Annotated in this window: 46 protein-coding genes and 1 pseudogene (1 of these 47 running past the window's edge); 29 read left to right on the forward strand and 18 right to left on the reverse strand. The window is 72.0% G+C overall.

Annotated elements, in window-relative coordinates:
* Positions 1–136 precede the first annotated feature (136 nt).
* Positions 137–1,093: an epimerase gene (locus ACTOQ2_RS13705; protein ID WP_440099946.1), complete on the reverse strand. Its 957-nt coding sequence runs from the start codon at positions 1,091–1,093 to the stop codon at positions 137–139.
* Between the two features lie 209 nt (positions 1,094–1,302).
* Here ACTOQ2_RS13705 and ACTOQ2_RS13710 point away from each other — a divergent pair, with 209 nt between their 5' ends.
* The 4 genes from ACTOQ2_RS13710 to ACTOQ2_RS13725 all read left to right on the forward strand — a co-directional run bounded on the left by ACTOQ2_RS13710 (position 1,303) and on the right by ACTOQ2_RS13725 (position 8,514).
* A complete protein-coding gene (locus ACTOQ2_RS13710) occupies positions 1,303–2,625 on the forward strand; it encodes an SWIM zinc finger family protein (protein WP_440099947.1) in 1,323 nt (440 codons plus the stop codon).
* Complete coding sequence (locus tag ACTOQ2_RS13715) at positions 2,622–5,204, forward strand: DUF7825 domain-containing protein (RefSeq protein WP_440099948.1); 2,583 nt, start codon at positions 2,622–2,624, stop codon at positions 5,202–5,204. Before ACTOQ2_RS13710 ends, ACTOQ2_RS13715 begins: the two co-directional genes overlap by 4 nt.
* A 223-nt stretch (positions 5,205–5,427) precedes the next feature.
* The gene (locus ACTOQ2_RS13720) at positions 5,428–8,166 is read left to right on the forward strand and encodes an AAA family ATPase (RefSeq protein WP_440099949.1); all 2,739 of its coding nucleotides are present in this window, start codon (positions 5,428–5,430) and stop codon (positions 8,164–8,166) included.
* Between the two features lie 12 nt (positions 8,167–8,178).
* Positions 8,179–8,514, forward strand: a complete 336-nt coding sequence (locus ACTOQ2_RS13725; protein ID WP_440099950.1) for a cupin domain-containing protein — start codon at positions 8,179–8,181, stop codon at positions 8,512–8,514.
* Positions 8,515–8,522: 8 nt separating this feature from the next.
* Here the strand turns inward: ACTOQ2_RS13725 and ACTOQ2_RS13730 are convergent, their stop codons facing one another.
* Positions 8,523–8,870 carry a DUF1330 domain-containing protein gene (locus ACTOQ2_RS13730; protein WP_440099951.1) on the reverse strand — a complete coding sequence of 116 codons (348 nt, stop codon included), beginning with the start codon at positions 8,868–8,870 and terminating at the stop codon, positions 8,523–8,525.
* Between the two features lie 55 nt (positions 8,871–8,925).
* Positions 8,926–9,294, reverse strand: coding sequence for a nuclear transport factor 2 family protein (locus ACTOQ2_RS13735; protein WP_440099952.1), 369 nt, complete (start codon positions 9,292–9,294; stop codon positions 8,926–8,928).
* A gap of 296 nt (positions 9,295–9,590) precedes the next feature.
* Here ACTOQ2_RS13735 and ACTOQ2_RS13740 point away from each other — a divergent pair, with 296 nt between their 5' ends.
* The 12 genes from ACTOQ2_RS13740 (at position 9,591) to ACTOQ2_RS13795 (ending at position 22,066) form a co-directional block, all read left to right on the forward strand.
* Positions 9,591–9,824 carry a hypothetical protein gene (locus ACTOQ2_RS13740; protein ID WP_440099953.1) on the forward strand — a complete coding sequence of 78 codons (234 nt, stop codon included), beginning with the start codon at positions 9,591–9,593 and terminating at the stop codon, positions 9,822–9,824.
* Positions 9,825–9,937: 113 nt separating this feature from the next.
* The gene (locus ACTOQ2_RS13745) at positions 9,938–10,720 is read left to right on the forward strand and encodes a TetR/AcrR family transcriptional regulator (RefSeq protein ID WP_440099954.1); all 783 of its coding nucleotides are present in this window, start codon (positions 9,938–9,940) and stop codon (positions 10,718–10,720) included.
* A complete protein-coding gene (locus ACTOQ2_RS13750; protein ID WP_440099955.1) occupies positions 10,717–12,345 on the forward strand; it encodes an acyl-CoA carboxylase subunit beta in 1,629 nt (542 codons plus the stop codon). Before ACTOQ2_RS13745 ends, ACTOQ2_RS13750 begins: the two co-directional genes overlap by 4 nt.
* Before the next feature lie 26 nt (positions 12,346–12,371).
* Positions 12,372–14,417, forward strand: coding sequence for an acetyl/propionyl/methylcrotonyl-CoA carboxylase subunit alpha (locus ACTOQ2_RS13755; RefSeq protein WP_440099956.1), 2,046 nt, complete (start codon positions 12,372–12,374; stop codon positions 14,415–14,417).
* A gap of 56 nt (positions 14,418–14,473) precedes the next feature.
* A complete protein-coding gene (locus tag ACTOQ2_RS13760) occupies positions 14,474–15,286 on the forward strand; it encodes an enoyl-CoA hydratase-related protein (RefSeq protein WP_440100217.1) in 813 nt (270 codons plus the stop codon).
* 64 nt (positions 15,287–15,350) lie between these two features.
* Complete coding sequence (locus ACTOQ2_RS13765; protein ID WP_440099957.1) at positions 15,351–17,156, forward strand: acyclic terpene utilization AtuA family protein; 1,806 nt, start codon at positions 15,351–15,353, stop codon at positions 17,154–17,156.
* Positions 17,157–17,337: 181 nt separating this feature from the next.
* Positions 17,338–18,363, forward strand: coding sequence for a phosphotransferase family protein (locus ACTOQ2_RS13770; RefSeq protein ID WP_440099958.1), 1,026 nt, complete (start codon positions 17,338–17,340; stop codon positions 18,361–18,363).
* 151 nt (positions 18,364–18,514) lie between these two features.
* Entirely contained in the window at positions 18,515–19,096 is a 582-nt protein-coding gene (locus ACTOQ2_RS13775) for a TetR/AcrR family transcriptional regulator (protein ID WP_440099959.1), read from the forward strand.
* 118 nt (positions 19,097–19,214) lie between these two features.
* Positions 19,215–20,321 carry a Gfo/Idh/MocA family protein gene (locus ACTOQ2_RS13780; protein WP_440099960.1) on the forward strand — a complete coding sequence of 369 codons (1,107 nt, stop codon included), beginning with the start codon at positions 19,215–19,217 and terminating at the stop codon, positions 20,319–20,321.
* Between the two features lie 196 nt (positions 20,322–20,517).
* Positions 20,518–20,742, forward strand: a complete 225-nt coding sequence (locus tag ACTOQ2_RS13785; RefSeq protein WP_344745052.1) for a hypothetical protein — start codon at positions 20,518–20,520, stop codon at positions 20,740–20,742.
* Between the two features lie 135 nt (positions 20,743–20,877).
* Entirely contained in the window at positions 20,878–21,750 is an 873-nt protein-coding gene (locus ACTOQ2_RS13790) for a helix-turn-helix domain-containing protein (RefSeq protein WP_440099961.1), read from the forward strand.
* A gap of 46 nt (positions 21,751–21,796) precedes the next feature.
* The gene (locus ACTOQ2_RS13795; protein WP_440063685.1) at positions 21,797–22,066 is read left to right on the forward strand and encodes a hypothetical protein; all 270 of its coding nucleotides are present in this window, start codon (positions 21,797–21,799) and stop codon (positions 22,064–22,066) included.
* On the opposite strand, the gene ACTOQ2_RS13800 is transcribed toward ACTOQ2_RS13795, so the two are convergent.
* The gene (locus ACTOQ2_RS13800) at positions 21,979–22,485 is read right to left on the reverse strand and encodes an AraC family ligand binding domain-containing protein (RefSeq protein WP_440099962.1); all 507 of its coding nucleotides are present in this window, start codon (positions 22,483–22,485) and stop codon (positions 21,979–21,981) included. The two genes, ACTOQ2_RS13795 and ACTOQ2_RS13800, sit on opposite strands and share 88 nt — an antisense overlap.
* 99 nt (positions 22,486–22,584) lie before the next feature.
* On the opposite strand from ACTOQ2_RS13800, the gene ACTOQ2_RS13805 reads away from it, so the two are divergent.
* Positions 22,585–22,956 (forward strand): cupin domain-containing protein, encoded by a 372-nt coding sequence (locus tag ACTOQ2_RS13805; RefSeq protein ID WP_440099963.1) that lies wholly within the window; start codon positions 22,585–22,587, stop codon positions 22,954–22,956.
* 49 nt (positions 22,957–23,005) lie between these two features.
* On the opposite strand, the gene ACTOQ2_RS13810 is transcribed toward ACTOQ2_RS13805, so the two are convergent.
* From ACTOQ2_RS13810 to ACTOQ2_RS13830, 5 genes are all read right to left on the reverse strand, one after another.
* Positions 23,006–23,659 carry a TetR/AcrR family transcriptional regulator gene (locus ACTOQ2_RS13810; protein WP_440099964.1) on the reverse strand — a complete coding sequence of 218 codons (654 nt, stop codon included), beginning with the start codon at positions 23,657–23,659 and terminating at the stop codon, positions 23,006–23,008.
* A 111-nt stretch (positions 23,660–23,770) separates the two neighbouring features.
* Positions 23,771–25,198, reverse strand: coding sequence for a sensor histidine kinase (locus ACTOQ2_RS13815; protein ID WP_440099965.1), 1,428 nt, complete (start codon positions 25,196–25,198; stop codon positions 23,771–23,773).
* Entirely contained in the window at positions 25,195–25,902 is a 708-nt protein-coding gene (locus tag ACTOQ2_RS13820; protein WP_440099966.1) for a response regulator transcription factor, read from the reverse strand. The genes ACTOQ2_RS13815 and ACTOQ2_RS13820 overlap by 4 nt, the downstream gene beginning before the upstream one ends.
* 94 nt (positions 25,903–25,996) lie before the next feature.
* The gene (locus tag ACTOQ2_RS13825) at positions 25,997–27,511 is read right to left on the reverse strand and encodes a phytoene desaturase family protein (RefSeq protein ID WP_440099967.1); all 1,515 of its coding nucleotides are present in this window, start codon (positions 27,509–27,511) and stop codon (positions 25,997–25,999) included.
* Positions 27,512–27,856: 345 nt separating this feature from the next.
* Complete coding sequence (locus tag ACTOQ2_RS13830) at positions 27,857–28,759, reverse strand: LysR family transcriptional regulator (RefSeq protein ID WP_440099968.1); 903 nt, start codon at positions 28,757–28,759, stop codon at positions 27,857–27,859.
* 166 nt (positions 28,760–28,925) lie between these two features.
* Here ACTOQ2_RS13830 and ACTOQ2_RS13835 point away from each other — a divergent pair, with 166 nt between their 5' ends.
* The 5 genes from ACTOQ2_RS13835 (at position 28,926) to ACTOQ2_RS13855 (ending at position 35,674) form a co-directional block, all read left to right on the forward strand.
* Positions 28,926–29,942 carry a YeiH family protein gene (locus ACTOQ2_RS13835; protein WP_440099969.1) on the forward strand — a complete coding sequence of 339 codons (1,017 nt, stop codon included), beginning with the start codon at positions 28,926–28,928 and terminating at the stop codon, positions 29,940–29,942.
* A gap of 123 nt (positions 29,943–30,065) precedes the next feature.
* On the forward strand, positions 30,066–31,004 hold the full coding sequence (locus tag ACTOQ2_RS13840; RefSeq protein ID WP_440063699.1) for a pseudouridine-5'-phosphate glycosidase: 939 nt from the start codon (positions 30,066–30,068) through the stop codon (positions 31,002–31,004).
* Positions 31,005–31,011: 7 nt separating this feature from the next.
* On the forward strand, positions 31,012–31,962 hold the full coding sequence (locus ACTOQ2_RS13845) for a carbohydrate kinase family protein (protein WP_440099970.1): 951 nt from the start codon (positions 31,012–31,014) through the stop codon (positions 31,960–31,962).
* A gap of 64 nt (positions 31,963–32,026) precedes the next feature.
* Positions 32,027–33,727 carry a hypothetical protein gene (locus ACTOQ2_RS13850; protein ID WP_440099971.1) on the forward strand — a complete coding sequence of 567 codons (1,701 nt, stop codon included), beginning with the start codon at positions 32,027–32,029 and terminating at the stop codon, positions 33,725–33,727.
* Between the two features lie 489 nt (positions 33,728–34,216).
* Positions 34,217–35,674 carry an MFS transporter gene (locus ACTOQ2_RS13855; protein WP_440099972.1) on the forward strand — a complete coding sequence of 486 codons (1,458 nt, stop codon included), beginning with the start codon at positions 34,217–34,219 and terminating at the stop codon, positions 35,672–35,674.
* Between the two features lie 100 nt (positions 35,675–35,774).
* Here the strand turns inward: ACTOQ2_RS13855 and ACTOQ2_RS13860 are convergent.
* The 3 genes and pseudogenes from ACTOQ2_RS13860 to ACTOQ2_RS13870 form a co-directional block, all read right to left on the reverse strand.
* A pseudogene (locus tag ACTOQ2_RS13860) lies at positions 35,775–37,514 on the reverse strand (nSTAND1 domain-containing NTPase); the annotation flags it as partial.
* On the reverse strand, positions 37,511–38,401 hold the full coding sequence (locus ACTOQ2_RS13865; protein WP_440064751.1) for an SIR2 family NAD-dependent protein deacylase: 891 nt from the start codon (positions 38,399–38,401) through the stop codon (positions 37,511–37,513). The pseudogene ACTOQ2_RS13860 and the gene ACTOQ2_RS13865, both read right to left, overlap by 4 nt.
* 195 nt (positions 38,402–38,596) lie before the next feature.
* Positions 38,597–38,755: a hypothetical protein gene (locus tag ACTOQ2_RS13870; RefSeq protein ID WP_362693074.1), complete on the reverse strand. Its 159-nt coding sequence runs from the start codon at positions 38,753–38,755 to the stop codon at positions 38,597–38,599.
* 201 nt (positions 38,756–38,956) lie between these two features.
* On the opposite strand from ACTOQ2_RS13870, the gene fxsT (ACTOQ2_RS13875) reads away from it, so the two are divergent.
* Complete coding sequence (gene fxsT, locus ACTOQ2_RS13875) at positions 38,957–41,488, forward strand: FxSxx-COOH system tetratricopeptide repeat protein (protein ID WP_440099973.1); 2,532 nt, start codon at positions 38,957–38,959, stop codon at positions 41,486–41,488.
* A 30-nt stretch (positions 41,489–41,518) separates the two neighbouring features.
* Here fxsT (ACTOQ2_RS13875) and ACTOQ2_RS13880 read toward each other — a convergent pair whose 3' ends face one another.
* Both ACTOQ2_RS13880 and ACTOQ2_RS13885 read right to left on the reverse strand, forming a co-directional pair.
* Positions 41,519–42,838, reverse strand: coding sequence for an HEXXH motif domain-containing protein (locus tag ACTOQ2_RS13880; protein ID WP_440099974.1), 1,320 nt, complete (start codon positions 42,836–42,838; stop codon positions 41,519–41,521).
* Complete coding sequence (locus ACTOQ2_RS13885) at positions 42,835–44,031, reverse strand: FxsB family cyclophane-forming radical SAM/SPASM peptide maturase (RefSeq protein WP_440099976.1); 1,197 nt, start codon at positions 44,029–44,031, stop codon at positions 42,835–42,837. Before ACTOQ2_RS13885 ends, ACTOQ2_RS13880 begins: the two co-directional genes overlap by 4 nt.
* 282 nt (positions 44,032–44,313) lie before the next feature.
* Between ACTOQ2_RS13885 and ACTOQ2_RS13890 the strand changes: the two genes are divergently transcribed.
* A complete protein-coding gene (locus ACTOQ2_RS13890) occupies positions 44,314–46,791 on the forward strand; it encodes an FxsB family cyclophane-forming radical SAM/SPASM peptide maturase (protein WP_440100218.1) in 2,478 nt (825 codons plus the stop codon).
* On the opposite strand, the gene fxsT (ACTOQ2_RS13895) is transcribed toward ACTOQ2_RS13890, so the two are convergent.
* On the reverse strand, positions 46,788–49,325 hold the full coding sequence (gene fxsT / locus ACTOQ2_RS13895) for an FxSxx-COOH system tetratricopeptide repeat protein (RefSeq protein ID WP_440099977.1): 2,538 nt from the start codon (positions 49,323–49,325) through the stop codon (positions 46,788–46,790). The genes ACTOQ2_RS13890 and fxsT (ACTOQ2_RS13895) overlap by 4 nt on opposite strands.
* 263 nt (positions 49,326–49,588) lie before the next feature.
* Between fxsT (ACTOQ2_RS13895) and fxsA the strand changes: the two genes are divergently transcribed.
* From fxsA to ACTOQ2_RS13910, 3 genes are all read left to right on the forward strand, one after another.
* Positions 49,589–49,777 carry an FxSxx-COOH cyclophane-containing RiPP peptide gene (fxsA, locus tag ACTOQ2_RS13900; RefSeq protein WP_440099978.1) on the forward strand — a complete coding sequence of 63 codons (189 nt, stop codon included), beginning with the start codon at positions 49,589–49,591 and terminating at the stop codon, positions 49,775–49,777.
* Positions 49,778–49,843: 66 nt separating this feature from the next.
* Positions 49,844–50,737: an SIR2 family NAD-dependent protein deacylase gene (locus ACTOQ2_RS13905; RefSeq protein ID WP_440099979.1), complete on the forward strand. Its 894-nt coding sequence runs from the start codon at positions 49,844–49,846 to the stop codon at positions 50,735–50,737.
* Positions 50,734–52,716 carry a tetratricopeptide repeat protein gene (locus tag ACTOQ2_RS13910; protein ID WP_440099980.1) on the forward strand — a complete coding sequence of 661 codons (1,983 nt, stop codon included), beginning with the start codon at positions 50,734–50,736 and terminating at the stop codon, positions 52,714–52,716. The genes ACTOQ2_RS13905 and ACTOQ2_RS13910 overlap by 4 nt, the downstream gene beginning before the upstream one ends.
* Here ACTOQ2_RS13910 and ACTOQ2_RS13915 read toward each other — a convergent pair.
* Positions 52,652–53,494, reverse strand: coding sequence for a hypothetical protein (locus ACTOQ2_RS13915; protein WP_440099981.1), 843 nt, complete (start codon positions 53,492–53,494; stop codon positions 52,652–52,654). The two genes, ACTOQ2_RS13910 and ACTOQ2_RS13915, sit on opposite strands and share 65 nt — an antisense overlap.
* Before the next feature lie 197 nt (positions 53,495–53,691).
* Positions 53,692–54,114 (reverse strand): DoxX family protein, encoded by a 423-nt coding sequence (locus tag ACTOQ2_RS13920; protein WP_440099982.1) that lies wholly within the window; start codon positions 54,112–54,114, stop codon positions 53,692–53,694.
* Between the two features lie 78 nt (positions 54,115–54,192).
* Between ACTOQ2_RS13920 and ACTOQ2_RS13925 the strand changes: the two genes are divergently transcribed.
* Positions 54,193–54,696, forward strand: a complete 504-nt coding sequence (locus ACTOQ2_RS13925) for a MarR family winged helix-turn-helix transcriptional regulator (RefSeq protein WP_440099983.1) — start codon at positions 54,193–54,195, stop codon at positions 54,694–54,696.
* Between the two features lie 132 nt (positions 54,697–54,828).
* Here ACTOQ2_RS13925 and ACTOQ2_RS13930 read toward each other — a convergent pair whose 3' ends face one another.
* Positions 54,829–56,169 carry a glycoside hydrolase family 6 protein gene (locus ACTOQ2_RS13930; protein ID WP_440099984.1) on the reverse strand — a complete coding sequence of 447 codons (1,341 nt, stop codon included), beginning with the start codon at positions 56,167–56,169 and terminating at the stop codon, positions 54,829–54,831.
* Positions 56,170–56,503: 334 nt separating this feature from the next.
* On the opposite strand from ACTOQ2_RS13930, the gene ACTOQ2_RS13935 reads away from it, so the two are divergent.
* Positions 56,504–57,671, forward strand: partial view of a sensor histidine kinase gene (locus tag ACTOQ2_RS13935; RefSeq protein WP_440099985.1) — the 5' portion only. The gene runs 311 nt beyond the window's last position; 1,168 of the gene's 1,479 nt are visible here — the first part of the coding sequence; the start codon lies at positions 56,504–56,506; its stop codon lies beyond the right edge, outside the window.

The following is a 57,671-nucleotide window of genomic DNA, read 5'->3' on the forward strand; positions in this document are numbered from 1 at the left end:
GTGGGTGCGCGGAGACGTAAGCACCCCGAAAGAGAGACGTAAGCACCCCGAAAGAACCGGGCCGACCGCGCCGCGAACCGCTCAAGGCGGACATGCGCGTGCCACTGATCTCCCGGGCTCTTCGAGACGCCGCGCGTCAGCCGGAAGGGACGGTGCCGCCGCGCACGCGCCGTACGAGGTCGCCGGCGGCCTCCGGCCACCGGGCGTGTTTGAAGGCGAAACCCGCTTCGAGCAGGCGGCCGGGGACGACCCTGCGGCTCTTCAGCAGGAGTTCGGTGTCCGAGCGCAGCGCGAACGCGCCGAGCTCGGCCATCCACCTCGTCGCGGGCAGGCCGACCCGAACACCCCACGCGGCGCGCAGCACGCGCATGAACGTACGCTGCGGCAGAGGATCGGGGGCGGCGAGGTTCACCGGCCCGGCGAGGTCGTCCCGGCCGGCCAGGAACTCGACGGCGCGGACGAAGTCGCGGTCGTGGATCCAGGACACGTACTGCGCGCCGCCCGCGATCGGGCCGCCGAGGCCGAGCCTCGTCATCCGCAGCAGGACGTCGAAGACGCCGCCGCGATCGGGACTCATCACCATGGCGGCGCGCATGGCGACCTTGCGCGTGTGCGGGGTCTCGGCTCGCTCCTGCGCTCCCTCCCACGCCTTCGCGATCTCGACGCTGCGGGCCCAGTAGCCGGGGGCGCCGGGTTCGGTGCCGCCGAGCACGCCGGTCGCCTCGTCGTTGGGCGCGTCGAAGCGGTGGGCGTAGACGGTGGCGGTGCTCATCTGCAACCAGACCCGGGGAGGCCGCGCGGCGGCCGCGATCGCCTCGCCCACGACCCGGGTGGAGCGTACGCGCGAGTCCATCATGGCCCTCAGGTTGGCGGCGGTGTAGCGGCAGTTGACGCTGCGCCCGGCCAGGTTGACCACGATGTCGCTGCCGTCGATCTCCTGTGCCCAGGGTCCCGGGGTCTCCCCGTCCCAGCGGACCTCACGCTCACGTACCGGCCGCCTGGTCAGCACCACGACGTCATGCCCCGCGGCCGTCAGCGCACGATCCAGGATCGCGCCCACCTGACCGCTTCCTCCGGGTATCACTATCTTCATCGGACTCCCCAGAACGTGTGGGACCACCGTAGCGCAGCGCGCTGAACGCGTTCAAAAGAGGGTCGCCATCCACGCCGGGGAATCCTCGGCGCACCTCTGAGCCGGGGAGGCGAACGGACGGCGGCCTCCGCCGCCGGGCGCTGATTCGCTACGGACAAAACCGGTCTCCGTTGTGAGAAATGTCGGTGATCACGGCTACGGTCCCGATCATGACCAATGCGGTGCAGGCGTACGCGTACGCCGGACCCTCCACGCTCACCGCCGGGCGGCTGGCCCTGTCCACCTCGGGCGGGCGTACGGTACGCGGCCCGCTGAGCCATCCCCGGTTCTTCAGCGGCCTGCTGACCGAGGCCGCCCCCGCCGCGGCCGGGCTGCTCGCCGTCGCGAACGTGGCGCAGGCCCGTTACGACCGCCCGGCCCCGACCTTCTCCCGCGACCCGGTGGTCACCTGCAACGGCGACCGGCTCCGCTTCGAGTCGTTCTCCGCCTGCGGCGGCGTCTACGCCCGCCTCGACGTGCTGGAACGCGCCCTCGACGGGGAGGTGGTCGACCTGGGCACCACCAACGTCGACGTCAACGGCCCGCTGCGCGAGGCGCTGGCGCGCGTCGGTGGCGCCGACCCCCTCCACCTGGGCGTCGGGCGGGACGAGCTGGCCGTCACCACGCTGGACGGCGCGGTGGTGGAGAAGAAGGTGCCGCTGCCCGAGCGGTGGCTGCGCGGCTTCGCCGAGGTCCAGCTCGTCACCGCGGGTTTCGACCTGCGGGCCGAGCTCACCGGGCCCGAGGCGGTGCGTTTCCTGCGCGCGCTGCCCCGCCGGGTCGGCTCCACCCTGTGGGCGGTGCCCTCGGGCCGCTCGCTGCGGCTGACCGCGGGCCCGGTGCCCGGCGCCGTCTGCCTGCCGGGCCCCGACCGGCTGGCGACGATGCTCACGCTGCTGCGCTTCGCCAGGACCCTGCGGCTGTACGGCCCGGCCCGCCCGGACGCCGCCGTGGCGAGCGCATGGGAGCTGGAGCTGCCCGGCATGCGTTACGTGCTCACCCTGTCCCCGGACAGCGGGCGCTCCTTCTCCACCGAGGGGGCCGTGCTCCGGACGCTGGCCTCCGACGACGCCGCGGACGACGCCGACCTGGTCGGCGCGTTGCTGGCCTTCGAGCCGAGGGTGGAGCCCGACCTGCTGGCCGAGCGCTCCGGTCTTGACACGCCCCGGGTGCGGGCCGCGCTGACGCAGCTCGGCGCGGCCGGCCGGGTGGGCTACGACACCGCCGAGGCCGGTTACTTCCACCGCGAGCTGCCCTACGACCGCGACAGGGTCGCCGCGATGAACCCGCGCGCCAGGGCCGCCCGCGAGCTCGCCGGCGGCGGGGCGGTACGGCTCGACGGGCCCGACCGGGCCCTGGTGACCTCCGGCGACCAGGTCCGCGAGGTGCGCGGCACCGCCTGTACCTGCCCGTGGTGGGCCAGGCACCAAGGACAACGAGGGCCGTGCAAGCACGTGCTCGCCGTACAGATCCTGAAGGGAGCCCAGGCGTGAACGCGTGGGACGACGTACGCGACCTGATCGACAAGAGCGACGCCGACGGCGTCGCGAAGCTGGTCGTGACCCTGGACGACGCCGCCAGGCGCGAGGTCGCCAAGCGGCTGCCGGGGCATCTCAAGGAGATCCGGCTCTATCTCGACTCCTGGCGCGGCGCCGGGGACCGGGCCGAGGCATTGCGCGCGGCGGGCGCCGGCACGATCGCCGCCGCGGCCTCCGTCGCGTCCTGGCTCACCCGGCGCGGCCTGGTCGGCGCCCGCGAGACGGTGGACGACACCGATCGGCTGCTCGACCTGGTCGGCGCCCGCCCGCACGCGTGGCAGGCCGAGCTGGCGGCGCGGCTGGCGGAGAAGCTCCGCGGGAGCGACCCGAGTTACGAGCTGACCGCGTCCCTGATCCTCCGGACGGGCATCGAGCCGCCGGCCGACGACGGCTTCGTCGTGGGCTGGGTGTCGGCGGCGCTCGGCCGCGGGCGGGTGGCCGACGTGCTGGCCGCCGACCCGCTGCTGGACGCGCTCCTGCCGCGGATCTTTCACGCCCAGGGAGTCGGCGAGGCCCTGCAGTGGGACGGTGACCCCACCTCCGGCGGCACCTGGCTGGGCGGGCTTCGCACGCTGGCCGCCGGCGGCCGGGTCGATCGCGCGATGCTGCTGGACGGGTGCGTCGGCCGGTTCCTGCGCGGCGGCACCGCGCTGGAGATGCGCTTCTTCGTCCGCCTGCACCAGGCGCTCGAACCCACCCCCGCCGAGGTCGGGTCCCGGGCCCGCGACTACCTGCGGCTGCTGCCGTCCGCGCCCGGCACGGTCGCCGAGCTGGCCCTGGGCCACCTGCGCGAGCTGCCCGCCGTGTCCCCCGGCGACTTCGCCGAGGCCGTCGAGGCGCTGATGTACCGGCCGGAGAAGAAGCTCGTGCGCGCCGGTCTCTCGTGGCTCGACCGGTCCGTGCGGCTGTCGCCGGAGTACGCCGGGGCGGCGGCCGGGGCCCTGGCGACGGCCTTCGCTCACGAAGCATCCGACGTGCAGGAACGCGCCGTGCGGCTGGCCGTCAAGCACGCCGCGAACCTGGATCCGGCAGCGCTTCGCGACGCGGTCGGCGCCCTGCCCGCCGATCTGCGAGCGCTCCTCGGCATCAAGGAGCGGCCCGGCGAGAAGGAGGAGGAGAGGCCCGCTCTCCTGGTTGCCCCGCGACTCCCCCGGGTCGAGTTCCCGCCGCCCATCACCACGGTGGCCGAGCTCGGCGCGGAGTTCGCCCGGCTCGCGGCCGACCCCCACGGTCAGCTCGGCCGGCTGGAGACCGAACGGCTGGCGGCGGGGCTGGTCGAGCTCACCCACCGGGACCGCGAGGCCGTACGCGCGGCCCTGGCTCCGGTGCCGGTCCGCGAATGGGGATGGAGCGAGAACGACAACCCGCTGGCGTGGCTGTGGGCGGCCATGCAGGCCATCGCCTCTCCGGCGACCTCGTCACCCGCTCCTCGGCTTCCGGGCCCGAGCCATACCTCGGTGCCGCACCTGCTGACCCTGCGCCGGATGGCCGAGCTCGTCAGCGCGGCGCGGGCGGACGCCCTGCCGCCGGTGCTGCTGGCCACCCCGACGAGCGCCGACGGCCATGTCGACCCCGCCGAACTCCTCGCCCGTCTCGAACGCCTGGAAGCCGTGGGCATGGACCCGCCGGACGCCGACCTGCAGCAGGCGTTGCTGCGGATCCCCCGGCGGGTCGACGCCGAGGTCGCCGCGAGGGCCGCCGGGCTCACCACTTCAGCCGGGCGGCTCGTGGCGCGATGGATGTCCGGGGAGGGGCTGGCCGACCCCGTGGTGACGGTCCGGTACGGCTACACCAACGGCACCTACCGGCACAGCTGGTTCGACGAGGGGGAGCAGCCGCTGTACTACTCCAACCCGCGTGCGGCCTCGTTCGTCGCGGCCTCACCGGTCGGGCTCGACCTGGTCGACCCGCTGTGCCGCGATCCCGAGACCCACGTTCACAACCGCGGCGGGTACATGAGCTGGTGGGCCGGGGTCATGCCCTCCCATCGCGAGGTCGTCGCGGCCCACGTGCTGCCGTTCTTCGACTGGGAGTGGCCGGAAAACAGTCCCGGGCTGCCGATCCTTCGCGATCTCGCGCGGGCGGACGGCCCCCTCGGCCCCGCCTTCGCGACCATGCTGGCCTATTGCCTGAACAACGCGGACCCCGCCGATCGTACGGCGGCCCTGGATCTGCTCCTCGTCCTCGCCGCCACCGGCGACCTGCCCGCCGCCGACCTGGGAGACCAGCTCGGCCACCTGGCCAGGAACGGCATGGTGACGCTGAGCCGCGTCATCCCGTCGCTGACCGAGGCGGAACGGGCGGGCGCGGGCGCGCAGGTGTGGCAGGCCGTCGCGGCGGCCCTTCCGCACCTGCTGCCCGCCGACGGGGAACGGCCGCTCAGCGGCCTGGCCGACCTCATCGCGCTCGGCGTCAGGACCGCTCCCCCCGGCGACACCACGCCGGTCCCCGGCCTGGCCGCGATCGCCGCGCGCGGCGGGTCGAGCCGGATGGTCCGCGAGGCGCTCCGCCTCACCCGGCTGCTCTCCCCCTGACGAACGCCCTGAACCCTCAACGCCCCGGGAGCTGCCTGACCGGCGGCCCGGTCGTCGGGGGTTCGGGGCTTGAGGAACACGACCGGCTGGTCGTCCGGCGCGAGGCCGCCCTGGTGGGCCAGGGCTGACGTGGGCATCCTTCCGACCTGACGGCGATCCCGCAGATGACCAGGTACTGACCGGCTCATACGGGATGATTCCGGACGAATGCCAAAATGAGGTCATGGGCGCGGGGGAACTGCACGGGCGAAAGACCGAAGAGGACACGATCGCCGAACTGCTGGCAGGAGCCCGGGCGGGCACCAGCGCGTCGCTGGTGCTGCGCGGCGAGCCGGGCATCGGCAAGACGGCGTTGCTCGACCACGCCGCCGCGGCGGCCGGTGACATGCGGCTGGTGCGCGGCACAGGGGTCGAATTCGAGGCGGAGTTGCTGTTCTCAGGGCTGCAGTTGTTGCTGCGCCCGGCCCTCGGATCCCTCGCCGCGCTGCCCGGCCCGCAGCGCGAGGCTCTGGAGGCGGCGTTCGGGCTCGGGCCGGCGGCTGGCTCGGAGCCGATGCTGGTGGGACTGGCGGTGCTCTCCCTGCTGGCGGAGCACGCGAACGAAACGGGGCTGCTCTGCCTCGTCGACGACGCGCAGTGGCTCGACCGGGCGTCGCGGGACGCGCTTTTGTTCGCCGCCCGGCGCCTGCACGCCGAGGGCGTGGTCATGATCTTCGCAGCCAGGGACGGCGAGGGAGCCTTCCCCGCCCCAGGCCTTCCGGAGTCACGCCTGTCCGGGCTGGCCCCTGAGGCGGCCGCGGCCCTGCTCGACCGGCACTCACTCGCGCCCGCCGTGCGCTACCGCCTGCTCGCCGAGGCAGGCGGCAACCCGCTGGCCCTGCTGGAGCTGCCGGTCGCCCTGGCCGCCGAAGGCGGCAGCGCGTTCTCGCCAGGGGCGCTCCCCCTCACCAGCCGCCTGCGACTGGCCTTTCACGGCCAGGTCAGCCGGATGTCCGAGGCCTGCCAGAGCCTGCTCCTGGTGGCGGCGGCCGACGAGACCGGCGAGCTCACCGTGATCCTGCGTGCCGCCGCCGTGCTGGGCGCGGCCGTCGAGGACCTGTCCCCCGCCGAGCGGGCCGGCCTGGTGCTCCGCGGCGACGCCGACGGCACCACGATCCGCTTCCGCCATCCGCTGATCCGCGCCGCCGTCTACCAGCGAGCACCGCTCGGGCAACGCCTCGCCGCCCACCGCGCGCTCGCCGCCGCCCTCGGCTCGCCCGAGCACGCAGACCGGCGGGCCTGGCATCTGGCGGCCGCCGCCACCGGCGCCGACGAGGATGCCGCCGCCGCGCTGGAGCGCACCGCCGCTCGCGCCCGCGAACGCAACGGCCACGAGGCGGCCGCCGCGGCGTACGAACGGGCCGCCCGCCTGAGCGCCGAGCCCGGCGCCAGGGCTCACCGCGAGGCCCTGGCGGCGGAGGCGGCACTGGAGGCCGGCGATCTGGAGCGGGCCAGAGCCCTCGGCGGCAGCGCGGCCCGCCGGTTGAACGGGGCCCCGGCGGTGAATGCGCGGATCGCGCACGTGCGCGCGCTCGCGGACTTCTGGCAGGGCTCTTACTCCGCCGCCCACCGGTTGCTGCTCGACGGCGCCGGGCTCATCCGCGACACCGATCCAGGCCAGGCCGCCGTGCTGCTGATCCAGGCCGTGCACACCTCCTGGTACCTGGGGGAACAGCAGCTCGCGGCAACGCTGGAACGGCTGATCGCACTGCCGTTGGACGGCGCGGATCCACTCGCACCGGTGGGGCCCTACCTCGTCCACCTCGACCGGAACCGGTCCGACAGACCGCCGCCGCTGGGCGACACCCTCGCGGCGGTGCGGCGGCGGGGCCGTACCCCCGACCAGGTGTTGATGATCCTCTGCGGCGCGGCACTCGCGCTGGGCCAGGACGCCGACGCCTACGAGCTGGCGACCTCGCTCGCCGCCGGGCACCGCGCCAGGGGCGGCGCCGGACGGCTGCCGACGGTGCTGTTCTTCGTGGTCGAGGGCGAAGTGTTCACCGGAAGGCACCTGGACGCGCTCGCCACGGCGAGCGAGGCGCTGGGGCTCGCCCGCGACACCGGACAGCGGCAGTGGGTCAGCCAGTTCAGCAGCGTGCTCGCCTACCTCGCCGCGACCAGGGGAGAGGAGGCCGCCTGTCGGCGCAACGCCGAGGAGGGGCTGGCAGGGGCTACCGCCGGAACCATCTCCCCCGGTGCGCCGTGGGCGCACTGGTCGCTCGGCCTGCTGGACCTCGGCCTCGGCCGCGCCGAGGCGGCGCTCGCCCGCTTCGAGCGCCTGACCCGCGAGCCGATGCGCCATCACATCTGCGCCACCCGCTCCACTCCCGACCTGGTGGAGTCGGCCGTACGAGTGGGGGCGCGGGAACGCGCCGCCGAGCCTCTGGCGCGCTTCGAGCGGTGGGCCGCGTCGGTCGGGCAGCCGTGGGCCGACGCGCTCGTGATGCGCTGCCGTGGGCTGCTCACCGCCGGCGACCAGGCCGAGGCGTTCTACACGGCGGCCCTCGAACTGCACGACCAGGACGGCCGCGCGCTGGAGTACGCCAGGACCGCGCTGCTGTACGGCGAATGGCTGCGCAGGGCTCGGCGGAAGGCCGAGGCGCGCGGGCCGCTGAACGAGGCCCTGGAGGTCTTCGACCGGCTCGGCATGCGGCCGTGGGCCGAACGCACCCGCGGCGAGCTCACCGCGACCGGCGCCCAGGACCAGGGCCCCAGGCCCGCCGAAGGCGTGGCGGCCGGCCTCACTCCGCAGGAACTGCAGATCGCCAGGCTCGCCGCGCAGGGCCTGTCCAACCGCGACATCGCGGCGCAGCTCTTCCTCAGCCACCGGACGGTCGGCTACCACCTCTACAAGGCCTATCCCAAGCTCGGCGTCGCATCCCGGAGCGAGCTCAAGGATTTCGCCGGTCGACTGGGGCTGTGAGACCCTGCCTCGATGATGGAGCAGGTGCTGCCTGGGCAGGTTCTTCCCGTGGACGTCGACGAGGTCACGCCGATCGAGCTGGGCCCCGGTGTCCACGTACGGATGCTCCCGGGCATGCCGGGTATCAGGACGTGGGTGATCGACCTCGCTCCGGGCGTCGAATGGCCGGACCTCGACGTCCACGAGACCTACGGCGAGGCGTACTTCGTCGTGAGCGGCGAGCTCATCGAGGGCGACCGCACCCACGGACCGGGCACCTACGTCGCCTTCGGCCCCGAGACGAGCCACCGGCCCCGTACCGAGACCGGTGTGCGCGCCTTCGGCTTCAACTACGACGTCACCGCTTGACCTGGCCGCTACCCGGCAGGCAGTGCCTCTCGCATCGCCTTCACGGTGGCGGCCGGGTCGTAGCCCTCGGGGACGCCCTCCACCAGAATGATGTCGCCCTCGATGTGCCGCGAGCGCAGCGGTGCGATCTCCCGATACGCGGGTGAGTCCCACCAGGCCCGCGCCTCGGCGATCCCGGGGAAGCCGATCATCACGACGTTCCCGGGCCAGCTGCCCTCCTTCACCTCGTGTTGCGTGACGTGCACGAGGTAGCGGCCGCCGTGCGGTTCGAAGGTCCCGGGCAGGCGCTCGACGTACTCGGCGATCTCCGGGTGCGGGGCGGCGTCCCGCAGGTGAGCGATGGCGTAGGCGGTCATGGTTTCTCCTTCGTTCCTGGATGAGCGGTACGGACCGGCCGTCTCCCCGAGACGTTCAGACTCCGGCCGGCACCTTGTCGAGGAAGCCGAGCACCTGGCTGATCCGCCCGTCGTCACCGATCACCGCGACGTCGAAGCCGATGACGATCGGCTCGGCGCCCTCAGGTCCCAGGTGCCAGGTGAACCGCGCGATGTCGTGGTGGGCGTCCACGGCGTCGCCGAGGCTGAAGACCAGCCCGCCGAACCGCCCCTGGACCGCCGCGATCGTGGCGTCGAGCCCGTCCCTGCCCTTGACGGAGACCAGCGGGTCGGTGTAAATCGCGTCCTCGGCGAAGACCTCCGCAAGCACGGCCCGCCGCGCGGCGGCGTCGGTCTCGTTCCACGCGGTGAGGTAGCCCTGGACCAGCTCGTTCATGTCGCTCATGGCTCTGTCTCCTCAGTGGTCGTTCTCTCTTGTGACCACAAAATTACGCGGACGGGAACGACGGGGAATCTGACGCGCTTAGGTACTTCCGTCCTCCGAAGGGAGTTCCCCGGCCTTGCCGATCGCTCGTAGATCAGGCAGATCGCGCCGGACGCGGTGGCCGAAAGGCCGGAGGCTCATCACACGGACCCGGGCGGAGCCCGTCGGGCATCTCTGGGAGCTGGAAGGAGTGGCGGCCCGTCATGTTGATGTGGTGCCGCACGAACAGCGACACTCGTCTCGCACGTCGAAGGGGCGTGGCGGCCTTCCTGAGGCAGGCCCGCCGGTGGGCCAGGGGGATCGGGGCGGGCCGCGCGATGTCCGACTACCAGCAGGCCGCGACCGAACTGGTCATGCTGCACCAGCGCGCCGAGCGCGACGGCACCGGCCCCGGGGATCTCGCGGCCGAGCGCGACGCCCTGCTGGCGGTCATGGCGCGGTCGCGGGAGAGTTTCGCGCCGCGCTTCCCGTCACAGCCGCAGCCCGCGTAGGACCGCGTAAGGCTCACCGGTCCACCTCCCCGGCCGCTACGAGGTCACTGAACACCGGGCGGAGAGAGGCACGCCCCTGGCGGGGACGCCGGTTGTGGGTTACCGTACTTGACGTGATCGTCAAGTACGAGACCCTCGGCAGCCGGGGACGGCGCACCCGGGCGGCGCTCGTCCAGGCCGGGCGAGAGGCGTTCGAGGAGCAGGGCTACGACGCCGTGCGCGTCGACGACGTCTGCGCCCGCGCCGGGGTCTCGCACGGCACCTTCTACACCTACTTCGGCTCGCGCGAGGAGCTGTTCCGCGAGGTGGCGGCGGCCGTGGTGGGCGAGATGTTCACCGCCAGCGTGGTCGGACCGGCCGCCCCCGCCGACCCGTACGCCCGCATCGAGGCCGCCAACCTGCTCTACCTGCGCGCGTGGGCCGCCAACTCCCGGCTGGTACGGATGCTGGAGCAGGTCGCGGTCACCGACGAGAGCTTCCGCGGCCTCCTGCTCGAGCTGCGCGAGGTCTTCGTGCGGCGGGGCGCGGAGGGGCTGCGGCGCCTGCAGGAGCAGGGGCTGGCCGACCCGTCGCTGGACCCCCGGCTCACCGCCGTGATGCTGGGCGGGATGGTCGAGCACTTCGCCCACGTCTGGCTGGACCTCGGCGAGCACGCCGACGAGCGGACCGCCGTCGCGACGCTCTCCACGCTCTGGGCCCGCGCCATCGGCCTGACACCGGCTCCGGCGTGGGGCCCGGCGCCGGTACGAACACCATCGCCGTCGTCGCCGTCACAAGCACAGGCACAGGCACAGGCACAGGCACCAACGCCAACGCCAACGCCAACGCCAACGCCAACGCCAACGAGCCGGATCGTCGATGTGACGTCCGTGTCAACCAAGGGAGCGGGTTCATGAGCCGCCTGGACACCTCCGGTGAGGACTACCTGGCGCGGCGCGAGGCGATGCTCGCCAAGCTGGCCGAGCTCGACGCCGAGCACGCCAGGGCCGTGGCGGGCGGCGGCGGGAAGTACGTCGACCGGCACCGCGCGCGGGGCAAGCTCCTGGCCAGGGAGCGGATCGAGCTGCTCGTCGACCCCGACTCGGCGTTCCTGGAGCTCTCGCCGCTGGCGGCCTGGGGCAGCGACTTCCCTGTCGGGGCGAGCGTGGTCACCGGGATCGGGGTGGTCGAGGGCGTCGAGTGCGTGCTCGTCGCCAACGACCCGACCGTGCGGGGCGGCTCGTCCAACCCGTGGACGATGCGCAAGACGCTCAGGGCGGCCGACATCGCCCTCGAGAACCGGCTGCCGCTGATCAACCTGGTGGAGTCGGGCGGGGCCGACCTGCCGACCCAGAAGGAGATCTTCATCCCCGGCGGCCGGATCTTCCGCGACCTGACCCGCCTGTCGGCGGCCGGGATCCCCACGATCGCCCTGGTCTTCGGCAACTCCACGGCCGGTGGGGCGTACGTGCCGGGGATGAGCGACCACGTGGTCATGGTCAAGGAGCGCGCGAAGGTCTTCCTCGGCGGGCCGCCGCTGGTCAAGATGGCCACCGGGGAGGAGGCCGACGACGAGTCGCTGGGTGGTGCCGAGATGCACGCGCGTGTCAGCGGCCTGGCCGACTACCTCGCCGCCGACGAGCACGACGCGCTGCGGATCGGGCGGCGGATCGTCAGGGGCCTGAACCGGCGCGGGTCCTGCGTCTCCCCCGGCGCCGTGCGCGAGCCGCTGTACGACGAGGACGAGCTGCTGGGCATCGTGCCGGAGGACCTGAAGATCCCGTTCGACCCGCGCGAGGTGATCGCGCGGGTGGTGGACGGCAGCGAGTTCGACGAGTTCAAGCCCCTGTACGGCGGGAGCCTGGTGACCGGGTGGGCCCGCCTGCACGGCCATCCGATCGGGATCCTGGCCAACGCCCGGGGCGTGCTGTTCAGCGAGGAGGCGCAGAAGGCGGCGCAGTTCATCCAGCTCGCCAACCAGGTCCGCGTCCCGCTGGTCTTCCTGCAGAACACCACCGGCTACATGGTCGGCAAGGACTACGAGCAGGGCGGCATCATCAAGCACGGCGCCATGATGATCAACGCGGTGTCCAACTCGTCCGTCCCGCACATCACGATCGTGATGGGCGCCTCGTACGGGGCGGGCAACTACGGGATGTGCGGCAGGGCCTACGACCCCCGCTTCCTGTTCACCTGGCCCAGCGCCAAGTCGGCCGTGATGGGGCCCGCCCAGCTCGCCGGGGTGCTGTCCATCGTCGGCCGGGCCGCCGCCCAGGCGCGCGGCCAGGTCTACGACGAAGAGGGCGACGCGGCGATGCGCCAGCTGGTGGAGGCGCAGATCGAGGCCGAGTCGCTGCCGTTCTTCCTGTCGGGCCGCCTCTACGACGACGGCGTGATCGACCCCCGCGACACCCGGACGGTCCTGGGCCTTTGCCTGTCCGCCGTCAACAGCGCCGGCAACGCCACCGCCGCTCTCCCCAACGCCGCCGTCGGCAACGCCACCGTCCCGCGGCCCTCGGGCTTCGGCGTCTTCCGGATGTGACCGTGACCATACCCACGCCCATGCCCATGAACGTGCCCATGAACGTGCCCGTCCCGCCGATCCGCCGCCTGCTCGTCGCCAACCGGGGTGAGATCGCCCGCCGCGTCTTCCGTACCTGCCGCGACCTCGGCATCGAGACCGTCGCGGTCTTCTCGGACGCCGACGCGGACGCGCCGCACGTGGCCGAGGCCGACCACGCCGTACGGCTGGGCGGGGTCAGGCCCGCCGACACCTACCTGTCGGTGGAGAAGGTCGTCGAAGCGGCCCGCGTGTCGGGCGCCGACGCGGTCCATCCCGGGTACGGCTTCCTGTCGGAGAACGCCGCCTTCGCGCGGGCCGTACCGGAGGCCGGGCTGGCCTGGGTCGGCCCTCCGGCCGGGGCCGTCGCCGCGATGGGCTCCAAGATCGAGGCGAAGGCGCTGATGGCCGAGGCCGGGGTCCCGGTGCTGCCGGGTTTCGTCGCGGGACCCGGCTACTCGATGGACGACCTGGAAGGCGACCTGGACGCCGTGTTCACCCGGATGAGCGGGACCGCCTCCGGATGGGCCGTACCCCTGCTGGTGAAGGCGTCGGCCGGTGGCGGCGGGCGCGGGATGCGCGTCGTGCGGCTCACCGACGACCTGCCCGGGGCGGTCGAGTCGGCGCGCCGGGAGGCGGCGTCGGCGTTCGGGGACGGCACGGTGTTCGTCGAGCCCCTGCTGGAGGGCGCCCGGCACATCGAGGTGCAGATCCTGGCCGACGGGCACGGGACGGTGTGGGCGCTGGGCGAGCGGGAGTGCTCGATCCAGCGGCGGCACCAGAAGGTGGTCGAGGAGACCCCGTCCCCGGCGATCTCCCCCGTGATGCGGGCGCGGCTCCTCGACGCGGCGGTCACCGCCGCGCGGGCCATCGGCTACGTCGGCGCCGGGACCGTCGAGTTCCTCGTCAGGGACGAGACGGTCGCCTTCCTGGAGATGAACACCCGCCTGCAGGTGGAGCACCCGGTGACCGAGTGCGTGTACGGCGTCGATCTCGTCGAGTGGCAGTTGCGGATCGCCGAGGGCGCCCGGCTCCCCGCGTCGCCGCCCGAACCGTCCGGGCACGCCGTCGAGGTGCGCCTGTACGCCGAGGACCCGGCCCGCGACTGGCTTCCGCAGAGCGGCGTGCTGCACCGCTTCGAGGTTCCCGGGGTGGACGCCCGCTTCGCGCCCGTACCCGGCGGGCGCCACGGCCTGCGGCTGGACTCCGGCGTCGAGGACGGCTCGGAGATCGGCGTCCACTACGACCCGATGCTCGCCAAGGTCGTCTCGTACGGCGCGAGCCGCCCCGACGCCGTGCGCAGGCTGGCCGCCGCGCTGGCGGGCGCGAGGATCCACGGCCTCGTCACCAACCGGGACCTGCTGGTCGAGGTCCTGCGCCACCCGGCGTTCCTGGCGGGGGACACCCACACCGGTTTCCTGGAGGAGCACGGGCTCACCGGGTCCCCCGCGCCCGGCCGGGAACGGCCGGAGCTCGCGCGCCTGTCCGCCCTCGCCGCCGCGCTCGCGGGGGCGGCGGCCAACCGGGCGGCGGCGACCGTGCAGGCGGGACTGCCGAGCGGGTGGCGCAACGTGGTGTCGCAGCCGCAGCGCGCCGCCTTCGCGGAGGCCGAGATCTCCTACCGGATCACCAGGGACGGCCTGCGGGCGGAGGGGTTTCCCGATACGGTCCTGGTCGGCGCGACGCCCTCGCTCGTGGTGCTGGAGACCTCGGGCGTGCGGCACCGGTTCGCCGTCGCCCGCTACGACGGCGTGACGCACGTGGACTCCCCCCTCGGTTCCGTACGGCTCACCCCGCTGCCCCGCCTGCCGGAACCGGTGGAACACGTACTGCCCGGCTCCCTGGTGGCGCCCATGCCCGGTACGGTGCTGCGGGTCGACGTCAAGGCCGGCGAGACCGTCGGGGCGGGGCAGGTGGTCGTGGTGCTCGAAGCCATGAAGATGGAGCATCGGATCGCCGCGCCCGCGCCGGGCACGGTGGCGGCGGTGAACGTGACGCCGGGCCGCCAGGTCGAGGCGGGGGCCGTGCTGGCCGTGATCGAGGAGCAGACGTGACCTCCTCCCCCGGTTCCCGGGAGCCGGGAGGGGGTCTCGACGACGGAAGGACCGAGATGAAGAGCGACGGGGGCTGGCCGGTGGAACGCCTGGTGCGCAGGGAGCTGTCCGGCGGGGTGGCGACGATCACCCTCGACTCCCCCCGCAACCGCAACGCGCTGTCGGTGCGGCTGCTGGGCGACCTGGAGGACCGGCTCAACTGGGCGCTGGCCGAGGAGAGCGTCCGGGTGATCGTGCTCACCGGGACCGGGCCGGTGTTCTGCGCGGGCGCCGACCTGAAGGAGCAGCGGGTCGCGCCGGGCGGCGCGCACGAGGCGCCGGTGACCGCGTCGTTCCCGGAGATCATGAGCCTGATATGGGAGAGCCCGAAGCCGGTCGTCTGCAGGCTGAACGGCACGGCGCGGGCCGGGGGGCTCGGCCTGGTGGCGGCGTGCGACTTCGCGATCGCCCCCGACTCCGCGTCGTTCGCGTTCAGCGAGGTGCGGCTCGGAGTGGTGCCCGCGATGATCTCGGTGACCGTGCTGCGGCGGCTCGGCCCGCGCGCCGCCGCCGAGTACCTGCTCACCGGCGAGACGTTCGACGCCGCCCGCGCCACGGAGATCGGGCTACTCACCCGCGCCGTGCCCGAGGAGGAGCTGGACGCGACCGTCGCGCACTACACCGGCATGCTGCTGCGCGGCGGCCCCGAGGCGCTCGCCCTCACCAAGCAGCTGGTGCGGACCGTACCCGGGCTGAGCGTCGAGGAGGGCATGCGCCAGATGGCCGAGCTGTCCGCGCGGCGGTTCACCTCCGCCGAGGGGCAGGAGGGGATCGCCGCCTTCATGGAGAAGCGGCCCGCGTCGTGGATCCCCGCGCCGGAGACGATCTGATGCCGTACGGCGAGCCGGGGGCGCGCGGTGACGCGTCCGTGACGTCCCGGTCCGAGGAGGGCTGATGCTGCGCGTCGCCAACTGCTCCGGCTTCTACGGCGACCGGCTGTCGGCCGCCAGGGAGATGGTGGAGGGCGGTCCCATCGACGTGCTCACCGGCGACTGGCTCGCCGAGCTGACCATGCTGATCCTGGCCGGGAACCGGCTGAAGGGCCGCCCCGGCTACGCGCCGACCTTCCTCAAGCAGCTGGAGGAGGTCCTCGGGACGTGCCTGGAGCGGGGCGTCAGGATCGTCTCCAACGCGGGCGGGCTGGACCCTGCCGGGTGCGCCGAGGCCGTGCGCGAGCTGGCCGGGCGCCTCGGGCTGCCGGTGAGGGTCGCCCACGTCACCGGCGACGACCTGACCGGCCACGACCTGGGCGGCGCCCCCAACGCGGACACCGGTGAGTCGCTGCCCGCCCCCGCCCTGACCGCCAACGCCTACCTGGGAGGCCGCCCGATCGCCGCCGCCCTGTCGGCCGGGGCGGACGTGGTGGTGACCGGCCGCGTCACGGACGCCGCCCTGGTCACCGGGCCGGGAATCTGGCGGTACGGGTGGGGCCCTGACGACCTCGACGCGCTGGCCGGTTCGGTGGTCGCCGGGCACGTCATCGAGTGCGGCTGCCAGGCGACCGGCGGCAACTACGCGTTCTTCGGCGAGGTGCCCGACCTGGCGCGCTGCGGGTTCCCGCTGGTGGAGCTGGAGGCCGACGGCTCCAGCGTGGTCACCAAGCACCCGGGGACCGGGGGGCTGGTCTCGGTGGGCACGGTCACCGCGCAGCTGCTGTACGAGATCGGGTCGCCCCGCTACCTCGGGCCCGACGTGGTCGCGCGCTTCGACACGATCCGGCTGGAGCAGGAGGGCCCCGACCGGGTCCGCGTCTCGGGGGTGCGCGGCGAGGCCCCTCCCGGCACGCTCAAGGTCGCCGTCAACTACCTGGCGGGCTACCGCAACACGATGACGCTCGTCCTGACCGGCCTGGACATCGAGGCCAAGGCCCGGCTGGCCGAGGAGGCCATCTGGTCGCGGGTGCCGAAGGAGTCGTTCGACGAGGTCCACGTGGAGCTCACCCCGCTCTCACCGCTCACCCCGCACGCACCGCTCGCCGGGACCGCCCTGCTGCGCGTCACCGTGATGGACGCCGACCGGCGGAGGGCGGGGCGCGCCTTCTCCGCGGCCGTGGTCGAGACCGGCCTGGCGAGCTATCCCGGCTTCTACGGCCTCACCCCGCCCGGAGACGCCTCGCCGTACGGGGTCTACTGGCCCACCCTCGTCCCGGCGGAGACGGTGCGGGCCCGCGTCTGGCTCGACGGCCGCGAGCTCGCCGCCGTACCCGGCACAGGCGGCACACCCGGCGCACCCGGCGCACGTGACCTGTCCGAAGTGTCCGGCACACCGGAGGTGACGACCGCACGGGTGGCGAGCGGCGGCGAGGCCACGGGCCACGGGAGCGACGCCGACACCGGCACCGCCCCGCACGGCGGGTGCGGCGACGGTGAGACCGCGCGGGTCGCGCTGGGCACGATCGTGGGCGCCCGCTCGGGGGACAAGGGCGGCAACGCCAACCTGGGGGTCTGGGTCCGTACGGCGGAGCGGTTCGGGTGGCTGGAGGGCTACCTGACGGTCGAACGCCTGGCGGAACTCCTGCCGTTCACCGCCGGCCTGAAGGTCGAGCGCTTCGAGCTGCCCAACCTGCTCGCCCTCAACTTCGTCGTGCACGGCCTCCTCGGCCGGGGCGTGGCCGCAAGTCCCCGTCTCGACGCCCAGGCCAAGGCCCTCGGGGAGGAACTCCGCGCCGGGCTCGCCGACATCCCACGACGCCTCCTCTGAGCCGACATCCCACGACGCCTCCTCTGAGCCGACATCCCGCGACTCCGCCTCTGGCTCGCCGGCGCGACTCCGCCTCCTCCGACGCGGACGCCGCTTCCGCCGGAGCGGGAGACTATTGACCGTCGCGGACGGGAATCATAGATTCACCCCACCTAGAACATCATTCGGTCAAGGAGGGCGCATGACGTCCACGCACATCGACGTCACCGCGATCGACTTCGACGTGCTCGGTGCGTGGATGGACGCGCGGGGGCTGCCGGAAGGGCCGTTCGAGCGGGTCGCGCCGGTGACGGGCGGGACGCAGAACGTCATGGTGCGCTTCGAGCGGGGCGGGGCGTCGTACGTGCTGCGCAGGCCGCCGTTGCACCCGCGCGCCAGGAGCAACGAGGTGCTCCGCCGGGAGGCGAGGGTGCTCGCGGTCCTGCGCGACACGCCGGTGGCGGCGCCGCGCCTGGTCGCGGCCTGCACCGACGAGAGCGTCATGGGCGCGGTCTTCTACCTGATGGAGCCGGTCCGGGGGTTCAACGCCACCGTCGAGCTGCCCGAGCCGCACGCCGGCGACCCCGCGATCCGGCACCGGATGGGACTGGAGGCGGCCTCGGCGCTGGCCGACCTCGGGCGGGTGGACCACGGCGCGCTCGACGGGTTCGGCCATCCCGAGGGGTTCCTGGAGCGGCAGGTGCCCCGCTGGATGGGCGAGCTGGACGGCTACGGAGCCCTGGAGGGATATCCGGGGCCCGACATCCCGGGGCTGGCGGAGACCGCGGGCTGGCTGGAGCGCAACCGGCCGAGGGAGTTCACCCCGGGGATCATGCACGGCGACTACCACCTGGCCAACCTCATGTTCGCCTGCGACGGGCCCCGGGTGGCCGCGATCGTCGACTGGGAGATGTGCACGGTGGGCGACCCGCTGCTGGACCTGGGATGGCTGCTGGCCACCTGGCCGGCCCCCGACGGCGTGGGGGTGATCTCCGGCGGGGTCACCGGGCTGGCCACGGCCGCCGAGCTCGTCAACTGCTACGCGGCCCTGTCAGACCGGGATCTGTCGGCCGTCGACTGGTACGCGGTGATGGCCTGCTTCAAGCTCGGCATCGTCCTGGAGGGCACGCACGCCCGCGCCTGCGCGGGCAAGGCTCCCAAGGAGATCGGGGACCTGCTCCACGCCACCACGCTGAACCTGTTCGCCCGCGCCCGGACGTTCATGTGACCTGCGATGGAATCGGCGTCGGCGCTCTCGGCCGGCGCCCGGCCGCAGCCTGGCGGGGCGATGCCGTGGTCGACGGCCGAGGCGCGGGCGGTGCCCGCATGGGCGGGGGAAAACTTGACTGTTCGTTCCAGATAAGGCTAGCTTGGACGACATGGCACGGGTCAGGGAGTTCGACACGGAGGCCGCGCTGGAAGCGGCGATGTCCGTCTTCCGGCACAAGGGCTACGAGGGCACCTCGGTGCAGGACCTGGTCGACGCCACCGGAGTGGGCCGCGGCTCCCTCTACGCGGCGTTCGGCAGCAAGGAGGGCGTGTATCAGGCGGTGCTGGACCGCTACCGGGAGCGGTACGCGCTCCCCCTGGTCGACCTGCTGCGCAGCGGCACCCCGGCGCGGGAGCTGATCCGCGACATCCTGGTCGATCTGGTGGAGACCATCCTGCGGGACGGGCGCGAGCAGACCTGTCTGATCGTCAGCGCCGCGACCGAGCGGCTGTGCCACGACCCCGAGGTGGCCGCACGGGTGGGGACGACGACCTCGCTGCTGGAGGACGAGCTGACCGAGGCGATCACGGCGGCCCAGAACCGCGGCGAGCCGGTCGGCGTCCGCGACCCCCGGGACTCGGCGAGGTTCCTCATGACCATCATTCACGGGTTGCGTGTCACGGGGGCGATCAACCCCGACCGCCGGTACCTGATGAGCGTCGTGGAGGCGGCCCTGGGCTGCCTCGACTGATGTTTCACGGCCCGAATCTGTAACGATCATTCAAGATATTCGCCGTCGGTGGACAGGAAGAGACGGCATCGGCACACCCCGTTCGCCACAGGCGGCCGGGCATCACCCTAGGAGCATCATGGACATCGGCGTCGGCATCATCGGGGCGAGCGTCGGCGGCTGGGCCGCCATCAGCCACGTTCCCGCGCTCAGGGCCCTCCCCGGCTACGAGTTGCGCGCCATCAGCACGTCACGCCGCGCGTCCGCCGACCTGGCCGCCAAGGAGTTCGGCGTCCCGGCGGCCTTCGACGACCCCGCCGACCTGATCGCCCACCCCGGAGTGGATCTGGTGGTGGTGTCGGTCAAGGTGCCCCACCACCACGCGCTGATCTCCGCGGCGCTCGCGGCGGGGAAGATGGTCTACAGCGAGTGGCCCCTCGGCGTCGGCACCGAGGAGGCGACCGACCTGGCCGCCCGGGCCGAGGCCGCGGGGGTCCGCACGGTGATCGGGCTGCAGGGCGGCTTCCTTCCGGCGATCCGCCACACCCGTGACCTGGTCGCGGACGGCTACGTCGGGAAGGTGCTCGGCACGACGCTGGTCGGATCGGGCCTGGCCTGGAGCCCCGTGACCGACCGCGCGCACGCCTACCTCTACGACGCCGCCGCCGGCGCGACACCCCTGACCGCGTCGGCGCTGCACGCCCTGGAGGCGGTGAACGTCGTGCTCGGCGAGCTCACGACCGTCTCGGCCAACCTGGTCACCAGCCTCACGCGGGCACAGGTGATCGACGACGGCTCCACCATCCCGGTGACGGTGGCCGACCAGGTGTCCGTCACGGGCACCTTCCGCGGCGGCGCGGCCCTCTCGCTGTTCTACCGGGGCGGCGTCTCCCGCGGCGACAACTTCCACTGGGAGATCAACGGCACCGACGGCGACCTCGTCCTGACCGCGCCCGGCGTCAACGGCAACCTCCAGGCGCTGGACCTGCGACTGCGGGGAGGCCGGGGCGACGCCCAGGCGCTCGCCGACATCGCCCTGCCCGACAGCCTCTTCCATCCGGTCCCGCGCGACCTGCCCGCGACTGCGCAGGGCGTGGCCCAGGTGTACGCGCACTTCGCCCGGGATCTGCGCGAGGGCACGCGCACCGTGCCCGGCTTCGACCACGCGCTGCGGCGGCACCGGCTCGTCGACACGATCGAGCGGGCCTCTCGCACGGGAACCGCCCAGACTCCGGCCCCGGCGTAGGAGCGCCGCCCTGGCGTTCTCCGTCGCGGGGAACACCTCACCCATCAGGTCCGCCGGGTTGTTCCCGGCCCGCGCCCCAGCACTCCCTGCCCCTTCTCCGGCGCCGGTCCGCCCTTTTGAAACCTTCATGCAACCTTTCGCGTCCCAGGATTGCTCGCAATTGCTTCAAGAATGCGGTTCGGGGAAGGATTCAGTCATGCGTCTCCGGTTTCTTGGCTCCACCTCCGAGGCGGGGGCCTGCCCCTCCCTCTACGAGACCGACCGCGGGACCATCGTGGTGCAGGGTCTCCGAGTGACCGACGCGGCGGCGCTGGCCGATCTGCGCCACGTCCTGGACGGCGAAACCGCCGTCGAGGTACCGCGTGAGCTTCTCGCGGACATCGCGCGCCGAGTACTTTCTGTAAATATTGGTCACGATTAGGAGTGCTCTCTGGCTTGATCCACACGCTCGGGGCTAGCGTCGTGCGCACCATGCGGGAGGTGACGTGGGCACGCCGGGAGCACAGGCGGACGGCGGCCGCGCCATCCGGCTCGCGCGAACGGCCGAGGAGATCGTGTGACCGGGTTCCAGCAGGCCAGAACCGAACTCGGGGTGCGGCTACGGCACCTGCGTGAGGCCGCCCGCCTGTCGGGCAAGGAGCTGGCCGAGCGGCTGAGATGGCAGGCGTCCAAGGTCTCCCGGATCGAGAACGCCCGCCAGACCGCGACCGAGGACGACGTCACCCGGTGGGCGCAGGCCGTGGGCGCCACCCCCGAGATCGCCGGGGAACTGGTGGAGCAGGCCGCGAGCCTCCTGGAGCGCCAGGACTCCTGGCGGCAGCGGCACCGCAGCGGGCTGGCGGCGCTCCAGGAGGACATCCGCGACGTGGAGGCGCGGACCACCCGGCTGCGGGTGTTCGAGCCCGGCGTGGTCATCGGGCTGCTGCAGACCACCGAGTACGCCCGGAGCATCTTCACCCGGATCAAGCGCCTCTACCAGGCGCCCGACGAGATCGACGCGGCCATCCGGGTGCGCATGCAGCGCCAGGACATCCTCTACGACCAGAGCAAGCGGTTCAGGTTCGTCATGCCGGAGGCGGCGCTGCGCCACCGGCTCGCCCCGCTGGACGTGATGCGCGGGCAGCTCGACCGGTTGCTGGCGGTGACGGCGCTGCCGAACGTGGAGTTCGGCGTGATCCCCTTCGAGGCGTCCCTGCCCTCGGCGCTGCTCAACGGCTTCTGGATATATGACGACGACCACGTGGCGGTGCCGACCAGGACGAGGGACCTGCTGCTGCGCGACCCGGAGGACGTCGCCTTCTACGCGCGGACCTTCGAGGAACTCTGCGAGGTCGCCGCCTTCAGGGAGGATGCCAGATCGGTGATCGTCCGAGTACTCAACGATTTCTCCGGACAATCAGCCGACCAAACACCGCAATTGCTTGATTAGCATCCCAAGATCGTGCAAGTCTCTGTCGACACGGAGGTGACGCACGATGCTGGACACGCTGTCTTGTCTCGAGAGACTCGTTGCCGCGATACGACTGCACGCCGACCTTTCCGTACAACGGATCTCGTTCGGCGATCCCGCCTACGTCTACGTCCGCAACCGCTTCAGCAGCACCCTGGCCGAGACCGTGACCTGCTCCCCGGACGGCGGCTTCATCACGTCGTGGGGTTACCGGCTCGGCAGCAGCGAGAACATCGACGCCGCCGCGGCCCGGCTGGCCTTCCTGCTCGCCGCCCTGCCCACCCCCCGGACCTGACCGCCCGGACCTGACCGCCCGGACACGCCGCGACGGACGGAAGCCGGACGAGACTCCCTCCCCTCAGGTCCGCGTGGCGTAACGGGCGGGTGTGGTGCCGACGTGCCGGTCAGGTGTTCCGGAAGCACAGTGGTGTCCAGGTAGAGGACTTTCTTGCGGAAGCCGGCGGGGGTGACGGTCCTGCCGTCGTGCGGGACACCCGGCGGCAGGAGCACGACGGCGGCGGGGTCGGCGGCGCCGTGCCGGTGACGATCCAGCCCGAAGTCGACCGCCCCGGCATCGAGGATCATGAGATCCCACGTGTCGTGCGTATGGGCCGGGTAGGCGTGGTCGGTGAAGTGCGCGTGGAAGACCTCGGCGATGCCGGCGACAGGTGGCCGCCACGCCCTGATCGTCGGCGGCGGTCGGCGGGCGGTCATGCCAGAAACGTACAAGACGGACGGCCTGCGCGTGGGCCACGCTCGTCACATCGGCCACCGCCCCGACCGGGGCGGCCCTGTTCGAAAGGTGGCAGCGAATTGTCCGTTTCCCTGGATCCTGTCAACATCGCCCGCGCGCTGGACCGGTTCAGCGAGCTGTGGGCGCAGAAGAAGATCGCCGACCTCAACGACTACGAGATCAAGCTCGCCAAGCTCAAGGGGGAGTTCGTCTGGCACACCCACCCGGAGACCGACGAGCTGTTCCTGGTCATCAGCGGCCGGCTCACCATCCAGCTCAGAGAGGGGGACGTGGTCCTCGGGCCCGGCGAGCTGTACGTGGTGCCCCGCGGTGTCGAGCACTGCCCGGTGGCCGAGGAGGAGACGGCCATCCTGCTCGTGGAGCCCGCCGGCACGCTCAACACCGGTGACGCGGGAGGCCCGATGTCCAAGGCCGCCGAATCCCTCGGCTAGGGCCACGAGGCCACGGTCCTCGTCGCCGTGACCGGCCTCGACACGAGCCCTAGGAGGACTCGGCCGGCGCGTCGGGGAAGTCGGAGAGGGCGAGGCCGACCTCTCGGGCGGCGGCGACCCTGGCGTGGTGGAGCATCCTGCTCCGTGACATGTTGCCGGTGTGCAGGGTGTACCGGACCACGAGGCCGTCGAGCATGCCGTCGATCCGCTCGGCCGAGCCCAGGGGGTCGTCGCAGGTGAACTCGCCCGAGGCCACACCGTCGGCGATCACCTGGCTGAGGATCTCGATCCAGGCGCCCTCGAGCTCCAGCAGGATGGTGCGGACGTGCTCCTCGCGCACCCCGACGGCCCAGGCGTCGACCCAGAGGATCCAGCTCTGGTCGGAGCGGGAGGCCGGGATGTAGAAGCGCAGGACCCGGTCGAGGAGCTGGACGGCGGTGCCGGGGCCCGCGACGATCTCTTTCAGCCGCTGGATCTCGGAGTCGCTGGTGCTGCGGAGCATCTCGGTGATGAGATCGTCCTTGGTGGCGAAATGGTAGTGGATCAGCCCGCCGCTCACGTTCGTCGCCCTGGCGATGTCGGCGACGCGGGTGCTGGCCAGCCCGCGCTCCAGCACGACCCGCCTGGCGGCTTCAAGGAGCTCCGCTCGGCGCTGGTCGGCCTGGTCGGCGCGACTGCTGCGCGCTCCTCCTCCGCTGTGCACGGCGCAAGACTACAGCAGCGCGGGGCCACCGCCTCACTACTCCTGATTGGCCAATCAGTCAATAGTTTCACCCCGGTCTCACCGGCCGTATCCGGTCACCGTACGAGCGGCTCACGCGCCCGCGGCGGCGGGGGACCGGGTGGGAGAGCCGGGCAGGCGGAGGCGGGCGAGGGTGCCGCCCCCCGCGGCGTTCTCCAGGTTCACCTCTCCCCCGGCGTCGCGCACGGCCTTGGCCACGATGGCCAGCCCCAGTCCCGAGCCGGGCATGCTGCGGGCCGAGGACGACCGCCAGAACCGGTCGAACACGTACGGCAGCTCCTCCTCCGGGATGCCGGGGCCGTGGTCCCTGACGGTCAGCTCGCCGTCACGGAGCCGCACGCTCACCGGATCGGCCCGGTCCGCGGAGAACTTCACCGCGTTGTCCAGCAGGTTCACCACGGCCCGCTCCAGGGCGGCCTGGTCACCCCACAGGTACCAGGGGCTCAGCTCCACCTCGATCGCGGTGTCGGGGGCGCGCAGCCGGGCCCTGCGCACGGCCGCCTCGACGGCGTCGTGGAAGGCGACCTCGACGTGCGGCTCGTGCTCGTCCTCCGAGCGCGAGAGCTGGAGCAGGTCCCCGACGAGCGTGGACATCTCCTCGAACTGGGCCTTGAGGTTGGCCAGCAGCCTGCGCTTGGGAGCGGCGTCGAGGGGGCGTCCGGCGTTCTCGCTGCGCAGCAGCAAGTCGATGTTGGTGCGCAGGCTGGTGAGCGGGGTGCGCAGCTCGTGGCCCGCGTCGGCGATCAGCCGTCGCTGGCGCTCGCGGGACCCGGCCAGCGCGGTGGTCATCGCGTTGAAGGAGACGCCGAGCCTGGCGATCTCGTCGGTGCCCTCGACCGGGATCCTGGTGTCGAGGTCCTCGGTCCTGGCGACGTGCTCTACGGCCTCGGTCAGGCGGCCGACGGGGCGCAGCGCCGTACGGGAGACGAGCAGCCCGGCGGAGGCGGCGCCGAGCACGCCGAGCGCGGTGACCCCCGCGAGGATCCAGGCGAGCGCGGCGAGGGTGGAGCGGACCTCCCCCAGGGACCGGGACTCCATGACCGCGAGACCAGGGCGGACGTTCCTCGTCATCACCCGGACCTCCTCGCCGCCGTCGGTCACGCCGTTCCTCAACGCCCGCCCGCCCAGGGGGCCGTGGGTCAGGGCCAGGTCCGCCGGGGTGACCTTGACGGGCGTGGAACCCGCCACGCACCTCCCGCCGTCGGCGTAGACCAGCTGGATGGGCGGCAGGCGGAACGGCAACCTGTGGCCGGCCATCTCTCCCCGGTCTCCCGGGACTCCCGGGACTCCCTGCCCTCGCGGCCCTCCCGGCCCTCCCGGACAGTACGGCCCGATCCACTCCATGCCCTGCGGCCGTCCCTCCAGCGAGCCGTCCACCTGCCGCAGCAGCTCGGCCCGCACGACGAACCAGCACAGCGCCGCGCACACCGCGATCGCCAGCGCCACGGCCGCCGCCACCAGCAGGGTCAGCCGGGAGCGCAGGGAGCGGCGACCGTTCACGCGGAGGCCCGCAGCACGTAGCCGACGCCCCGGACGGTGTGGATCAGCCGGGGACGCCCGCCGATCTCGGTCTTGCGGCGCAGGTACATGACGTAGACGTCGAGGGAGTTGGAGGACGGCTCGAAGTCGAAGCCCCACACCTCGCTGAGGATCTGCTCGCGGGTGAGCACCTGGCGGGGGTGGACCATGAGCAGCTCCAGCAGCAGGTACTCGGTGCGGGTCAGCTCCAGCGACTCGCCGGCCCGGGTGACCTCGCGGCCGGCGACGTCCATCCGCAGGTCGCCGAAGGTCAGGACCGCGTCGTCCTCGGCCGCGGGCGCGCTCAGGGCGCCGCGCCGCAGCAGCGCCCTGACGCGCGCCAGCAGCTCGTCCAGCTCGAACGGCTTGACCAGGTAGTCGTCGGCCCCCGCGTCCAGGCCCGACACCCGGTCGCCCACGGCGTCGCGGGCGGTGAGCATGAGCACCGGCAGGTGGTTGCCCGCCGCCCTGAGCCTGCGGCAGGCGGTCAGCCCGTCCAGCCGGGGCATCATGACGTCGAGCAGGACCAGCTCGTACGGCTCCCGGTCGATCGCCTCCAGCGCCGCCTGGCCGTCAGAGGCCAGGCCGACCCGGTAGCCCTCGAACTCCAGGCTGCTCTGCAACGCCTCCCTGAGCGCGGGCTCGTCGTCCACGACCAGCACCCGCGCCGCCTCACCATCGGCCATGGCCTCCACGGTAGACGTCCTTCATGAGAGCCGGATGAACGCCTCCACCGGCGGCCGCCCCGCTCCGACCGACCTCACCCCGGCCAGGCTCGGCTCAGGTGAGCAGCGCCATGGCGGCGTTGTGGCCGGGGATGCCGCTGACGCCGCCGCCGCGCCGGGCGCCCGCGCCGCAGAGCAGGACGCGCTCGAAGGCGGTCTCCACCCCCCACCGCCCCGGCTCCCCGTACGGCCAGGACAGGTCGCGGTGGAAGATGTGCCCGCCGGGCAGGCCCGCCTCGGTCTCCAGGTCGACCGGGGTCTTCGCCTCCAGGCAGGGCCGGCCGTCGGGGGCGCGCAGCAGGCAGTCCTCGACGGGCTCGGCGAGCACCGCGTTCATCGAGGCGAGCGTGGCGCGCAGCGCGGCCTCGCGCGCCCCCGCCGGGTCCTCCCGGAACAGCCTGGCGGGCATGTGCAGGCCGAACAGCGTCATCGTGTGGGCTCCGGCCTCGCGCAGTTCCCGGCCGAGGATGGAGGGGTCGGTCAGCGAGTGGCAGTAGACCTCGGCCGGGGGCAGCGAGGGGATCCGCCCGGCCGACGCCTCCGCGTACGCACGGGCGAGCTGGTCGCGGCCCTCGTTGATGTGGAACGTGCCGCTGAACGCCGCCGCGGGGTCCACGCCGGGGTCGCGCAGGCGCGGCAGCCTCGAGAGCACCATGTTGACCTTGAGCTGGGCCCCCTCCGGGACGGGCTCGGCCCCTCCGAGCAGCCGGGCGAGCACGGCGGGCGGCACGTTGGCCAGGATCCGCTCGCCCGTCACCGTGTGCTCCCCGCCCGCGTCGCGGAAGGCGACCTCGCCCGAGGGGTCGACCGCGAGGACCTCGGCGCCGGTCAGGATCTCCGCCCCGGCGGCGCGGGCGGCGTCGGCGAGCGCGCCCGACACCGCGCCCATGCCGCCGACGGGGACGTTCCAGTCGCCGGCCCCGTCGCCGATCACGTGGTAGAGCAGGCAGCGGTTGGCCAGCAGGCCGGGGTCCGAGGGGTCGGCGAAGGTGCCGATGAGGGCGTCGGTGAGGACCACGCCGCGCACGGTGTCGTCGGCGAACCGCTCGTCCACCACCTCGCCGACCGGCCGCTCGAACAGGTCGCGCCAGGCCTCCTCGCCGACGAGGTCCCGCATCGCCGCCCGGTCGGCGAGGGGTTCCAGCAGCGTCGGCGCGACCCGCTCGGCCACGTCGGCGGTCATCCCGTAGAAGCGCCGCCACGCCTCCAGCTCGCCGTCGCCTCCGGTGACCCGGGCGAAGGACGCCGCGGTCCGCGCGGCGTCGCCGTTGTCGACCAGCAGCCCGGTCTCCCCCACCGGCGTGTACGAGGCGTACCGGCGGCGGCGCAGTGCGATCTTGAGTCCCAGGTCGGCGACGACCTTCGAGGGCAGCAGGCTGACCAGGTACGAGTAGCGCGAGAGCCGGGCGTCGACCCCGGGGAACGCCCGCGCCGACACGGCGAGGCCGCCGACGTGACCGAGGCGTTCCAGGACGAGGACGCGCCGCCCGGCGCGGGCGAGGTAGGCGGCGGCGACCAGGCCGTTGTGGCCGCCTCCGACGATCACGGCTTCGTAGCGAGAGCGGAGCACGAGACTTCCCGATGAGGTGAGGTCTTCCCGATGAAGGGAGGTGAGGGGACGCGGGGCCGGGGACGCGGCCGTCAGAGACCCGTCTGCCAGTGCGGCTCGGGGCAGAGCACGCTCGGCGTCTCGACCATCACCATGCGCCTCACCATATCCCGAATCCCGAAATGCCTAAATATCGCCGTACTGGCAGCCACAAGCGCAACCGCACGCGCTCCACCGCCCCCACCCGCCGGCAGCCGCACACGCCCCATCGCCCCGCCGCCCCACCCGTCGGCAGCCGCACACGCCCCGCCGCCCCGCCCGCAGGCAACCGCACGCACCTCCGCCCGCACCTCGCGACCATCCGGATCACCGCCCCTCGCGGGCGGCGGAGAGGGTGATCGTGAGGAGGGTGGCGGCGGGGCCGGTGGGGGCACGGCCGTCGCGCCAGACCGCCCGCAGCCGGCGCGTGAGGTCGATGTCCCTCGTGGGCACCTCGACCAGGCGGCCGGTGGCCAGCTCGGCCTCCACCGCGTAGCCGCTGAGCACGGCGGGGGCGGCGCCCTCGCGGGCGGCGCCCTTGACCGCGGCGTTGGAACCGAGCTCCAGCTTCGGGGCGGCGACGTCGTGGCCGGTGAGCGCGAGGTCCAGCGTCTCGCGAGTGCCCGACCCCCGCTCGCGGACGACCAGCGGGGTGGCGGCCAGTTCGGCGGCGAGCAGCGGGGTGCGACGGCGCGCCCACGGGTGCCCCGGCGCGACCACCACCACGAGCCTGTCGGTGGCCACCACCCGCGACACCAGCCCGGCCGGGACCGAGGGCCCCTCCACGAACCCGAGCTCGATCTTCCCGCCGATCAGCCTCGCCACCTCGGCCGAGTTCTGCACGTCCAGGCCGACCTGGACCTGGGGCTCGCGGCCCTGGAGCTCCCCCAGCCAGCGCGGCAGCAGGTACTCGGCCACCGTCATGCTGGCGGCGATGTGCAGGTGCGCGGCCCGGCCGCGCCGTACCGCCTCCGCCCCCCGCATGAGCTCCTCCGCCGCCGCCAGCACCTGCGCGGCCCAGGCCGAGACCATCACGCCCTGCGGGGTGAGAGTGGACCCGCGCGGGGTGCGTTCCAGCAGCGGCAGCCCGAGGCGGCGCTCCAGCAGCGAGATGCGCTTGCTCACCGACGGCTGCGCGACGCCTGCGGCCCGGGCCGCCTGGCCGAGACTGCCCAGGCGTTCCACGTCGACGAGCAGGCGCAGGGATTCGAGGTCGGGCAGCTCGCTCATAGCGCCAGGCTATGACCTTCCAGGAAGGTGATGGCTACCGGCCTCCCCGCGCCGCGCCGACACTCGGGGGATGCCCGTCTCCCCCTCCCCGCTCACGCGTTCTCCCGACCCCGCCGCGCACACCCCCCAGGCACCCGTACGACCGGCGCCGGCGACGAGACCCGGGGTGATCGCAACACTCGGAGCGCTCGCGCCGGGGCTCGGGGCCGCGGCCGTCGCGGTGGTCCTGGCGACGGCCGCGACCAGGATCGTTCCCGGGGTGAGCGCCGCCGTGATCGCGGTGGTCCTCGGGGTCGCGCTCACCAACCTCGGCGGCCTGCACCGGTCGCTGGCCCCCGGGCTCGGGTTCGCCGCCCGCCGGGTGCTGCGCCTGGCGATCGTGCTGCTCGGCCTGCAGATCGCGCTGCCGGAACTGCTGGCGCTCGGCTGGCGGGCGCTGGCGGTGGTCGCCGTGGGGACCGGCGTCACGTTCGCCGCGACGCGGTGGATCGGAGGCCGTGTGGGGGTGAGCCCGCACAGGTCCCTGCTGATCGCGACCGGCGTGTCCGTCTGCGGGGCGGCGGCCGTGGCCGCCATGCACGAGGTCGCGGAGAGCGACGACGACGACGTGGCGGCCGCGGTGAGCGTGGTCGTCCTGTACGGCAGCGTCTCGATCGTCACGCTGCCCCTGCTCGCGGGGGTGCTGGGGCTGACCCCGCACCAGCTGGGCCTGTGGGCCGGAGCCTCGGTCCACGAGGTCGCGCAGGTGGCGGCGATCGGCGCGGCGGCCGGGGCGGGGGTGCTGGTGAGCGCGGTGGCCGTCAAGCTGGCCAGGGTCGTCCTGCTCGCCCCGATCGTCGGGCTCACCTCCGTCTCCCTGCGCCGTGCCGCGGCCTCCCCGCGCCGTACCGCGGCGGAACGCCCCGAGGCCGGGCGGGCGACGCGACGCCCGCCGGTGGTGCCGCTGTTCGTCGCCGGGTTCGTCGCGGCCGTGGCGGCGCGGAGCCTGGGCGTGGTGCCGGCCGGGATCACCCGGGTGGTCCCCGATCTGACGGCGGTGCTGCTCGCGGCGGCGCTCTTCGCCCTGGGCACCGGTGTCGACCTGCGGAGGCTCGTGCGGGGTGGGCGGTCACTGCTCCTGGGCGGGATCGCCACGGTCATCATCGGCGGGATCTCACTGCTCGGAGTGCTGGTCATTGGCTGATCTTTGGGTGGACGTCTCCCCGCAACCGCCGTAACGTGCTCTTTTTGGGGAAGACGGTGTCGTTTACACCGTTCCAAAAGCAAGCAATGATTACGACCTCGGACAAGGAGACAGAACCAGCTCATGCGTACCACCCGACAGTCCCTCTCCGGCATGCTCCGCCCCTCCAGCGAGGTGGCCGAGGCACTGGAGCAGGGCGCCCCGATCGTGGCGCTGGAGTCCACGATCATCTCCCACGGCCTGCCCCAGCCCCGCAACCTCGAGGTCGCGGTGGAGCTGGAGCAGATCGTCCGGGAGGCCGGGGCTGTGCCCGCGACGATCGCGGTGCTGGACGGCGTGGCGCGCATCGGTCTCGACAAGAGCGAGCTGGAGCGCGTCGCCGGTGAGCGCGGGCTGCGCAAGCTGGGCTTCCGCGACCTGCCCGCCGCCGCCGCGCTCGGGGCGAGCGGGGCGACCACGGTCTCCGCCACCTCGTTCCTGGCAGCCAGGGCGGGCATCCGGATCTTCGCCACCGGCGGTCTCGGCGGCGTGCACCGCGGGTGGACCGAGAGCCAGGACGAGTCGGCCGACCTCGACATGCTGAGCCGGACCCGCATCACCGTGGTCTGCGCGGGCGTGAAGTCGATCCTGGACGTTCCGGCCACCCTGCAGCGGCTGGAGACGCGCGGCGTCACGATCGCGGGGTTCCGCACCGACGAGTTCCCCGGCTTCTACCTGCACTCCTCGGGCGAGCCTGTCGACTGGCGGATCGAGACCCCGGACGAGGCCGCGGGCATCATGCGGGCCCAGGACGCGCTCGGCGGCCCGGAGACCGCGCTGATCGTCGCCAACCCGGTGCCGCTGCCCGAGCAGCTCGACCCCGAGCTGCACGACCGGGTCCTCGCCGGGGCCCTCGCCGAGGCGGAGCGGCGGCAGATCACCGGTCAGGCCATCACCCCGTTCCTGCTGGGCTACCTGGTGCGCGGCACCGACGGCGCCTCGCTCGAGGCGAACCTGGCCGCGGTGCGGGGTAACGCCCGCGTCGCCGGGCAGATCGCGGCCTCCTGGAGCCGGGGAGACTGAGGGCACCGTGGCCGGAACGGGTCTGCTGGTCATCGGCGACGTGGTGACCGACGTCGTCGCACTTCACGGTGGGTCCGCCAGGAGCGGCCTGGCCGTCGGGACGGACACCGCCGCCGACATCGTGCTGCGCCCCGGGGGGTCGGGGGCCAACACGGCCTCCTGGGCCGCCCGGCTGGGCGCCGACGTGCGGATCCTGACCAGGGCGGGCTTCGACACCGCCGACTGGCACGCCGCCGAGCTGCGGCGATTCGGGGTACGGCCGCACCTGCGGGTCGACCCCGACCGGCCCACCGCGGTGGTGATCGCCATGGTCGACGTGACCGGGGAGCGTTCCATGCTCACCAACAGGGGCGCGGGCGGGCACATCGGCACGGGCGACTGGGACGAGAGCCTGCTCGACGGGGTGGGTCATCTCCACCTGTCCGGGTACACCCTGTTCGCCGAGCCGGGGCTCCAGCTTTCCCGGCTCGCCATGGCCGAGGCGTCCCGGCGCGGCGTCTCGATCAGTGTGGACCCGGCCTCGACCGGTTTCCTGCGCTCGTTCGGCGTCGAGCGGTTCGTCCAGGAGACCCTGACCGCCCAGCTGATCATCCCCAACCTGGACGAGGCACTGCTGCTCACCGGCGAGGCCACCGCCGAGGGGGCGGCCGAGAGCCTGAGCCTCCGCTACGGCGCGGCGGCGGTGAAGCTCGGATCCCGCGGCGCGTTGATGGCCAGGGACGGAAAGTTGGCCGCTCGGGTTCCCGCGCTCACCACCGAGGTGGTTGACTCCATTGGAGCGGGGGACGCGTTCGCCGCCGGGCTGCTCACGGCCCTGCTGGGCGGGGCTGCGGACGAGGCCGCGCTGGACGCCGGACGCCGCGCCGGGGCGGAGGCCGTGACGGTCCTGGGCGGACGTCCACGTGTCCTTCCGTCTGATTTGGGTACTAAGGAGCTTTACCCTCTTAACACCAATTGATAGCTTGCGGCGTAAGCTGCACCATTAGCCACACGCGTCACTTTGGGGAGGTTACGGTCCGCCGATGGATGCCGAGTCATCGATCTGCCTGAGTGATCTGGTCCCGGCCCTGCGCTGGAGCCGCCCCCAGCAGGTCGCCGAAGCCCTGGCCGACCCCCGGCTGCCCGCCGGCTGGTGGTCGTCGGTCACCTTGCCCAAGGCCCTCGGCGCCGCGGGGCTCGACTGGGTCTGCGACCGGCTGGCCCGGCTCTCGCTGTCACGCTGGGACCATCTGCCGTTGAGCGACGTGCTGCCCGCGCTGCACGTCCACACGGTCGACCCCACCCTGCCCGGCTGGCCGGAGCCCGCGCGCTCGGCCATCGCCGGCCTGGGCGGCTGGAACCGCCTGCGCCGCCTGACTGCGGGAGACCTGAGCGGGCCCGCGACCGGGCCCGCGACGTCCTCCCCCGAGATCGTGGTCACCGCCGTGTTCCGCGAGGTGCTCAGCCGCGTCCCGGGGATCGCCGAGCACGCCGCGCCGGCCGCCGTCCACGCGCAGGTCCCGCTCCAGGAGCGGGTCCAGAACCCGGCGCGGACACCCGCGCCACAGGTCCCCGCCCAGCCGTCGGCGCCGTCGGCGCCATCGTCGGCGCAGGATCAGCGGCAGGCGCCGGTCCCCGAACCGGCCGCACCGGAGCCGGTCGCGCCCAGCCCGCAGGCCCTTCTCAGCGACTACCCGCTGGTCCGCCTGGTCGACAACATGTTCAGGGACTGGAGTCCGCTGGAGCGCGCGGTCGCCGTCGAACGGCTCTTCGCGGTCGACCCGATCAGCCTGCGCGCGCTCGCGCACAAGCTGAACGCCGACCGCGACGCGCTCTCGGCGGCCCAGCGCGCCGCCGAGGAACGCATCCTGCTCTGGCTGCGCTCCTCGGAGTCCGCGCCGCTCACCGGGCACATGTTCGGGCTGACCGAGTGGCTGGGCTCCGCCGCCACCAAGGACCAGCTCATCGGTGCCGACCCCGCGCACCCGATCGAGGTCCCCACCCTGCGGACCCCGCTGTGGAGGGTGCTGGTCACGCTCATGCCCGACCGGCGGCTCCAGGACGACTGGCTCGTCGTGGGTGACCTGGGCGGCCTGCGCGAACGGACCCGCCAGCTCCTGGCGGGCAAACCGATCGACAGCGACGCGCTCAGGCTCATGGAGCATCAGCTCGGCATCCGGTCCCACTCGGTCCAGGCCTGGCTGGACGCCCTCGCCGCGAGCGCCACGCAGGAGGCGGCCCCCCAGGAGAGCGCCACCGAGGCGGTCAGGCAGCTGCCGCGCCGCACCCCGGGGGCGAACGGCCACCACCACCACCGCGGCGGGCAGCCGATCCCGCAGGTGAACACCGGCTCCATCGACCCCCGCGCCGCCCTGGCCACGCTGTCGGCCCTGGCGAGCGGGAACTCCAGGCCGCATCTGATCACCAGCCAGCGGGCCCCGCTGCACCCGCCCGCGAACCCGTCGTCCGACCCGACCCGCTGGCAGCGCATCGAGGTGACCAGCGACCACCTGCGGGGTGGCCCGGTGGCCGTGCCCGAGGGGTACGCCACCCAGCTGGGCATGCGTCCCGGCACGCTGCTGTCGGTCACCGGCCCCGGCGACAACGCGGTGGTCCTGGTCTGGCGGGACCACCCCGTCTTCGACTCCCTGCAGCCCGTCCTGATGCGCCTGAACGCCCGCCCGGGTGACCAGGTCTACGTCACCGTGGACGGCTACCGCCTGGACGCCCAGCTGCCCGCGTGATTCCGGCCCCTTTCCCTCAGGCCGTTTCCACGGCCCTGAGGGAAAGGGGCGGGTCCGCACCGGAGGGCGAGCCGCGAGGATGCGGCCGGGAACGCCATGAGTGGTCCGGGCGCCGGGCGACCGGCCCGAATCGCCCCGACGCCGGGCGGCGGCGGCCACCGGGGCGGGGTTTCTGACGGCGGATCCCGAATGCCGCTTTCCAGACGCGGAAATGGCCGACCATTCCCGGCTGCTCTTTTTCGGCGCTATGCTCTTGGGACTCAAGTGACTTGGTGACACCAGTGTGACCTGTTTTGCCGAACAGGCTCGCACTGTTGCCGATTCCTGCGGCTTTTTGTCAAGAAATTGTCATCGTTCGCCTAACAACGGGAGTCTGTATAGCTCTCTCCCTGAATTGCCTTGTGAGGTGTTCCCTAGAACGCGGACGGGGACGGTGGGCGACCAGGTCGCACCAGGGCCCGGGATCAGAGAGCGACGTCGAGCTAGCCGATGATAAGAATCGCCCGCGTCTGGCTGGGGATGACGTTCTCGACCGTGGGGTCACGAGCCGTGAGCGTCGCCTATCCCCTCCTGGCATTGGCACTGACCGGTTCTCCGGTGCAGGCGGGCTGGACCAGTTTCGCCCTGACCTTCCCGATCCTGGTCTTCTACATTCCGGCGGGCGTCCTGGCGGACCGGGTGGATCCGCGCTCGCTCATGCTCCTTACCGAGACCCTGCGGGGGCTGACCGTCCTCAGCGTCTTCCTCGCCCTCGTCCTCGGCCATCCGTCGCTGCCCCACCTCCTGGTGGCGGCCTTCCTCGAGGGCACGCTGTGGGTGGTCTACTCGCTGGCGGAGACCGCGCTGATCTCGTCCCTCGTCCCGAGGAACCAGGCCTCCATCGTGATGGCCAGGAGCGAGACGATCTCACACATCGCGGTGCTGGCCGGCAGGCCGCTCGGAGGATGGCTCTTCGGGCTCATGCACGCGATGTCCTTCGCGGTGAACGCGGCGCTGTTCTTCCTCGCCCTCCTCTCCCCCCTCAGCGTGGCCGCAGGGAAGGGGAAGGGCCGGCCGCTGTCGCACGCACTCCGCGAGCTGGTGGCCGGGGTGCGGAGCCTGGCGGGACGGCACCTGCTGCGGGAGATAGCCGACGGCTTCAAGGAACTCTCCCGGCACCCGTTCCTGCGCAAGGCCATGGCCCTGACCATGGTCACCAACCTGATGATCAACGCACTCATCATGATCTTCATCGCCGGGTCGGCGAACCTGCCCTCGTACCAGGTCGGCCTGGTCCTGGCCGCCGGGGGCATGGGCGGTGTGGCGGGATCGGGCCTGGCCCCCTACCTCAGGCTCGAACCGAGAAACTTCACGCTCTTCGCCCAGCTGTGGATATGGGTGCTGGCGCTCCTCATCGCGGCGTACGGGGAGGGGCCGCTCTTCTTCGGGCTCGCGATACTGCTGACCGGGTGCACCGGGGCGCTCAGCAACGTGGCCATCAGGACCTTCGAGGTCGACACCGTCGACCAGGGCAAGCTCGGACGGGTGATGAGCGTGCACCGGCTCGTCGCGCACGGCGCCGTGTGCGTCGCCGCCCCGCTCGGCGGAATCCTGGTCGCCGCGTTCGGTATCCGGGTGGCGGCCGTCATCCTGACCGTCGTGATGTTCGTCATCGCCACAGGGGTGACGTTCGCGTCGCTGCTGCGTCTCCACGCACGGCTGGGTCTCGCCGGGACGGCCAGGAGGGTCAGGGCGACCGGTGCCCAGGTGGGCGCGCGGATGCTCACGACCGGGCGAGCAGCCGATCCGCTTCCGCCGCGAGATGGGCAGGCAGGCCGGGCGCTCGCGCCGCCCTCGCCCTCCGGGCCAGATCTGCCGCCGACGCGGCGTCACCGGCCAGGGCGTGAACCCGGGCGGCGTACAGCAACGCCGGACCGTGATCTCCCGCCTCGGCCGGCACGGCCCTGATCTCCCGTTCCGCCTCGGGGAGACGCCCCAGGAGGGCGAGCGCGAGAGCGTGGGCGGCCCGGGTGGACGGCCACTGCAGCGGCCGGACCCGGTCGAGGTCACGCAGCGCCGCCTCCGCCCGGCCGAGGCCGGCGAGGATCTCGCCCCGCGCTCGCAACGCCTCGGTGATGTTCCCCTCCCTGCCCAGGACGTCGTTGAGAACGTCGCGCGCCGCGTCGGGATGGCCGTCGTACCAGAGCGCCCAGGCGAGCTCGGTCTCGATGTTCAGGTCGTTGGGCACCCGGCGTATCGCCGAGTACAGTTCCCGGACCGCGGCCGAGGGGCGTCCCTGGGCCAGCCGCAGCCGGCCGATCCCGGCGAGGAGGCCGCCGACGGCCGAGGTCGCCCCCAGCGTCTCGAAGTGGACCGCGGCGGTGCGGTAGTGGGAGACGGCCTTCTCGAAGTCCTCCCGCCGGTGCGCGACGTTGCCGAGGAAGGACTCGATCTCCGCCCGCATCCTGGTGTTGTCCCCGCACCGCGCCAGCGCCTCCTCGGCCTGCTTCGCGGCCAGGGCGAACTCCCCGTCGCGGAAGGAGAGCTCGGCGGCCCGCAGGTAGTCGTCGGGAAGGGAGCGGCTCTCGGCCCGCGCGACGACGACGTGGTCGTTCTGCAGGATCGGCTGGATGAGGCGCTCGTGCGACAGCTCGCACCATCGCGTGCCGGCCTTGATGTCCTCGCGCAGGATGTGGCGGTCGACCAGCGCCCTGACCACCGCGTTCGGCATGCCCGCGGTGACGGTCTCCCCCTGGTAGACGACCTCGCGGGTGCCGAGCTCGGTGATCAGGCAGCGGCGCAGCCAGCTCCTGAGCTCGGCGACGTCGTCGCCGAAGTGGTCGCGGGCCACCTCGGCGATCATCCGTTCGAAGAAGTCGGTGAGCGACCGGTCGGCGTTGGCGAACCTGCGGACGTGGTCAGAGGAGATGACCCGCACGTCCTCGGGCAGCGAGCGCCACATGGCCGAGCACACGACCTGCAGCTGGACGGGCTCGACCGCCTTGGCGTCGGCGACGACCTCCTCGCCGAGCGCCCTGCCGACCCTGATCATGCGCAGATCGTCCACCAGGCCCCGCGCCGCGCCGGGGGCGAACGAGCGTCCCGTCCCCTCCAGCGGCCCCTCGGTCGCCCGGACCGCGGCGGCCGTGTCGAGGGCGGTCAGCGAGAACCGGTTCCTGGCCATGCCCGCCAGTTTCGGCTCGTGGGGGAGGATCGAGGCGAGGTGGTCCTCCCTGATCGAGACGAGGAGGCGCAGGTTCGGATCGTCGTCCAGCGCCTCGACGAGCTGGCTGATGAACCACTCCCGGTACGGCTGGCGGTGGGCGAAGTCACCGAAGAGCTCCTCCGCCTGGTCGATCGCGGCCAGGGTGAGGACCGGGTCACCGTACGGGTCCTGGCGGGGCGGGCGCCGGCTCAGGAACTCGCGGATCGTCAGCCCGGCCAGCCGGGTGGGCGTCTCCGAGGGGGACCACGACGACAGCAGCGCGAACACGTGAGGGTTGTGCCGCGAGAGCGCGGCGGACGGGAAGGGCGAGCCGTGCGACACCCGGCCTATCGGCAGGATGTCGGTCCTGCCCGCGTCCAGCAGCGGGAGCACCCCGGCCTGGATCAGCGAGGTCTTGCCCACCCCGGACGGCCCGTACAGCACGGTCAGGCGCCCGGCCTGCCACAGGTCGGAGACCTCGCAGGCCTCCCTGTCGCGGCCGAAGAACTTGGAACCGTCCTCGCGGCGAAAGGCCCGCAGCCCGACGTAGGGCTGGTCGTCCACGTCGGGCCGGTCTCGGCCGGGGCTCGCGTCAGGGGTCACGGTACCGGTCCCATCCGCCGGCGCAGCTCACGGCAGAACTCCTCCGCCGTCCCCCAGAAGATGGAGATCCGCCAGTCTTCGTAGTATCTGGCCAGCTGGCGCTGGACCTCCAGCACGTCCGCCTTCGTGCTGGCGAGCGAGGGCGCGAGCTGGACGCTCACGTGCCTGCGGCGGTTGATCCCGGGAACGGCCTTCAACAGCCCGTGGAAGAGCACCCGGAACGTCCAGTCCTGCAGGCTGTATCCAATGAACAGCAGGGGCCTTCTGGTCAGCGCCGCGAGGATGGAGGTGGGCAGCATCCGCTGGCCGCCCGCGACGCCGTCCACCGCGAGGTTGGTGAGGAACTCCAGGTAGTCGTCCTCGGCCAGCACGATCGACGCCGGATCCTGCAGATTGCCGTGCAGGTGGTAGATGAGCGGGGCATCGGGCCTGGGGTTCCAGCCCGCCTCGCTGCTGAACAGATCCTCCGCGTAGGCCAGCCCTTTGTTCCACGGGCAGATGGCCACGTTCGGCCTTTTCCCCACCGCTTCGAGCGAGCGCAGGATGAAGTCGTCGTAGTTCGTCGTCAGGTACACCGGGAGCGGGAAGCTCGCGAGCAGGCCGTGCGGCTCCAGGGGGTCCAGGAAGTCGGGCGCGCCCCCGGCGTCGAGCTCGTCGCAGACGCGCCTCTTCACATATACGGAATCCCCGTATCTCATCACCGCGAACTGCGTCACCCGGGGGAGATCGTGATCGTCCTCGAAGGGATAGTCCCATCGGCGTGCCATGTCGCGGCTCAGCGCCGTCCCCGTCGGCAGAGTCCCCACGCACGCCCCGGATCCCAGGAAGGGCGTGCAGTCTCCGCTGTTCAACTGGTCGAGCAGGCGCTCCCACTCGGCCTCCCCCATGTCGTGCACGCAGGGCACCGCCTCACGGACAAGAGGTCCAATCAGGTCATGGACTCGATGCCGTACGACTCTATTGGCATGGTCAATCCCCCCCGCGCGGGAAGGCACCCCTCGTATCGCCGACGCGACCGGAGTGGACGAATGATTCACGATCACCTTTCTGCCGCAACCCGGGTGAAACGGCAAGGTGATTCCTCAGATCGAACTCGTGAATCCCGCCGTCGGCTCCGCCGTCTCCAGCAGCAGCGGCTCCAGCATCCTCCGCAGCCAGGCCTCGTCGACCTCCGTGAGCCTCTCCAGGGAGAGGCCCTCAAGGTCGACGAGACCGTCCGACCTTGAATTGTCATCGCGCATGCGTGCTCCCATTCGTGTCGCGTCGCATCCGGTCTAGCCCGGATCGAGATTGCGGATGTCCCAAAAGTGTGATGCGACACCGCTTTCGAAAATCCCCGGGCCGTGTTTTTCCTCAATGTGATTCTGTAATACCCCACTCTTCGAATCAACCTTTAGGATGACCGTACGATCCCTTTGGCTAGAAAAAGGCGGAGGCCCGAGGTGGTGGAGCTTTCACACGCGGCGAACACGGTGCCGGAACGACAGCCCGAGGTCTGGGAGAAGGTGCCCCCCCGCAACAGGAACTTCACCGGGCGAGACGACATGCTCGTCAAGCTCCGCCAGGGCATCAGCACCGTCACCGCCGTCGTGCCCCAGCCCCAGGCGCTGCAGGGGTGGGGCGGTGTCGGCAAGACCCACCTGGCCATCGAGTACGCCCACCGCTACCGGTCGCACTACGACCTCGTCTGGTGGATCCCCTCCGACCAGCGCGTGCTGGTGCCGTCCGCGCTGGCGGCGATGGCGCCCCACCTGGGCCTGCCGCCGGCCTCGGCCACCGGCGTCGAGGAGGCCGCCGAGGCGGTGCGCAGGACGCTGCAGAGCGGCGTCCCCTACCGGCGCTGGCTGCTGATCTTCGACAACGCCGAGGAGCCGGGGCAGGTCCAGGAGTTCATCCCGCGCGGGCCGGGCCACGTCCTGATCACCTCGCGCAACCCCAAGTGGGAGGACCACTTCGAGACCCTCCAGGTCGACGTCTTCACCCGTGAGGAGAGCGTGGCGTTCCTGAAGAAGCGCCTGCGCCGGGAGGTCCCCGACGACGACGCCTCGCGGCTGGCCGAGCAGCTCGGCGACCTTCCCCTGGCCCTGGAGCAGGCCGGCGCGCTGCAGTACGAGACCGGCATGTCGGTCGACGAGTACCTGGAGCAGCTCGACGAGCAGGCGAGCAGGCTGCTGGGGGCGAACCGGGCGCCGGGATACCCGTTGTCGATGACGGCGGCCTGGAAGGTGTCGGTGTCGCTCCTGGAGGATCGCCTCCCCGAGGCCATCACGCTCCTGCGGTGCTGCGCCTTCTTCGGCCCCGAGCCCATTCCCCGCGACGTCTTCCGCAGGGGCAACAAGGCCGTCGTCCCCCGGCTCGGCAAGATCCTGTCCGATCCGATCCTGCTCGCCACGGCGCTGAGCGAGCTGAGGCGCTTCGCGCTGGCCAGGATCGAGCCCGCCACCCGCACCATCCAGGTCCACCGCCTGATCCAGGCCCTCCTGCGCGACGACCTGCCGGAGGAGGACCAGGCGGAGATCCGGCACGAGGTGCACGTGCTGCTGGCCGGCAGCGCCCCGAACGATCCCGACGAGAGCGCCAGGTGGCGCCGTTTCGAGGAGCTGGTCGCCCACGTCACCCCCTCCGGCCTGGAGGAGTGCGCGGATCCCACCGTCAGGCAGTTCGCCCTCAACGTCACCCGTTATCTCTACATATCGGGCAACTACCAGTCGGCCCGCGCCTTCCTCGAGAGCTTCGCCAAGAGATGGACCGAGGTCAGCGGGGCGAGGCACCCGGACGTGCTCGTCGCGCACAAGCACCTGGGCAACGTGCTGCGAGGGCTCGGCCAGTACTCCGCGGCGTACGAGACCGACCACCGGACCCTCGACGCCATGCGCGAGGTCTTCGGCCCCGGCCACGACGAGACGCTCCTGACGACCAACGGCTACGGGGCGTCCCTGCGGGCGCGCGGCGACTTCATCGCCGCCAGGAGACTGGACGAGGAGTCCCGGGCGGCCCACGCCGCCAGCCGGGGCGCCGACCACCCGTCCACCCTGCGCGTGCTCAACAACCTGGCCCTCGACTACGCCCTCACCAGCGACTACACGCAGGCGCGACGCCTGCACCAGGAGACGTACCTGGAGATGAGCGACGCGGTGGGAGGCATCGGCAGGAGCATCCTGCTGCTGTCGTGGAACGGCCTGGCCAGGGCCGTGCGGCTCTGCGGCGACTACACCGAGGCGTGCGACCTGGGCGAGGAGGCCTACGCCTACGGCGTCCAGGAGCTGACACTCGACCATCACGCCACGCTGCTGACGGCGAAGGACCTGTCCATCGCCAAGCGGCGCTCGGGAGAGGTGGCCGAGGCGCTGGACCTCGCGCGCGACACGCACACCCGCCTGCAGCGGCTCTTCGGGGACGAGCACCCCGACACGATGGCGGCCGCGATCAACCTCTCCAACGCCCTGCGAACCGTCGGCGACCTCGACGAGGCGTTCGCGACGGCCGACAGGACGGTCGCCCTCTACCCCCGGGTGTTCGGCGAGGAGCACCCCTACAGCCTCGCCTGCGGCGGCAACCTGGCGATCCTGCATCGCCTGCGAGGCGATGTCGCGACGGCCAGACGCCTGAACGAGCGGGCGGTGAAGGGCCTGGTCGCCAAGGTCGGCCAGGAGCACCACTACCCGCTGACGTGCGCCGTCAGCCTCCAGGCGGATCTCGCGGCGATGGGAGAGGCCGCCCGGGCGTGCGCGCTCGGCAGGGAGACGCTCGCCCGGCTGCGGGCCCTCTTCGGCGAGAACCACTTCCTGAGCCTGGCCTGCGCCGGCAACCTCGTCCTCGACCTGAGAGCCGCCGGCGAGAGGCGGGAGGCCGAGATCCTGCACGAGGACACGATGCGGCGGTACGAACGCCCGCTGGAGGCCGGCCACCCCGACGCGCTCCTCGCGAGCGAGGGCCGCCGCATCGACTGCGACTTCGACCCCCCGCCGATCTGACCGCCGGCCCGCCCCGCCGTTCCGCCCCGCCTAGTCCGCCCGGAACCGGGGGTTGCGCCTCTTCCACGCGTCGAGGTGGTGCTCGGCCTCGCGGAGGGCCTGGCTCTCCGCGGCGGCGTCCACCGGTTCCGCGGCACACTCCTCCAGCGTCTTCCTCATCCGGGCCACGAACTCCTCCCCGCGCTCGTTCAGGCCCCCACTCGCCAGCAGCGTGCCGGTGACCGCGTAGGAGGCCCGCCTCCAGCGGGCGAGCTCCACCCGCGCCCGGAAGGCCTCCTCCTCCCGCTCGAACCGGTGCTGCCTCCGCCAGAACTCCGCCACCCCGAGATAGGCGTACGACCCCTGCAGCAGGCCGTAGACGGGGCGCGGGTCGTCCCGCCAGGGCGCGTAGTAGCGCCTGCCGTCGTCCGGCAGGGTCAGCGGGATCACCTCGATCAGCGCGGTGAGCTTGGCGTGCTGGATCTCGTGCGCGAACGTGGCGGCGAGTCCCACGCCGTGCCACGGGTCCGACATGGCGATGGTCCCGAACGTCTCGCGCGAGGAGGCGCTGTTCTGTCCCCTCTCCGGCGCCTTGACGGGGGTGAGCACCGACACCGCGGAGCTCACCTCCTCCGCCACGGTCCCGTGGTGGGCGGCCAGGACGCGCCACGCCTCCCGCGTGTGCGTCTCCCACGCCCGAAGCCGCTCGCGCTCCAGCCGCGGCTCCACGACATCCTCCGCCGACCACCGGTACGGGTCGAGGTCGTCGACGACCAGGTCGAATCCCGTGGTCACCCGGAGCCTGTGCAGCGCCTGCCAGCCGGGCCGGTCGCCGGAGGGGTGGACGCGGACCCTCAGGCCGCAGACGTCGAGTTCGGCACCGTCCCCGTCCGGCCTCACCGTGACGTCGGCCGCGTCTCCCGCGCCGCCGGGCAGGACGAGGCGCCCCAGGGACGGCAGCATGATCGCGCCGTCGCGGACGGGCAGCCGGACGCGGCAGGCGGTCCGTGCCCGCACCGCGGCCACCGCGGCCAGCGCGCCCAGTTGCGCGGGGTCGTCGTGCGTGCCGTTCCCGCTCCTCAGGGACCGGTAGGTCCGCCACGCCCACGCCCCCACCGCCGGGTAGCGCAGCACGCGCTCGACCTCCTCGCCCGCCTCCCCCTCCAGGTCCGCCAGGAGGTCGTAGGCACGCGCCGCCAGGGCGGCGCCGGGGTGCCCCGCCGATCGCGCCTCGGTCGCGACACCGCGTACCAGCAGCCTGTTCTTGACGCGCTGGACCGCGCTCAGCTCGGCCACGGCCTCGGCTCCCCCCTCACCGGCCGCCAGCGTGAGAACCGTCGTGCCGGACACTCCCTGCGAACCGAGCCTCATCGACTTCCCTTCAGCCGGGCGACATCTCTCGCGAAGCTTGTACGAATGTGGGTGATCAGCCGGTAGAGGTCCGGACAGTAGACCGAGGGCCCCTTGAAACCGGCGGCCTCGCTGTACCTGTGCGCGTACAACCCGCCGCCGCAGACCGAACGGATGTCGCAGGCCAGGCAGACGGGAGCCAGCGCGAGCTCGCCGATCTGCCGGGCGGCCATGGCGGGGTGCCTGAGCGCGGCGTCGAACGAGTCGCGGAGCAGATGCAGGCGCGTCGCGGCCGCCCCGTGGTAGCTGGACTTCAGGATGTCCGACTGCTCGATGCTGCCGTCGGTCTCCACGACGGCCATCCGGGCGGGAGAGAGTCCCACCGTCTCGCTGCGCGAGGCGCCTCCCGCCAGCAGGCGCATGATCTCGCGGAACAGCCGGATCTCCGTCTGGTCGGCGGCCGAGCCGTACCACCGGTCGAAGATCGGCATCAGCCAGTCGGCGTACGGCGTCGCCTCCGCCTCCGGGAGGCGGTACGGCGGCGGGGTCGACCAGTTGCCGTGCGGGAGCAGGAAGTCGACGGCCGGCGGGTCGAAGTCGAGGAGCGCCTCGTAGGTCGCCAGCGGATCGTTGCGGACGTCGATGGTGCACAGCAGGCCGCTGAACAGGTGGTGGAAGGGGCCGGTGGTCAGCCTGCGGAGCGAGTCCGCGACGATCGCGTGGCTCCCCCTGCCGTCCGCGTAGCGCCTGTGCCGGTCGTGGCCCTCGGCGTAGCCGTCCATACTCACCCCGACGCGGATCTCCAGGCTGTCGAAGAGCCGCAGATAGGTCTCGTCCAGGCGCAGCCCGTTGGTCTGCACACCGACGCGGACGCGGGTCCCGACGTCGGCGGCGGCCCCCCTGATGGCGCGCACGGCGTGGGAGATGAGATCGGGTCCGGCCAGCAGGGGCTCTCCCCCGTGCAGGATGACCTCGACCTCGGCCAGCTCGTGGGCGAGCGCGTGCTCGGCGATGCGCCTGGCCGTGCAGTCGACGATCGCCTCCGACATGCGCCGCGGCTGGGCCTTCCAGGACTGGTCGGCCATCTCGTAGATGTAGCAGTGGCGGCAGGCCAGATCACACCTGCTGTGGATCTTCAGGATGAACTGCCGGAAAGCCGCCGGCCGCCATCCCGAGTCCAGCAATCCCCCGACATCGAGCGTCGCCGGGAACACGCTTCGGGGTGAGGGGATTACGGGTTCAAGTTTCTCCGGCAAACGCGGCACACCTCTCTTGCGCCATTCCCTATCTGGCATGAGTTTGCCCCAATAGTCAAGTTTCAGCCTCGATAATACGTACCCTTCCCCGACATGATCACTGGTTTTCCCCTCAGCCTGGAACGGCGACCGGCCATCATCTATCGTGTAAACATCTTTCGGGCGTCACATAACGTGGTCTCAACAGGGGGCTGATCAGCGATGCACGAGTGGCCGTCGACTCTCGATGTCGGAGAGCTGATGGCAGGCGGCTGGCGGCCGACTCCGTTCAGGCAGTTCATCCTAAAGATCCATAGCAGGTGTGATCTTGCCTGCAAATATTGCTACATGTACGAAATGGCTGACTCCTCGTGGCAGAGCCGACCGAAACAAATGTCACGGGAGATCTTCGCCGCCACAGCCGCGAGAATCGCCCAGCACGCCCACCGCCACAACCTGGCCGACGTGGAGCTCATCCTGCACGGGGGAGAGCCCCTGCTCGCCGGTCATGACGCGATCCGCGAGCTCGTCACGCTGGTCCGCTCGGCGGTCGGCCCCGGCACCAGGACCGAGGTCGGCCTGCAGACGAACGGCACCCTGCTCGACCTTCCCTACCTGCGGCTCTTCGACGAGCTGGGCGTCCGGGTCGGGGTGAGCCTCGACGGCGACGAGACGATGCACGACCGCGGCCGCCGCCGCGCCAACGGCCAGGGAAGCCACGCCGACGTCCTGCGCGCCCTCGGCCTGCTGGGCTCGCCCGCCTTCAGGCACCTCTTCAGCGGCCTGCTGTGCACCGTCGACCTCAGAAACGACCCGATCGGGGCCTACGAGGCGCTCCTCGCCTTCGACCCGCCGGCCGTCGACTTCCTGCTCCCGCACGGCAACTGGTCGGCGCCGCCTCCGGGCCGGGTCCCGGACACCGAGGCGACGCCGTACGCCGACTGGCTGATCCCGGTCTTCGACCGGTGGTACGCCGCGCCGCGGCGGCCCACCTGGGTCCGGACGTTCAACGAGATCATCCACGCGCTGCTCGGCGGCTCGTCGTCGAGCGAGCAGATAGGCCTGTCCCCGGCGGGGATGGTCGTCGTGGAGACCGACGGCGGCATCGAGCAGTCGGACTCCTTGAAGTCGGCCTACCAGGGAGCGCCGGAAACCGGGCTGCACGTGACCCGCGACTCCTTCGACGACGCCCTGCTCCTGCCCTCGATCGCCGCCCGCCAGATCGGCGAGTCGGCCCTGTCCCCGACCTGCCGGGTCTGCCCGGTCTCCCGGGTCTGCGGTGGGGGCCTCTACGCCCACCGTTACCGTTCCGGCCACGGTTTCGCCAACCCCTCCGTCTACTCCCCCGACCTCCTCCGGCTCATCGGGCACATCAAGAAGACGGTCGAAGCCGACCTTTCGGCCCGATCGAAACGGCAGGGAAAGGGCACGATGCACCTACGTGAGCACCGGATCGCGGCCGGGACGTTCTCGGAACTCGCCGGCGGCGGTGGAGGCACCACCGCGGTCGCCGAACTCTCCGCGGCACAGCACAGCAAGCACGTCCTCCTCGTACGCGGGGTGCTGGAGACCGCACGGGCCAGTGGCCATCCCGACGGCGCCGCCACCCGCCGCGCCTACGACCTGCTCGCCACCGTCCAGCGCCGCCACCCCGAGATCGTCAACGCCGTCCTCCGTCACCCGTCAGTGGGCGCATGGGCGCGCCGGACGGTCAAGATGCTCGACGCCGGCGACGGCGCCGCGGCTCCGGGACAGCTCGCGGCACTCGCCGCCGCCGCGGCGATCCGTTCGGGCACCACCTGCGAGATCGACGTGCCGGCGGTGGAGGGGGTGGTCACACTGCCGTCACTGGGGCAGGCGATCCTGCCACCGACCGTCTCGGCGGCCACGGTCGAGTGCGCCGCCGACGACACCGAGATCACGGCGGCCGGGACCATCGTCCGGATTCCCCACGACCCGCGCCAGGACGCCCCGGGGTGGAGGGGCCTGCGCTCGCTGTCCAGCGAGGCGGACGGCATGTCGCTCTACCTGGTCATCGACGATCTCGACCCCTACCGGATGCCGGAGACGACCAACATCGGCGGGCGTCTGAGCGAGGCCGAGACCGAGCGATGGCAGTCGACACTGCACCAGGCCTGGGATCTGCTGGTCCGCCACCACCGGATCGTGGCCGAGGAGGTGTCCACGGCGATCACGGTTCTCACGCCGCTGACCGCGCCCACCAGGGGCCAGTCGAGCTCGTCCTCGCGGGAGACCTTCGGCTGCGTGGCCCTGTCGACGCCGCCGGACGCGTCCTCGCTCGCGGTCACGTTGACGCACGAGACACAGCACGCGAAGCTCTCGGCCCTGCTCGACCTCGTCCCCCTGACCCTGCCCGACGACGGCTCCCGCTACTACGCCCCCTGGCGGGAGGATCCCCGCCCCGTGCCGGGGCTGCTCCAGGGCGCGTACGCCTTCCTGGGCGTGGCCGGCTTCTGGATGCGCCAGCGCGGCCTGGAGTCGGGGGAGGCGGCCCTGCGCGCGAACGCGGAGTTCTTCCAGTGGCGTGAGGCCTCGCGCCTCGTCACCGGCACCCTCCTCGACAGCGGGCGGCTGACCCCCGCCGGGGAGAACTTCACCGCCGGGATGGCGCGGCGTCTCGACGGCTGGTCGCGGGAGAGCGTGCCGGCTCGCGCGCGGGCCATGAGCCGGGAACGCTCGGACGACCACTACGCGCGCTGGCTCAGGCGCAACGGTTAGAGGGCGGGCGGGTCGAAGTCGAAGTCGAGCCGCTCCCCCCTCAGCGCCACCGTCGTGTCGGGATGGTCCTCGCCGAGCACCCGCCGGTAGCGCTCGAAGGTGTCGGCCTCCAGTGTCTCCGCCTGTGCCGCCTCACCCAGTACCCGCAGGTCGACGACCAGGTTGTTCGCGCAGGCGAGGGTGAGCGGGTGGTCGACGCCCAGAAGCTCCCGCAACTGGGTCAGGGTCTCCTGGCCCAGCCGCCCGGCCTGGGAGACGTCTCCGCCGGCGGCGAGGTCACTGGCGAGGTTGATCGCGCAGGTGAGCGAGTAGTGGTGCTCGCGCCCCAGCGTGCGGTCGAAGCCCTCCAGAGATCTCAGGTCGAGCTCGGTCGCCTCCTCGACGTCTCCGTTGACCCGCAGCAGCAGTGCCAGGTTCATGTTGCAGCCGAAGATGAAGGGGTGCTCGTCCCCGTATCTCCGGGGGTAGCGGGCCGCCGTGTCGCGCAGCAGCTCCAGCGCCTCGTCGATCTCCCCTCTGGTGCGCTGCGCGTTGGCCAGGCACAGGGCGGCCGCGAGCGTGTCGGGATGGTCGCGGCCGAAGATGCGCTCCTCCAGCTCGAACGTCCGCTGGGCGATCTCGAACGCCTCGTCGATCAGCCCCGCCCTGCGCTTGGCGATGGACAGGTCCTTGGCCGCGCGCAGGGTCCTGGGATGGTCGGCCCCCAGCTCCTGGACGCTGGAGTCGTAGGCGTCCTCGCCGATGTCGCAGGCCTCCGAGTATTCGCCCCGCAGCCGCACGATGCGGGCCAGGCCGTTCCACGAGGTGAGGATGGACTGCTGGCTCGACTTGGAATCGCTGGAGCGCTGCAGCGTGTACGCGCTCTGCTGCAGCTCGCTCGCCTTCTGGTAGTCGCCGAGCAACATGTAGTCGAGTGCCAGGTTGTTCATGGTCCGCAGCGTTCGGCGGTGCTTCGGACCGAACAGCACCCGGTGCTGGCGCAAGGACTCCTCGTCGTGCTCCAGGGCGGCCGCGAAGTCGCCGCGCATCCTCAGGTCGCCGCCGTGGCTGTTGGTGAGCAGCAGGGTCTCCTCGTGGTCGGGCCCGAGGACCTCCCGCATGCGCGACAGGGTCCTGCGGTTGAGCTCGAAGGAGGCCCGGTAGTCGCCGAGCTCGCGCAGCACGATCCCGGAGTGCCGTTGCGCGGAGAGCACGTGCTGGTCCTCGTCGCCGCTGTCGGCCCGCCATCTCTCGATCAGGCGCCCCACGAGATTCCTCGCCGACTGGTAGCCCCCCGACGAGTAGAGGTAGCGCACGACGTCCAGGGCGAAGCGGCGGATGCGGGGATCGCGGCTGACCTCGACCTGCGCGGGAGTCACGTGGCTGAGCAGCTCCGCGTAGCGCGGCCACAGGACGTTGTCGTCGGGGAGGCCCGGCGACGCCGCCGCCAGCAGCAGGTGCACCTCGTGGCGGAAGGACGCGTGCTCCTCCTCGCTCAGCTCGTCACGCAGGAGCGCCTGGACCAGCCGGTGCACCTGGATGGTCCGGTTGTCGGAGTCGATCCTGGCCAGGGCGTAGCGTCCCAGCTCCTTGATGCCCTTGCTCAGCAGGATAGGGTTGTCGAGGAGCGGGCCGAGGCGCGACCCGGGCGCGAAGTCGTCGGGAAGCACCCCGAACACGTCACGGGGAATGGGATCAGGCCCGAAGAAGGCGCAGCAGCGCAGGAGCTCTACGGCCTCGGGCAGTTTCGCCTTGAGCTGGGACACCGACAGCGACCACGCCGCGGTCATGGACAGCGGGTAGTCCGACGCCTTGTTGGCCCCGAGCAGCTGGGCCGTCTCTTCCTGCAGCAGCCGGAGATACTGCCCGACGGACATCCCGGTCTCGGTCTGCAGAGCACCCGCCTGCTCCAGGGCCAGCGGCAGGTCGCCGAGCTGCTCGGCCAGCCGGTTCCTGTCGTCGAGGCTGGTCGAGCTGGGCACCCGCTTGCTGAGGAACTCGATGCTCTCCGCCCGGCTGAAGACGTCGACGGGCAGGGTGTCGACCACGCTCTGCCAGGCGTGGTTGCGGGAGGTGATCAGGACGTGCCCGGGACCGCGCGGGACGATCTCGTTGATGTCCTCGGGCTGCTCGGCGTTGTCGAAGACGAGCAGCCAGCGGGAGTAGGGGTCGCCGCGGCGCAGCGCGTCCAGCACGGCCGCGGACGCGTCCTCCACTCCCATCGCGGAGGAGGAGGGCACCCCCAGGTGCGGGGCGAGCGCGGCCAGCGAGGAGCGCACCAGCATCGGCTGGTCCGCGGGAATCCACCAGACCAGGTCGTACTCGTGCCGGAAGCGGTAGGCGTACTCGATCGCGACGTGGGTCTTGCCGACGCCGCCGAACCCGTGGAGGGCGTGCGGCACCACCGCGGTGACCTCGGAGGTGACCCCGGTGTGCAGCTTGTCGAGGAGGTCTTCCCTGCCGGTGAAGTTCTTGTTCTGCTGGGGGATCTTGCCCCAGACCTGGGGCTGGCGTCCCGGTGACCGGGAAGATCCCGACGACTGTGAAATGGGCACGCGACCGCCTCCACTCGCCTGATTTGGGATCAGCCTAGACTCCCGGCCCCCGCAAGCGCATAAACGAGGGGGTCAGAGTCTTATGGCTACGCCCCAAAAGACATCACCGTCACATCCTAAAAAGGATTATTATCCGTAAACCATACCGCCCCGTCTTTCAAATTATCTCCCGAAGCGCTCGCCTGACCATCGGAAGAGTGTAACGATGGGGCGGGGCGGGGACACACGGAGAGCCGGGAACGCGGGGGCGCGAGGGAGTCCGCATGAGCGATGAAGCCGTCACAGCCGACGCTGATTTCAGCAAAGGCCTGATCGACCTCACGGAGATGAACCTGGCCGATCTTGACGGGATCGGCGATTCCGTCCTCGGCCTCGCGCTGCGGGAAATAGTCGAGGAAGATGACACCGGCCCGGTGGCCGGATTCGATTCGTTCATATCAAAACCTTTGTGACCACCCACCGATGTGCGACATTGGAGTGCGAGACTTACGCTCTTTGTCGACAAACATGGTGGAGCCGTGGACGACACCGACTGGGAACGTTTGATCGACCAGCTCGGCAGGGGTGACTGCGCCCCTTTTCTCGGAGCGGGAGCCTGCGCCGGCACCCTTCCCACCGGCACCACCCTCAGCAACCGGTACGCCCTCCACTACGGTTATCCGTTCGCCGACGCGGGCGACCTGGCCCGCGTGATGCAGTACGGCGAGGCCGTGGTGCGCGATCCGGTCGACCTCAAGGAGACGATCTGCGGCCACCTGCGCTCGCACGGGCGGCCCCCCACGGGTGATCCCGGGGAACCGCACCGGCTGCTGGCCGGTTTCCCGGTGACGACGTTCCTCACGACGAACTACGACGACTTCCTGGCCGAGGCGTTGCGGGCGGAGGGCAAGGAGCCCCACGTGGCCGTCTCCCCCTGGTGGGACACCGACCCGGCCGCGGCCCCCTTCCTGCCGGAGCCGACGGTGGAGCGGCCTCTCGTCTACCACCTGCACGGAAGCTGGGCGGAGCCCGCGTCGCTGGTGCTGACCGAGGCCGACTACCTGACGTACCTTGTCAACATGGTGGACGCCGTCGCCACCGACGGGCGGCACCCGCTGCCGACCCCGATCCTGCGGGCGATGACCACCAGGCCGCTGTTGTTCGTGGGCTACAGCCTGCAGGACTGGACGTTCCGGGTGCTGTTTCACGGCCTGGTGCGCAACACGCCCCGCAGCAACAAGCGGCGGCACGTCGGCGTGCAGCTCATGCCCGAGGTCAACGGGTCGGCGGGCGGCGCCGGGGCCGCCGGGGCCGAGGACAAGGCCAGGCGCTACATCACCCACTATCTCGACCGATGGAACATCTCGATCTTCCTGGGGACCGCCTCGGAGTTCTGCGCGGAGCTCCAGCGGAGAATGGGACGGAAGCCATGACGACCCCGACGCGCGGCGACGGGACCATCCGGCCGTACGTGGGGCTGCGCCCCTACGACCGGAGCGAGCACGCGCTGTTCTTCGGGCGGGAGCGCGAGGCCCGCGACATCGCCACCATCTGGCAGGCCACGGGCCTCACCGTGCTGTTCGGGGCGTCGGGGGTCGGCAAGACGTCCCTTCTCCACGCGGGTGTCCTGCCGCGCGTGGAGCCCGAGCGCGCCGACGTCCTGCCCGTCGCCCGCGTGTCGCCCCGCGGCATCACCGCACTGCGCCCGAAGGTAGCCGGCAACCCCTACCTGCTGGCGCTGCTGTCGGCCTGGGCGCCGGACCGCCCGCTGCCCGCGCTGGCCGGGCTGACGGTCTCGGACTTCCTGGCGGAACGCCCGGAACGCGTCGACAGGTACGGCGACCCCGTCCCCGTCCTGGTCGCCGTCGACCAGGCGGAGGAGCTGTTCGGCGGCCCGCTCGACCTGGAGGAGGAACGCCACGGACTCCTGCGTCAGCTGGCGAGTGCGGTGGAGGACCACGACGGCCTCCACCTGCTGCTGTCGCTGCGCGAGGAGTATCTGGCCTCCGTCCTGCCGCACGAGCGCCCGCTGGGCCGGGGCTCGCGGGCACGGTTCCAGCTGCTGCCGCTCACCCGCGCCGCGGCGCTCGACGCCACCACGAGGCCGCTCGAGGGCACCGGCCGGCTCTTCGCCCCCGGCGCCGCGGAACGGCTCGTCGACGACCTGCGCACCGTTCCGATCTCCAACGACGAGGGACAGACCACCACGCTGACCCTGAACACCGTCGAACCGGTCCAGCTGCAGGTCGTCTGCTCCGCGCTGTGGGAATCGCTGCCCTCCGGCCTCCGGGAGATCAGCGTGGAGCACGTGAACCTGCACGTGAACGTCGACCGGTTCCTGACCGGCTTCTGCGATCGGATGCTCGCGCGCGTCTCGGCCGAGTCCGGCGTCACCTCGAGCGAGATCCGCTCCTGGTTGCGCAGGACCTTCGTCACCGAGCACGGGACGCGCAACACCGTCTACGAGGGCCTGCACGAGACGGCCGGCATGCCGAACGCCGTCGCCAAGGCGCTGGAGGACTCCCACATCCTGCGGGGCGAGCACCGGCTGGGAATCCGCTGGTACGAGCTGCAGCACGACCGCCTCATCGGCTCGGTGCGCCAGTCGCGGCACCCGGCGGCCTATCTCGGCGACGCGAGGCTGGCCCTGGCCAGACAGGGCTGGGAGACGGCCCGCGGCCTCGCGGAGGAGGCCGTCCGCGCCGCGGGGGGCGGCGAGACCTGGGTGCGCGCCGAAGCCCTGCTGATCCTGGGAGAGGTGGCGTCGGCGGAAGGTGAGGCGGAGAGCGCGCTGAGCCGGTTCGAGGAGGCAGCCGGCATGTTCGCGACGCTCCAGCGGTTCAACGGGGTCGCCTCCGCGCTGACCGGGGAGGGGCGGCTCTGGCTGTCGCAGGGACACCACGAAAGGGCGGTCGAGCGGCTGCGCGCCGCCCTGTCCTGGGTTCCCAACGACCTGCCCGCGCATCTGACGCTCGGGCAGGCCCTGTGGCACCTGGGCCAGCCGCGCGCCGCCCTCGCCCTGCTCAACGGGGCCGTGGCGCTCGCGGACGAGCCCCCCGCCGAGGCGCTCGCGCTGCGCGGCGAGATCCTGGCCGACCTCGGAAAGGCCGCGGAGGCCCTGCGCGACCTGGACCTCGTCCGCAGGCACCAGCGGCCGGCCACGATCGCCGCCAGGGCGCTGGCCCTCGCCCTGGAGCGGCGGTTCGACGCCGCCCAGCAGGAGATCCTCGACGCGCTCGCCGACGGGTCCGACAGCGGTCCCGTCCTGGTGCGGGCCGCACGCGTCCACGCCCTGCTGGGAGGGGCCGCGACGGCGGAGAGACTCGCCTCGCGGGCGCTCGGCGCGGTCACTCCTGGACTTCCGCCGCATCTGCGCAAGCAGGCCGAGGAGCTCCTGCGGAGAACGGCGTGACATCGTCGCGCCTCGCCGCCTCCCACATGTGGTCGAACTGGTTCAGCCAGTAGGCGAACCAGCGCTCGTCGCGACCGCGGGTCAGCTCCAGGTGCATGCGCGAGGAGGTCGACGCGTTGTGATAGCCGTGGATCTCCACGATGACACGGCCCCTGGGGGTTTCCGGGTCGACGAGCACGAGGCTGAATCCCGGGCTGTAGGAAAGCAGCCGGTATTCGAACTCGCCCGCCGTTTTCCAGCCGCTCATCAGGCGGAGGCGTTCCATCGTGCTGTCCAGCGCGGCGGGGAGCCGTTGCACGGGAAACTCGATCGAATCGTCCAGCTGCTTCGCGGCCTGCCGCACGGCCACCTTCTCCAGGGGGTCGAGAATGACGATCCTGACATTTCCTCGCTCCCGCGCGAGCACCGTGTTGCGCATGAGCTCGCAGGTCTGCGCCGACAGCAGGTTGACCGCGGACGGCGCGAAAACGCGCACGTCGCGCGCCTGGGCGAGCAGCGACGACAGGGGCACCGCGTCGTACACGGAACGGTCGTGCAGAAGGCCGGCCGGCGACTCGGCCGGCTCCGCGGGCAGGGTGATCCGGTAGAGGAGCAATCCGACTCCGGAGAACAGGACCGCCCATCTGAGGTCGACGTCCAGCTTTTCAGCGAAGATCGAGAGAAATGCGAAAGCGAAGAGGACGACCGTGAGAGCGTACGCGTCGATGTGCTGCCGAGCCTTGAGATCCCTGCCGATTCTTTGGAGCGAACGCACGCCGACCCCCAGCTCTTCGGGCACTGTCGAAATAGCCATGCATAGCTATGCCCATTGTGCGGGGTGGGATCTCGCGATTTTCGATCTCGTGAATTCCGGTCGGCCGGGCCCTCCGGTTGTGGAAAGGCCCGGCATCCGTAATCCCTGTCTCCGGTCGCACCTGCTCGGCCCGCGCCCGTCCTGACCGGCTTGACCGCCCTGACGGCCCTGCCCGTGATCGGCTACACGGTGGCCGGCTGGCGGCGGCGCTGCCAGAGGGCATCGACGGCGAGGGCCCCGCCGCCGCTGAAGGCGACGGCCAGGGTGCCTGCGGCGAGGGCGAGCACGAACTCGTAACCGCCGTCTCTCACCGAGAAGCCGTTGGCGAGATGAACGAAGAAGATGGCGCCGAGCATGATGAGCGTGAGCAGGAGGCCGAACACGGGCAGGGCCGCGCCCAGGATGAGGGCGATGCCCCCGACGACCTCGGTGAAGGCGACCGCCGGTGCGGCGACGACCGCGAGCGGGATCCCCGAGGCCTCGAAGGACGCGGTGGTCTGGGCCAATCCCGTCGTCAGGAACTTCTGCGCACCGTGGAACACGAAGATCACGCCGAGGGCGATCCTCGCAAGCAACAGGGCGTACGGCCGTACTGGGTCAAGCATGTTGACTCCTCCTGTCATTCGAATTTGTACTAAACCATAGCGGTTAGTTCAAATTTGAACAAGCCGTACAATATGCCGGTGAGCGACACGAGATGGCTCAATGAGAGCGAGATGGCCGCGTGGATGGCCTATGTGGCCGCAACACACCTCCTGGAGCGCCGCGTCGAGGACCAGCTGAAAGCCGACTCGGACCTGACTCACGCCCAGTACGAGATCCTGGCGAAACTCTCCCAGCAGCCCGGCGGGCAGATGCGGATGACCGAGCTGGCCAACCGGCTGATCGTCTCGAAAAGCGGCCTCACCTACCAGATCGGGCAGCTGGAGCGGAGGGGGCTCGTCACGCGGGCGGCGTGCCCGTCGGACGAGCGGGGCGTGCTGGCCGTGCTCACCGAGGAGGGCGTGCGCTGCCTGGAGCGGACCGCGCCGGGGCACGTGGCCGTCGTGCGCGCCTTCCTGATCGACCGGCTCACCCCCGAGGAGGTCGAGACCATGCGGCAGATCATGACGAAGGCCACCGCGGCCATGAAGGCGGCACCGGCGGGCCCGCTGCGCACCCACCGCCCGGGCAAAAGCCCAGGGTAACGCGCGGAACGAACTCGAGGAAGCGGTTCTCCCTTTCGGCCACGGAACCGCGGCGAAGACGGAAGAATCCGGTACGGCTCGCGCGGGGGGCATACCGCGCGAGCCGTACCGGATCACGGCCGCACCACCGGGTCAGGCGGCGGTGCAGCTGACCGAGGAGGGCGCACCGTTGCTCCCCGACCAGTTACCGGTGAACCCGAAGGACGCCGAGGCGCTCGGGGGAAGGTTGCCGTTGTGGGACACGTTCCGCACCGTGACGCTCGCGCCGCTCTGGGTGTGCTGCCCGTTCCAGAGCTGGGTGATGCTCTGGCCGTTGGGGAAGGACCAGCTCACCGTCCAGCCCGTGATGGCCGCGGTGCCGCTGCTCCGCACGGTCACATCGGCCTGGAAGCCGCCCTGCCAGGAGCCGACCAGATTGTAGGCGGCCGTGCAGGCCTTGCCCACGCCCGGCGTCGGGGTCGGGGTCGGGTTCGGGGTCGGGGTCACGGTGGGCGTCGGGGTGGGGTTCGGGGTGACGGGCGGGGCCGCCATGGCCAGGTCGTAGGCGCGCTGCGGGACGAACTGCCCGGCCCCGGCGATGCAGCCGTCGGCCTCGCCCGGCAGCTTGATCCACAGGAAGGCGTCGATCATCGAGTCCCCGGTGGCGTTGGTGCTCGGCGTGCCGATCGCCCGGCCGCCCGGGTCGCACCACTCGCTGCCCTGCGGGCCGTTGCCGTTGCGGCTGGTGTCGATCACCGCGCGGAGCCGGGAGACCCCGGTGGCGGAGATGATGTTCTTGGCGTACGCGATCTCGGTGGAGCTCCACCGGTAGTTGGAGACGTTCAGGGAGATGCCGTCGGCGCTGTTCGCCACGTCCGCGGCCCTCAGGCGGTTGGCAGCCTCAGACGGCGACAGCCATCCCGAGTGCCCGATGTCGAAGTAGACCTTCGCCGAGGACGAGGCGGACTTCAACTTCTTGCCCGCGTACGCCATGGAGGCGTTGGTCTCCTGCTGCTGGGAGGAGTTCATGCAGTTGGTCATGATCGGGAGCACGTCGGGCTCCAGGATGATCGACGCCGGGCGTCCCTGGAGACCGGCGGCCACCTCGTCGACCCACTGCCGGTAGGCCGTGTGGTTGGGCGCGCCACCCGTGCTCGCGCCGCTGCAGTCGCGGTTGGGGATGTTGTAGACGACGAGGATGGGGATCTTGCCCGCTCCCTGCGCCGCTCCGACGAACGCCGACACCTGCCCGCGCACGGTGGAGGTGTTGGTGGTGGTGAACCATCGTGCCTGCGGCACGGCGGCGATCCGGTCGCGGATGACCGGCGCCCTGAAGTCTCCGGGGTTGGCCGCGACCCACTTGGCGGCACCGGTCTCAGGATCGACGTAGAACGGGGAGTCGGCGGCGGACGCGCCGGAGGCGACGGCGACCGCGGCACCTGACGCGATCACCAGAGCCGCGCAGAGCGTGGCCAGAATCGACCTTCTTGGCATGGGACGGCTCCTTCGAGGGAGGCATGGGAGCGCTCCCACCCTAGGTGCCGTACCCCTCCCTGACGTAGGGGGCACAGGCACCGCCTCACACCGTTACACGCTGACCTGTGCGAACACCCTGGCGTGCGTTGAAAGTTTCACTACCCCACGCCCGTCCCGGAGGCCATGGCCTGGAGGCCCGCGGTCTGGAACCCTGGTCTCCTATGACCCGGGCATCTGAGACCTTCCCCCACCCTCGCGACGCCCCCGATCGGTCGGGCGCCGGATTCATCCCTCCTTCCGCGGGCCACCCGGCCCGGTTCCGGACATGGCCGCGCCGCGGACGACCGCGACGGTGAGGATTTCCGAGGCGACACGAACCGTGTCCGGCACGGCGCGGGACACGCTCAAGGCAGTGCGGGCGAGGGCGGGAGCGTGGTTCGCGGGCAGGCTCTCGGCGCTCAGGGGGAGATGGCCCGCAGCGAGCCGTTCGCGCGTCGCCGACGTGCTTCTCGCGCTAGGCGTGTGGGCGGTGTACGCCACCCTGGCCGTCCTGCAGGACAGGTTCTCCCCCCAGGGGATGTCCGTCCTGGCGTTCGCGTTCTTCACCGTCTCGTCGGCGGCCCTGGTGTGGTGGCGGCGCCGGCCGATCGCCGTCGTGGCCGTCACCGTGGTCTGCGACTGCGTGATCGTCGTGTCGACGGGCTGGCAGGGGTACGGCCTGCAGGCGATGCTCGCCCTGTACGCGGCGGGCAGCCACGGCGCGGCCCGCCGTGCCTGGGTCGCGGCCGTGGCGGTGGGCCTGTTCTACCCGGCGGTGTCGACGGCCGTCCAGCTCGCCACCAGGACCGAACGCCAGGACTCCGGCTCCCTCGGGGTGTTCGTCCCGCTGCTGCTCGTCGGGCTGGGCAGGCTGGTGCGGCTGCGCCGGGAGACCGCCCGCAGGAGGCAGGCCGAACTCGCCGAGGAGATCGTACGGGCCGAGCGCCGCCACATCTCCCGCGAGCTGCACGACGTGGTCGCCCACAACATCAGCACGATGCAGGTCCTGATGGGGGCGGCGCGCACGACCATGGCCCGCGATCCTGGCGGGGCCGAGGCCGCCCTGCTCAGCGCCGAGCGCGCCGGGCGGGAGGCGATGGCGGAGATGCGGCAGTTGCTGCACGTGCTGCGCGCCGACCGGGTGAGCGACCCGGCCGGCCCGGGAGCCGCCCCCGTGGACGGCGACTCCCCCACCGGCGCGGGAACCGGCTTCTCCGGGCACGCGGGTCCCTCCGGTGAGACGGGTCCTCTCGGTGGCGCGGGCTCTCCCGCCCGCAGGGCCGCGGCCCTGCCCTCGCTGGTCGGCCGGGCCCGCGAGGCGGATCAGCCCGCCGTCCTGGAGGTGACCGGCACCCCCGGCAGGCTGCCCGCCGCGGTCGACCACGCCATCTACCGCATCGTCCAGGAGTCGCTGACCAACGCGCGCAAGCACGCCGGAAACGTCCCGGTGAGGGTGCGGGTCGAGTACGAGCCCGCCGCGG

Origin of the sequence: Streptosporangium sp. H16 (genome assembly GCF_051918855.1) — a bacterium.
Classification (GTDB): Bacteria; Actinomycetota; Actinomycetes; order Streptosporangiales; family Streptosporangiaceae; genus Streptosporangium.

Excerpts from the sequence above, each read along its gene's own strand:
- ACTOQ2_RS13705 (WP_440099946.1), bottom strand. The coding sequence starts at position 1,093 with ATGAAGATAGTGATACCCGGAGGAAGCGGTCAGGTGGGCGCGATCCTG.
- ACTOQ2_RS13710 (WP_440099947.1), top strand. The coding sequence starts at position 1,303 with ATGACCAATGCGGTGCAGGCGTACGCGTACGCCGGACCCTCCACGCTC.
- ACTOQ2_RS13720 (WP_440099949.1), top strand. The coding sequence starts at position 5,428 with ATGGGCGCGGGGGAACTGCACGGGCGAAAGACCGAAGAGGACACGATC.
- ACTOQ2_RS13725 (WP_440099950.1), top strand. The coding sequence starts at position 8,179 with ATGATGGAGCAGGTGCTGCCTGGGCAGGTTCTTCCCGTGGACGTCGAC.
- ACTOQ2_RS13730 (WP_440099951.1), bottom strand. The coding sequence starts at position 8,870 with ATGACCGCCTACGCCATCGCTCACCTGCGGGACGCCGCCCCGCACCCG.
- ACTOQ2_RS13735 (WP_440099952.1), bottom strand. The coding sequence starts at position 9,294 with ATGAGCGACATGAACGAGCTGGTCCAGGGCTACCTCACCGCGTGGAAC.
- ACTOQ2_RS13750 (WP_440099955.1), top strand. The coding sequence starts at position 10,717 with ATGAGCCGCCTGGACACCTCCGGTGAGGACTACCTGGCGCGGCGCGAG.
- ACTOQ2_RS13755 (WP_440099956.1), top strand. The coding sequence starts at position 12,372 with ATGAACGTGCCCATGAACGTGCCCGTCCCGCCGATCCGCCGCCTGCTC.
- ACTOQ2_RS13760 (WP_440100217.1), top strand. The coding sequence starts at position 14,474 with ATGAAGAGCGACGGGGGCTGGCCGGTGGAACGCCTGGTGCGCAGGGAG.
- ACTOQ2_RS13765 (WP_440099957.1), top strand. The coding sequence starts at position 15,351 with ATGCTGCGCGTCGCCAACTGCTCCGGCTTCTACGGCGACCGGCTGTCG.
- ACTOQ2_RS13770 (WP_440099958.1), top strand. The coding sequence starts at position 17,338 with ATGACGTCCACGCACATCGACGTCACCGCGATCGACTTCGACGTGCTC.
- ACTOQ2_RS13775 (WP_440099959.1), top strand. The coding sequence starts at position 18,515 with ATGGCACGGGTCAGGGAGTTCGACACGGAGGCCGCGCTGGAAGCGGCG.
- ACTOQ2_RS13780 (WP_440099960.1), top strand. The coding sequence starts at position 19,215 with ATGGACATCGGCGTCGGCATCATCGGGGCGAGCGTCGGCGGCTGGGCC.
- ACTOQ2_RS13785 (WP_344745052.1), top strand. The coding sequence starts at position 20,518 with ATGCGTCTCCGGTTTCTTGGCTCCACCTCCGAGGCGGGGGCCTGCCCC.
- ACTOQ2_RS13795 (WP_440063685.1), top strand. The coding sequence starts at position 21,797 with ATGCTGGACACGCTGTCTTGTCTCGAGAGACTCGTTGCCGCGATACGA.
- ACTOQ2_RS13800 (WP_440099962.1), bottom strand. The coding sequence starts at position 22,485 with ATGACCGCCCGCCGACCGCCGCCGACGATCAGGGCGTGGCGGCCACCT.
- ACTOQ2_RS13820 (WP_440099966.1), bottom strand. The coding sequence starts at position 25,902 with ATGGCCGATGGTGAGGCGGCGCGGGTGCTGGTCGTGGACGACGAGCCC.
- ACTOQ2_RS13830 (WP_440099968.1), bottom strand. The coding sequence starts at position 28,759 with ATGAGCGAGCTGCCCGACCTCGAATCCCTGCGCCTGCTCGTCGACGTG.
- ACTOQ2_RS13840 (WP_440063699.1), top strand. The coding sequence starts at position 30,066 with ATGCGTACCACCCGACAGTCCCTCTCCGGCATGCTCCGCCCCTCCAGC.
- ACTOQ2_RS13850 (WP_440099971.1), top strand. The coding sequence starts at position 32,027 with ATGGATGCCGAGTCATCGATCTGCCTGAGTGATCTGGTCCCGGCCCTG.
- ACTOQ2_RS13855 (WP_440099972.1), top strand. The coding sequence starts at position 34,217 with ATGATAAGAATCGCCCGCGTCTGGCTGGGGATGACGTTCTCGACCGTG.
- ACTOQ2_RS13865 (WP_440064751.1), bottom strand. The coding sequence starts at position 38,401 with ATGGGGGAGGCCGAGTGGGAGCGCCTGCTCGACCAGTTGAACAGCGGA.
- ACTOQ2_RS13870 (WP_362693074.1), bottom strand. The coding sequence starts at position 38,755 with ATGCGCGATGACAATTCAAGGTCGGACGGTCTCGTCGACCTTGAGGGC.
- ACTOQ2_RS13880 (WP_440099974.1), bottom strand. The coding sequence starts at position 42,838 with ATGAGGCTCGGTTCGCAGGGAGTGTCCGGCACGACGGTTCTCACGCTG.
- ACTOQ2_RS13890 (WP_440100218.1), top strand. The coding sequence starts at position 44,314 with ATGGCAGGCGGCTGGCGGCCGACTCCGTTCAGGCAGTTCATCCTAAAG.
- fxsA (WP_440099978.1), top strand. The coding sequence starts at position 49,589 with ATGAGCGATGAAGCCGTCACAGCCGACGCTGATTTCAGCAAAGGCCTG.
- ACTOQ2_RS13910 (WP_440099980.1), top strand. The coding sequence starts at position 50,734 with ATGACGACCCCGACGCGCGGCGACGGGACCATCCGGCCGTACGTGGGG.
- ACTOQ2_RS13920 (WP_440099982.1), bottom strand. The coding sequence starts at position 54,114 with ATGCTTGACCCAGTACGGCCGTACGCCCTGTTGCTTGCGAGGATCGCC.
- ACTOQ2_RS13930 (WP_440099984.1), bottom strand. The coding sequence starts at position 56,169 with ATGCCAAGAAGGTCGATTCTGGCCACGCTCTGCGCGGCTCTGGTGATC.